This window comes from Staphylococcus sp. EG-SA-14 (assembly GCF_017151935.1).
GTDB lineage: Bacteria > Bacillota > Bacilli > Staphylococcales > Staphylococcaceae > Staphylococcus > Staphylococcus aureus.
The window spans coordinates 1-57,671 of sequence record NZ_JACVZM010000001.1; the positions used below are offsets into that span (position 1 = coordinate 1).

General features: G+C 32.6%; 57 protein-coding genes, 1 pseudogene and 1 riboswitch (1 of these 59 running past the window's edge). Of the genes and pseudogenes, 23 read left to right on the top strand and 35 right to left on the bottom strand.

Annotated features, from left to right (window positions below; all coding sequences use genetic code 11):
* Positions 1 to 203 precede the first annotated feature (203 nt).
* The 3 genes from IDG63_RS00005 to yut form a co-directional block, all read right to left on the bottom strand.
* The gene (locus tag IDG63_RS00005) at positions 204 to 1,112 is read right to left on the bottom strand and encodes an ABC transporter substrate-binding protein (protein WP_000735036.1); all 909 of its coding nucleotides are present in this window, start codon (positions 1,110 to 1,112) and stop codon (positions 204 to 206) included.
* A 213-nt stretch (positions 1,113 to 1,325) separates the two neighbouring features.
* Positions 1,326 to 2,480: an acyl-CoA dehydrogenase family protein gene (locus tag IDG63_RS00010; protein ID WP_000999206.1), complete on the bottom strand. Its 1,155-nt coding sequence runs from the start codon at positions 2,478 to 2,480 to the stop codon at positions 1,326 to 1,328.
* Positions 2,481 to 2,696: 216 nt separating this feature from the next.
* Positions 2,697 to 3,602: an urea transporter gene (gene yut / locus IDG63_RS00015; protein WP_000691094.1), complete on the bottom strand. Its 906-nt coding sequence runs from the start codon at positions 3,600 to 3,602 to the stop codon at positions 2,697 to 2,699.
* A gap of 259 nt (positions 3,603 to 3,861) precedes the next feature.
* On the opposite strand from yut, the gene IDG63_RS00020 reads away from it, so the two are divergent.
* From IDG63_RS00020 to IDG63_RS00050, 7 genes are read left to right on the top strand one after another with little or no spacing between them, the layout of a single operon-like run.
* Complete coding sequence (locus IDG63_RS00020; protein WP_000545928.1) at positions 3,862 to 4,164, top strand: urease subunit gamma; 303 nt, start codon at positions 3,862 to 3,864, stop codon at positions 4,162 to 4,164.
* A 13-nt stretch (positions 4,165 to 4,177) separates the two neighbouring features.
* Positions 4,178 to 4,588 carry an urease subunit beta gene (locus tag IDG63_RS00025; protein ID WP_000612128.1) on the top strand — a complete coding sequence of 137 codons (411 nt, stop codon included), beginning with the start codon at positions 4,178 to 4,180 and terminating at the stop codon, positions 4,586 to 4,588.
* A complete protein-coding gene (gene ureC / locus IDG63_RS00030; RefSeq protein ID WP_000008673.1) occupies positions 4,585 to 6,300 on the top strand; it encodes an urease subunit alpha in 1,716 nt (571 codons plus the stop codon). The genes IDG63_RS00025 and ureC overlap by 4 nt, the downstream gene beginning before the upstream one ends.
* Positions 6,301 to 6,312: 12 nt before the next feature.
* Positions 6,313 to 6,765, top strand: coding sequence for an urease accessory protein UreE (gene ureE / locus IDG63_RS00035; protein ID WP_000634589.1), 453 nt, complete (start codon positions 6,313 to 6,315; stop codon positions 6,763 to 6,765).
* A complete protein-coding gene (locus tag IDG63_RS00040; protein WP_000565255.1) occupies positions 6,758 to 7,447 on the top strand; it encodes an urease accessory protein UreF in 690 nt (229 codons plus the stop codon). Before ureE ends, IDG63_RS00040 begins: the two co-directional genes overlap by 8 nt.
* A gap of 12 nt (positions 7,448 to 7,459) precedes the next feature.
* Positions 7,460 to 8,074 carry an urease accessory protein UreG gene (gene ureG, locus IDG63_RS00045; protein WP_000002973.1) on the top strand — a complete coding sequence of 205 codons (615 nt, stop codon included), beginning with the start codon at positions 7,460 to 7,462 and terminating at the stop codon, positions 8,072 to 8,074.
* The gene (locus tag IDG63_RS00050; RefSeq protein WP_000344352.1) at positions 8,074 to 8,910 is read left to right on the top strand and encodes an urease accessory protein UreD; all 837 of its coding nucleotides are present in this window, start codon (positions 8,074 to 8,076) and stop codon (positions 8,908 to 8,910) included. Before ureG ends, IDG63_RS00050 begins: the two co-directional genes overlap by 1 nt.
* Before the next feature lie 188 nt (positions 8,911 to 9,098).
* Here IDG63_RS00050 and sarR read toward each other — a convergent pair whose 3' ends face one another.
* The 4 genes from sarR to IDG63_RS00070 form a co-directional block, all read right to left on the bottom strand.
* Positions 9,099 to 9,446 carry an HTH-type transcriptional regulator SarR gene (gene sarR, locus IDG63_RS00055; RefSeq protein WP_000036076.1) on the bottom strand — a complete coding sequence of 116 codons (348 nt, stop codon included), beginning with the start codon at positions 9,444 to 9,446 and terminating at the stop codon, positions 9,099 to 9,101.
* Positions 9,447 to 9,873: 427 nt separating this feature from the next.
* Positions 9,874 to 10,200 (bottom strand): PH domain-containing protein, encoded by a 327-nt coding sequence (locus tag IDG63_RS00060; protein ID WP_000599589.1) that lies wholly within the window; start codon positions 10,198 to 10,200, stop codon positions 9,874 to 9,876.
* Between the two features lie 63 nt (positions 10,201 to 10,263).
* Complete coding sequence (locus tag IDG63_RS00065) at positions 10,264 to 11,007, bottom strand: SarA family transcriptional regulator (RefSeq protein ID WP_000032848.1); 744 nt, start codon at positions 11,005 to 11,007, stop codon at positions 10,264 to 10,266.
* A gap of 25 nt (positions 11,008 to 11,032) precedes the next feature.
* Positions 11,033 to 12,988 carry a helix-turn-helix transcriptional regulator gene (locus IDG63_RS00070; protein WP_000131847.1) on the bottom strand — a complete coding sequence of 652 codons (1,956 nt, stop codon included), beginning with the start codon at positions 12,986 to 12,988 and terminating at the stop codon, positions 11,033 to 11,035.
* 609 nt (positions 12,989 to 13,597) lie between these two features.
* Between IDG63_RS00070 and IDG63_RS00075 the strand changes: the two genes are divergently transcribed.
* Positions 13,598 to 14,407: a CHAP domain-containing protein gene (locus tag IDG63_RS00075; protein WP_086095921.1), complete on the top strand. Its 810-nt coding sequence runs from the start codon at positions 13,598 to 13,600 to the stop codon at positions 14,405 to 14,407.
* A 17-nt stretch (positions 14,408 to 14,424) separates the two neighbouring features.
* Here IDG63_RS00075 and IDG63_RS00080 read toward each other — a convergent pair whose 3' ends face one another.
* From IDG63_RS00080 to IDG63_RS00090, 3 genes are all read right to left on the bottom strand, one after another.
* Positions 14,425 to 14,667, bottom strand: a complete 243-nt coding sequence (locus IDG63_RS00080; RefSeq protein ID WP_001789136.1) for a hypothetical protein — start codon at positions 14,665 to 14,667, stop codon at positions 14,425 to 14,427.
* Positions 14,668 to 14,840: 173 nt separating this feature from the next.
* Positions 14,841 to 16,241 carry a Na+/H+ antiporter NhaC gene (nhaC, locus tag IDG63_RS00085; protein ID WP_000977742.1) on the bottom strand — a complete coding sequence of 467 codons (1,401 nt, stop codon included), beginning with the start codon at positions 16,239 to 16,241 and terminating at the stop codon, positions 14,841 to 14,843.
* A 94-nt stretch (positions 16,242 to 16,335) separates the two neighbouring features.
* Positions 16,336 to 17,418, bottom strand: coding sequence for an NAD/NADP-dependent octopine/nopaline dehydrogenase family protein (locus IDG63_RS00090; protein ID WP_000684567.1), 1,083 nt, complete (start codon positions 17,416 to 17,418; stop codon positions 16,336 to 16,338).
* 247 nt (positions 17,419 to 17,665) lie between these two features.
* On the opposite strand from IDG63_RS00090, the gene IDG63_RS00095 reads away from it, so the two are divergent.
* From IDG63_RS00095 to IDG63_RS00105, 3 genes are all read left to right on the top strand, one after another.
* Complete coding sequence (locus tag IDG63_RS00095; protein WP_000206114.1) at positions 17,666 to 18,088, top strand: DUF4870 domain-containing protein; 423 nt, start codon at positions 17,666 to 17,668, stop codon at positions 18,086 to 18,088.
* 236 nt (positions 18,089 to 18,324) lie between these two features.
* The gene (locus tag IDG63_RS00100) at positions 18,325 to 18,825 is read left to right on the top strand and encodes a CHAP domain-containing protein (protein WP_000737705.1); all 501 of its coding nucleotides are present in this window, start codon (positions 18,325 to 18,327) and stop codon (positions 18,823 to 18,825) included.
* A 361-nt stretch (positions 18,826 to 19,186) separates the two neighbouring features.
* Entirely contained in the window at positions 19,187 to 20,140 is a 954-nt protein-coding gene (locus IDG63_RS00105; protein WP_000417016.1) for a 2-hydroxyacid dehydrogenase family protein, read from the top strand.
* Between the two features lie 80 nt (positions 20,141 to 20,220).
* Here IDG63_RS00105 and IDG63_RS00110 read toward each other — a convergent pair whose 3' ends face one another.
* The 7 genes from IDG63_RS00110 to IDG63_RS00140 form a co-directional block, all read right to left on the bottom strand.
* Positions 20,221 to 21,345: an FAD-dependent monooxygenase gene (locus IDG63_RS00110; RefSeq protein ID WP_000684140.1), complete on the bottom strand. Its 1,125-nt coding sequence runs from the start codon at positions 21,343 to 21,345 to the stop codon at positions 20,221 to 20,223.
* Between the two features lie 310 nt (positions 21,346 to 21,655).
* Positions 21,656 to 22,432 (bottom strand): N-acetylglucosaminidase, encoded by a 777-nt coding sequence (locus tag IDG63_RS00115; protein ID WP_000739229.1) that lies wholly within the window; start codon positions 22,430 to 22,432, stop codon positions 21,656 to 21,658.
* A 21-nt stretch (positions 22,433 to 22,453) separates the two neighbouring features.
* The gene (locus tag IDG63_RS00120; protein WP_000921246.1) at positions 22,454 to 22,687 is read right to left on the bottom strand and encodes a hypothetical protein; all 234 of its coding nucleotides are present in this window, start codon (positions 22,685 to 22,687) and stop codon (positions 22,454 to 22,456) included.
* A gap of 227 nt (positions 22,688 to 22,914) precedes the next feature.
* Complete coding sequence (locus tag IDG63_RS00125) at positions 22,915 to 23,388, bottom strand: helical membrane plugin domain-containing protein (protein ID WP_000840811.1); 474 nt, start codon at positions 23,386 to 23,388, stop codon at positions 22,915 to 22,917.
* Positions 23,388 to 26,342, bottom strand: coding sequence for a formate dehydrogenase subunit alpha (gene fdhF, locus IDG63_RS00130; RefSeq protein WP_001155278.1), 2,955 nt, complete (start codon positions 26,340 to 26,342; stop codon positions 23,388 to 23,390). Before fdhF ends, IDG63_RS00125 begins: the two co-directional genes overlap by 1 nt.
* 601 nt (positions 26,343 to 26,943) lie before the next feature.
* Entirely contained in the window at positions 26,944 to 27,891 is a 948-nt protein-coding gene (locus tag IDG63_RS00135) for an LCP family glycopolymer transferase (RefSeq protein ID WP_000831055.1), read from the bottom strand.
* Between the two features lie 132 nt (positions 27,892 to 28,023).
* Positions 28,024 to 28,821 carry an inositol monophosphatase family protein gene (locus tag IDG63_RS00140; RefSeq protein WP_000130461.1) on the bottom strand — a complete coding sequence of 266 codons (798 nt, stop codon included), beginning with the start codon at positions 28,819 to 28,821 and terminating at the stop codon, positions 28,024 to 28,026.
* Between the two features lie 384 nt (positions 28,822 to 29,205).
* Here IDG63_RS00140 and IDG63_RS00145 point away from each other — a divergent pair, with 384 nt between their 5' ends.
* Entirely contained in the window at positions 29,206 to 29,898 is a 693-nt protein-coding gene (locus tag IDG63_RS00145; protein ID WP_001030126.1) for a helix-turn-helix transcriptional regulator, read from the top strand.
* Positions 29,899 to 30,094: 196 nt separating this feature from the next.
* Positions 30,095 to 30,454: pseudogene (locus IDG63_RS00150) on the top strand (transposase); the annotation flags it as partial.
* A 90-nt stretch (positions 30,455 to 30,544) separates the two neighbouring features.
* Here the strand turns inward: IDG63_RS00150 and sdpB are convergent.
* A complete protein-coding gene (gene sdpB / locus IDG63_RS00155; protein WP_000426696.1) occupies positions 30,545 to 31,282 on the bottom strand; it encodes a CPBP family intramembrane glutamic endopeptidase SdpB in 738 nt (245 codons plus the stop codon).
* 48 nt (positions 31,283 to 31,330) lie between these two features.
* Here sdpB and IDG63_RS00160 point away from each other — a divergent pair, with 48 nt between their 5' ends.
* Both IDG63_RS00160 and rpiRc read left to right on the top strand, forming a co-directional pair.
* On the top strand, positions 31,331 to 31,660 hold the full coding sequence (locus IDG63_RS00160; RefSeq protein ID WP_000606726.1) for a hypothetical protein: 330 nt from the start codon (positions 31,331 to 31,333) through the stop codon (positions 31,658 to 31,660).
* Positions 31,661 to 32,104: 444 nt separating this feature from the next.
* Positions 32,105 to 32,977: a pentose phosphate pathway transcriptional regulator RpiRC gene (rpiRc, locus tag IDG63_RS00165; protein WP_000073195.1), complete on the top strand. Its 873-nt coding sequence runs from the start codon at positions 32,105 to 32,107 to the stop codon at positions 32,975 to 32,977.
* 385 nt (positions 32,978 to 33,362) lie between these two features.
* On the opposite strand, the gene IDG63_RS00170 is transcribed toward rpiRc, so the two are convergent.
* Positions 33,363 to 34,742, bottom strand: coding sequence for an amino acid permease (locus tag IDG63_RS00170; protein ID WP_000429674.1), 1,380 nt, complete (start codon positions 34,740 to 34,742; stop codon positions 33,363 to 33,365).
* A 279-nt stretch (positions 34,743 to 35,021) separates the two neighbouring features.
* Here IDG63_RS00170 and IDG63_RS00175 point away from each other — a divergent pair, with 279 nt between their 5' ends.
* Entirely contained in the window at positions 35,022 to 35,378 is a 357-nt protein-coding gene (locus IDG63_RS00175) for a hypothetical protein (protein WP_000917664.1), read from the top strand.
* Positions 35,375 to 35,560, top strand: a complete 186-nt coding sequence (locus IDG63_RS00180) for a hypothetical protein (protein WP_000205307.1) — start codon at positions 35,375 to 35,377, stop codon at positions 35,558 to 35,560. The genes IDG63_RS00175 and IDG63_RS00180 overlap by 4 nt, the downstream gene beginning before the upstream one ends.
* 95 nt (positions 35,561 to 35,655) lie before the next feature.
* Here IDG63_RS00180 and IDG63_RS00185 read toward each other — a convergent pair whose 3' ends face one another.
* From IDG63_RS00185 to IDG63_RS00195, 3 genes are all read right to left on the bottom strand, one after another.
* Positions 35,656 to 35,847, bottom strand: a complete 192-nt coding sequence (locus tag IDG63_RS00185) for a hypothetical protein (RefSeq protein WP_000971980.1) — start codon at positions 35,845 to 35,847, stop codon at positions 35,656 to 35,658.
* A gap of 10 nt (positions 35,848 to 35,857) precedes the next feature.
* Positions 35,858 to 36,493 carry an HAD family hydrolase gene (locus IDG63_RS00190; RefSeq protein WP_000285449.1) on the bottom strand — a complete coding sequence of 212 codons (636 nt, stop codon included), beginning with the start codon at positions 36,491 to 36,493 and terminating at the stop codon, positions 35,858 to 35,860.
* Positions 36,494 to 36,567: 74 nt separating this feature from the next.
* Positions 36,568 to 37,485: a bile acid:sodium symporter family protein gene (locus IDG63_RS00195; protein WP_000486816.1), complete on the bottom strand. Its 918-nt coding sequence runs from the start codon at positions 37,483 to 37,485 to the stop codon at positions 36,568 to 36,570.
* 267 nt (positions 37,486 to 37,752) lie between these two features.
* On the opposite strand from IDG63_RS00195, the gene IDG63_RS00200 reads away from it, so the two are divergent.
* Positions 37,753 to 38,283, top strand: coding sequence for a hypothetical protein (locus tag IDG63_RS00200; RefSeq protein ID WP_000904065.1), 531 nt, complete (start codon positions 37,753 to 37,755; stop codon positions 38,281 to 38,283).
* 65 nt (positions 38,284 to 38,348) lie between these two features.
* Here IDG63_RS00200 and IDG63_RS00205 read toward each other — a convergent pair whose 3' ends face one another.
* Positions 38,349 to 39,953 (bottom strand): alpha-glucoside-specific PTS transporter subunit IIBC, encoded by a 1,605-nt coding sequence (locus IDG63_RS00205; protein WP_000991504.1) that lies wholly within the window; start codon positions 39,951 to 39,953, stop codon positions 38,349 to 38,351.
* Positions 39,954 to 40,282: 329 nt separating this feature from the next.
* Between IDG63_RS00205 and IDG63_RS00210 the strand changes: the two genes are divergently transcribed.
* Positions 40,283 to 41,047 carry a MurR/RpiR family transcriptional regulator gene (locus tag IDG63_RS00210; protein WP_000477992.1) on the top strand — a complete coding sequence of 255 codons (765 nt, stop codon included), beginning with the start codon at positions 40,283 to 40,285 and terminating at the stop codon, positions 41,045 to 41,047.
* Positions 41,048 to 41,104: 57 nt separating this feature from the next.
* Here the strand turns inward: IDG63_RS00210 and IDG63_RS00215 are convergent, their stop codons facing one another.
* The 7 genes from IDG63_RS00215 to hutU form a co-directional block, all read right to left on the bottom strand.
* Complete coding sequence (locus tag IDG63_RS00215; RefSeq protein ID WP_001051556.1) at positions 41,105 to 41,611, bottom strand: SRPBCC family protein; 507 nt, start codon at positions 41,609 to 41,611, stop codon at positions 41,105 to 41,107.
* A gap of 166 nt (positions 41,612 to 41,777) precedes the next feature.
* Entirely contained in the window at positions 41,778 to 43,091 is a 1,314-nt protein-coding gene (locus tag IDG63_RS00220; RefSeq protein ID WP_000451828.1) for a Na+/H+ antiporter NhaC family protein, read from the bottom strand.
* Between the two features lie 76 nt (positions 43,092 to 43,167).
* Positions 43,168 to 43,263, bottom strand: a riboswitch (SAM riboswitch).
* Positions 43,264 to 43,315: 52 nt separating this feature from the next.
* Positions 43,316 to 43,885, bottom strand: a complete 570-nt coding sequence (locus IDG63_RS00225; RefSeq protein ID WP_001185195.1) for a hypothetical protein — start codon at positions 43,883 to 43,885, stop codon at positions 43,316 to 43,318.
* A gap of 486 nt (positions 43,886 to 44,371) precedes the next feature.
* Positions 44,372 to 45,253, bottom strand: coding sequence for an SDR family oxidoreductase (locus IDG63_RS00230; protein ID WP_000235289.1), 882 nt, complete (start codon positions 45,251 to 45,253; stop codon positions 44,372 to 44,374).
* Between the two features lie 110 nt (positions 45,254 to 45,363).
* Positions 45,364 to 46,485, bottom strand: a complete 1,122-nt coding sequence (locus IDG63_RS00235) for a M20 peptidase aminoacylase family protein (RefSeq protein WP_000523157.1) — start codon at positions 46,483 to 46,485, stop codon at positions 45,364 to 45,366.
* Between the two features lie 276 nt (positions 46,486 to 46,761).
* The gene (hutI, locus tag IDG63_RS00240) at positions 46,762 to 48,000 is read right to left on the bottom strand and encodes an imidazolonepropionase (RefSeq protein ID WP_000998751.1); all 1,239 of its coding nucleotides are present in this window, start codon (positions 47,998 to 48,000) and stop codon (positions 46,762 to 46,764) included.
* Complete coding sequence (hutU, locus tag IDG63_RS00245) at positions 48,000 to 49,661, bottom strand: urocanate hydratase (RefSeq protein WP_001226823.1); 1,662 nt, start codon at positions 49,659 to 49,661, stop codon at positions 48,000 to 48,002. Before hutU ends, hutI begins: the two co-directional genes overlap by 1 nt.
* Positions 49,662 to 49,820: 159 nt before the next feature.
* Between hutU and IDG63_RS00250 the strand changes: the two genes are divergently transcribed.
* Positions 49,821 to 50,705, top strand: coding sequence for a LysR family transcriptional regulator (locus IDG63_RS00250; protein ID WP_000691832.1), 885 nt, complete (start codon positions 49,821 to 49,823; stop codon positions 50,703 to 50,705).
* Between the two features lie 481 nt (positions 50,706 to 51,186).
* Positions 51,187 to 51,606, top strand: a complete 420-nt coding sequence (gene fosB / locus IDG63_RS00255; protein WP_000920237.1) for a FosB/FosD family fosfomycin resistance bacillithiol transferase — start codon at positions 51,187 to 51,189, stop codon at positions 51,604 to 51,606.
* A 255-nt stretch (positions 51,607 to 51,861) separates the two neighbouring features.
* Here the strand turns inward: fosB and hutG are convergent, their stop codons facing one another.
* Complete coding sequence (gene hutG / locus IDG63_RS00260; RefSeq protein WP_000277962.1) at positions 51,862 to 52,797, bottom strand: formimidoylglutamase; 936 nt, start codon at positions 52,795 to 52,797, stop codon at positions 51,862 to 51,864.
* Between the two features lie 289 nt (positions 52,798 to 53,086).
* Here hutG and lyrA point away from each other — a divergent pair, with 289 nt between their 5' ends.
* The gene (lyrA, locus tag IDG63_RS00265) at positions 53,087 to 54,346 is read left to right on the top strand and encodes a lysostaphin resistance protein LyrA (RefSeq protein ID WP_000794445.1); all 1,260 of its coding nucleotides are present in this window, start codon (positions 53,087 to 53,089) and stop codon (positions 54,344 to 54,346) included.
* Positions 54,347 to 54,411: 65 nt separating this feature from the next.
* On the opposite strand, the gene IDG63_RS00270 is transcribed toward lyrA, so the two are convergent.
* On the bottom strand, positions 54,412 to 55,098 hold the full coding sequence (locus IDG63_RS00270; RefSeq protein ID WP_000655864.1) for a ribose 5-phosphate isomerase A: 687 nt from the start codon (positions 55,096 to 55,098) through the stop codon (positions 54,412 to 54,414).
* Positions 55,099 to 55,271: 173 nt separating this feature from the next.
* Between IDG63_RS00270 and IDG63_RS00275 the strand changes: the two genes are divergently transcribed.
* Complete coding sequence (locus IDG63_RS00275) at positions 55,272 to 55,925, top strand: MOSC domain-containing protein (RefSeq protein WP_000623452.1); 654 nt, start codon at positions 55,272 to 55,274, stop codon at positions 55,923 to 55,925.
* 235 nt (positions 55,926 to 56,160) lie between these two features.
* On the opposite strand, the gene IDG63_RS00280 is transcribed toward IDG63_RS00275, so the two are convergent.
* The 3 genes in view from IDG63_RS00280 to IDG63_RS00290 are tightly spaced (at most 48 nt apart) and all read right to left on the bottom strand, a layout consistent with a single transcriptional unit that may run on beyond the window.
* A complete protein-coding gene (locus IDG63_RS00280; protein WP_000634686.1) occupies positions 56,161 to 57,180 on the bottom strand; it encodes an aldose epimerase family protein in 1,020 nt (339 codons plus the stop codon).
* Positions 57,181 to 57,209: 29 nt separating this feature from the next.
* Positions 57,210 to 57,536: a YnfA family protein gene (locus IDG63_RS00285; protein ID WP_000966695.1), complete on the bottom strand. Its 327-nt coding sequence runs from the start codon at positions 57,534 to 57,536 to the stop codon at positions 57,210 to 57,212.
* A gap of 48 nt (positions 57,537 to 57,584) precedes the next feature.
* On the bottom strand, positions 57,585 to 57,671 hold the final stretch of the coding sequence (locus tag IDG63_RS00290; protein ID WP_001789152.1) for a hypothetical protein. Its footprint extends 99 nt past the window's final position; only the last 87 of its 186 coding nucleotides appear in the window; the start codon falls outside the window, past its right edge; its stop codon occupies positions 57,585 to 57,587.

The following is a 57,671-nucleotide window of genomic DNA, read 5'->3' on the forward strand; positions in this document are numbered from 1 at the left end:
TTCAGTGTAAAATGTACTTGGGTCATGTAAAAGTCCTCCTGGGTATGTTTTTGTCGTTAAAAACATTGTACCGTAAAAGGACTGTTATATGGCCTTTTTACTTTTACACAATTATACGGACTTTATCTAAAAATAAGAGCCTAATACAATATCAAAAGATTGATATGTTTCAGACTCTCATTTCACTAACTTATATAGCTGAATTATTTTGCAGCTTTAATTAATTTTTCTTTTAAATCTTTACGCATGAAATCTAATGTATAAGGATCGTTGTACCAGTATGTACCAGCATCAACTTTAACAATATGTCCTTCTTTAGTAGCTTTCAAATTCTTCCACATGTTAGTTGATTCATATCCTGGTGTAGGTTTACCTTCACTTGTACTCACAATGTAATCACCAGCATATTTTTCAATTTCTTCTTGTTTCACTTCAGCCCAACCTGCTTTTGCAGTTAACTTTTGTTGTTCTGGTTGCATTTTTAAACCAAATGCTTGATATAATACTTCTCCACCACGACCCCAGTTATCGCCGTAAGTGTATAATTTTTTATCAAATTCATCAAACAATGACACTGTTGCATCTTGTCCAATTGCTTTTTTAATTTCTTTACCGTCTTTAGCAGTTGTTTCTTCCCAATCTTTCTTCCAAGCTTTTACTTTATCTTCTTTACCAACAATTTCCCCTAACATTTCTTGTTGTTCTAAATATTTATGCTTATTATAGTCAACAACTACTGTTGGTGCTACTTTTTGATATTTTTTAATGTCTTTGTCAGTAGAGTATACAATAATTAAATCTGGCTTTTCTTTAGCAACTTTTTCTACATCGCCATCACCAATTTTTGTAACACCTTTAAATTTATCTTTTAATACTTTGCTTTGATCGACTTGTTGATTTACAGCTACAATGTTTGCACCTAATTTTTTAAGTCCACCAGCATATGTTGGCGCAACTACTGCAATGCGTTTAGGGTCTTTCGGAATATCTACCGTTTTGCCATCGTCCATTTTATAAGATTTAGTTTCAGCTTTGTTATTTTTTTCACCTTGGTTCCCACACGCAGCTAACACTAATAACATAATTATTAATGGTAATAATAGTTTTTTCATAATTTCCTCCTATTGAAAATGATTATCAATTATTCCAAAATTATACAAGATTGCATATACATTTACAATAGCTAGTGCTATTTATTTTTTTATTTTCGCAAAAAATTTAGCAAAATATCTTAACATCCCTATAAATCCCCACAAAAAAGGGTAAATCCGAACGTCAAATTTCATCTCTTTATGCCAATCAACGATCGATTTACCTTTTTAAATTTAAAATGTATCTGTAATACTCTTAGCAATATTTGTATATGCTGCATCTTCCATAGGTGGATTGTGTAATCCTGCACGCATGTCACGATAGTAACGTTGTAATGGTCGATTCATTTCTAAGCTTTTAGCACCAACTATTCTCATCGCTAAATCAATCACTTCAAGCCCTTGATTCATTACCATCACTTTACTCGCACTTGTTGAATTTCTTATCTGACTGTCATCTTTATATTGTTGATACCCTTTTGCTGTACTCCATAAAAATTGTCTCGCACATAACAATAGCGTTTCCATTTTCCCTAAATTTTGTTGCACAGTTGGCAATGTTGCAATCGTTCCTTCAATACTATTAGGGCTATGTTGGATTGCAAAGTCTACAGCATAATTTCTAGCAGCTTGTGCTATACCTAAATAACAGCTTGGTATATGCAATATCCAACCATTTGGCGCTTTACTTTTCTCTGTTTCCACTAAATGTTTTAATGGTACTTTTACATCATTTAATATTAAATCATGACTTTCTGTCGCTCGCATACCTAATACGTCCCAATTATCGGCAATTTCAACACCAGGCAAATTCCTGTCCACTAAGAAAAAACCAACACTTTCTAATTCTTCTATATAAGCAGCAACAATAATATGTGTTAGTGCTTTACTCATTGATGTATATGTCTTCACACCATTTAAAATATACCCATCATCAGCTTTAACAGCATGTGTACTTGGTCTTCCCCCTCTTGTTGGACTACCCATTTCAGCTTCACTAACTGCTCTATTAACTAATGCACCATTATTAATTTCAACAGCAAATTGCTCCAACATATCTTGAGACCATAATTTCTGTTCATAAATTTGTCCTACGACACTCACATGCCAACCAATAGATAATGCTGTGGCACCATCAAGTTCGCCTAAAAATGATTGCAAAATAACCATGTCTTCTATGGTCGCACCTTCACCACCATATGCTTTTGGTAACGTTAATTTTCCATAACCTTCTTTAATTAACCATTCAATATTTTTATATGGAAATTGGCTATGTTGATCATTATATTCAGCTTTAGCCTTAAATGTATCTCTAATTACTTTGAATTTTTCAATCCATTTTCTTTGAATTTCCGTTGTTATTAAAAAGGAATTATCCATATCATTCATATTAGTCACCCCACACAACACACAATATAAATTATTTATTCCTAGTTTAACACTCGACTTTAAAAATAAAAAGGAACGTGCTGTGAACAATTAAAAGAAAACTGATAATTCGATTAAGTATGCACTTAATTTTATCCATAAAAATACACCTTAAACTATACAATTCGCTGTATAGTTTAAGGTGATATTCAAACAATATTAGGTTTGATTTAACTATCAAGCATCTACTTTGTCATGTTTAATACCAGCAAATAATAAAATCCATGTCACGATAATAAATGGCAATGTTAATGCAGGTAAGCCAAACGGTTCAAGCAATGTTGTTGTACCTAGTTGCACCACTACTGTTAATAACACACCTAAAAAAGTCGAAATATAAGGGTTAATCGCTGTTTTAAATGTATATCCTAGTGCGATTGCCATTAATACAAAGTTATAACCGAATAATCCCTGATTAATATCATCATAATTACCACCTAATAGAGCTACAATGATAAAGCTTAACAAACTAGCTATAACAGCTAAGAGTGCTGCTTTTCTTGATGCTATCAATATGCCGATTAAAATACATACGCCACCAATTACACTCGCTTCGATAAATACTTGACTGAATCCTTCAAATAATGATTGAATAAAATGTATTCGATCATTGTTGCTAAAATTAACCGTTTCAATGTTTTGAGGCATTAACTTTAACGATGTATCTACAAATTTAACCTGTCCTGAAAGTAAAATTGTAAACCAAGTCACAATGACAAAAGGCATCGTCAGCATCGGAACTTTATATGGTCTTAAAACTTCTCTCACTGCAGCAGCAACTGGTAACGTTAATAAAGTTGCTATCATTGTTATAACAATATCTAATCCTGACTTATCTAAAAAGATTGTTAACGCAATGGCAGTTAACACTGGATTAAATCCAGCTAACCCATCATTAATCTCTGCCTCACTATAATTTATAAAACGCGCAAAAGTATAGGCGATGATGCTACCTACAATAGCCGCTAATCCAATTGTCCAATCGGCAACAAATAATCCTATTAAGATAAATAATCCTGTCCATTTATTACTAATTAACACAACCTGAGATATATTTTTCAAAAGCACATCTATTATCTTCAAATCTTTCACCTTTCCTTTGAATCATTACTCATTAATATACTACTATTCTATGAAAAGTTATATTAAAAACTATTTTGGTTTTTACATAAATATATTCCGCTATTTGTTTTCGATTAGATTGTTTGCTTCAATAGCGGATATGCTAAAAATATAATTTTCTAATTACACATTGAACTTTGTATATTACTTGTTTATCACAACAATTAGGATTAATATAAATTTTGTAAATTGTATCTAATATGAAATTGGGGGTTTTAATTTGCATTTTACACAACGAGAGCAAGACAAATTAATGATTGTAGTGGCGGCGGAAGTTGCACGTCGTCGTAAAGCACGTGGTTTGAAACTAAATCATCCTGAGGCATTAGCTTTAATCAGCGATGAATTATTAGAAGGTGCACGCGATGGTAAGACCGTTGCAGAGTTAATGAGTTATGGTAGACAAATTCTAAACAAAGAAGATGTCATGGATGGTGTCGAACACATGATTACAGATATCGAAATCGAGGCTACGTTCCCCGATGGTACTAAGTTAATCACAGTACATCACCCTATTGTTTAAAGGAGGCAGTCAAATGATACCAGGAGAAATTATTACAAAAAGTACAGAGGTTGAAATTAATAACCATCATCCTGAAACAGTTATCGAAGTTGAAAATACAGGAGATCGACCAATTCAAGTGGGCTCACATTTTCATTTTTATGAAGCAAATGCAGCATTAGATTTCGAACGTGAAATGGCATATGGAAAACATTTAGATATTCCAGCTGGAGCAGCTGTTCGATTTGAACCTGGGGATAAAAAAGAAGTTCAATTAGTTGAATATGCTGGCAAACGTAAAATTTTTGGTTTTCGTGGTATGGTCAATGGTCCTATCGATGAGTCACGTGTCTATCGCCCAACTGATGAAAATGATGAATATGCAGGTGTATTCGGAGATAACGGTGCTGAAAACGTGAATAAAAAAGGAGGAAAAAGATCATGAGCTTTAAAATGACGCAAAATCAATATACGAGCTTATACGGTCCAACTGTTGGAGATTCCATTCGTTTAGGTGATACGAATCTATTTGCTCAAATAGAAAAAGACTATGCGGTTTATGGTGAAGAAGCTACTTTTGGTGGTGGTAAATCTATTAGAGACGGTATGGCGCAAAATCCTCGTGTAACACGTGATGACGTGAACGTTGCAGACCTTGTCATTTCTAATGCCGTTATTATCGATTACGATAAAGTGGTTAAAGCTGATATAGGCATTAAAAATGGTTATATTTTCGCCATAGGTAATGCCGGCAACCCAGATATAATGGATAATGTCGACATTATTATAGGTTCAACAACAGATATCATTGCCGCTGAAGGTAAAATCGTCACTGCTGGTGGTATTGATACTCATGTTCATTTTATTAATCCTGAACAAGCAGAGGTCGCATTAGAAAGTGGTATTACGACTCATATTGGTGGTGGTACTGGTGCTTCAGAAGGTTCTAAAGCAACAACTGTAACTCCAGGTCCATGGCATATTCATAGAATGTTAGAAGCTGCCGAAGGTTTACCGATTAATGTCGGTTTTACAGGTAAAGGACAAGCAACAAATCCAACTGCACTCATTGAACAAATCAATGCCGGAGCAATTGGATTAAAAGTACATGAAGACTGGGGGGCAACACCATCTGCTTTGAGTCATGCATTAGATGTTGCTGATGAATTTGATGTTCAAATTGCATTACATGCAGATACTTTAAATGAAGCAGGATTTATGGAAGACACAATGGCTGCTGTTAAAGACCGTGTACTTCATATGTACCATACTGAAGGTGCTGGTGGCGGTCATGCGCCTGATTTAATTAAATCCGCTGCATTTTCAAATATTTTACCTTCATCTACAAATCCAACTTTGCCTTATACACATAATACTGTAGATGAACATTTAGATATGGTAATGATTACTCACCATTTAAATGCGGCTATTCCTGAAGATATCGCATTCGCAGATTCACGTATTCGTAAAGAAACGATTGCAGCAGAAGATGTTCTGCAAGATATGGGTGTATTCAGTATGATTAGTTCCGATTCACAAGCAATGGGCCGTGTAGGTGAAGTAATTACACGAACATGGCAAGTAGCACATCGCATGAAAGAACAACGTGGTCCTTTAGATGGTGATTTTGAACATAATGATAATAATCGCATCAAACGTTATATCGCTAAATATACAATTAACCCAGCAATTACACATGGTATTTCTGAATATGTAGGATCTATCGAGCCGGGCAAACTAGCTGACATTGTCTTATGGGACCCAATTTTCTTTGGGGTTAAACCTGAATTAGTTGTAAAGGGCGGATTAATTAACTCTGCCGTAAATGGCGATGCAAATGGTTCTATACCTACATCTGAACCGATGAAGTACCGTAAAATGTATGGTCAATACGGCGGAAACCTTACAAGTACGTCAATGACATTCGTGTCTAAAACTGCTTATGAAAATGGTATCAATCGTGCATTAAATTTAAAACGCATGGTGCGTCCAGTTAAAAATATTAGACAATTATCTAAAGCAGATATGAAAAATAACAGCGCAACACCTAAATTAGACGTTGATCCACAAACATATGAAGTATATGTAGATGGAGAAAAAATTACAAGTAATGCAGCAACTGAGTTACCATTAACTCAAAGATACTTCTTATTCTAGGAGGAACATAGAATGATTGTTGAAGAAATCCAAGGCAATATTGCCAATTTGTCAAATTCAGAAAAACAAAAGCACGTCGAAAAAGTATACCTTGAAAATTCAGATCTTGTTAAACGTATTCAAAGAGTCGTTACAGACCATGGCACTGAAATAGGCATTCGTTTAAAACAACCTATTGACTTACAATATGGAGATATTTTATACGCAGATGACCATAATATGATTATTGTGGATGTTAATTCAGAAGATCTTTTAGTGATTCAACCAAGAACATTGCAAGAAATGGGAGATATAGCCCATCAATTAGGAAATCGTCATTTGCCAGCACAATTTACAGAGACTGAAATGCTAGTACAATATGATTATTTAGTTGAAGATTTATTAAAAAGTTTAGGCATCCCATATGTTCGAGAAGACCGTAAAGTTAATAAGGCTTTCAGACATATAGGGCATTCTCATGATTGATCATACACACTTAAGATTATTTCAGTTCTGTGATTCACAGTTTCCAACAGGTGCTTTCAGTCATTCATTTGGTCTTGAAACATATATTCAACGAAATATAATTCATGACGATCATACTTTTATTGCTTGGTTAAAAATGTTTTTACAAGAGCAACTTACCTATTCTGATGGTTTAGCCATGCGTTTAGTTTATGATGCATTGGAAAATGATGATACACAAAAAGTATTACACATAGATAAACTGATGTTTGTTCAAAACTTACCTAAAGAAACACGTGTTGGTGCAAAACAAATGGGGACTCGCATGGTTAAATTGGCTTTAGAACTTTATAATAGCCCATGGATTGCTTGGTATCATCAACAAATGCAAGATAAGAAAGCAAAGTTAAATCCAGCTATTTGTTTTACTATGCTAGGCCATCATTTAGGTGTAGATATTGAAACGATTATTGATTACTATTTATATCAAAATGTTTCAAGTTTAACTCAAAATGCTGTTCGTGCTATTCCACTTGGACAAACTGCTGGTCAAAAGATAGTTACTCACATGATTCCTTATATAGAAGGAACAAGAAAGCAGATTTTCGAATTAAAAGAAGCAGATTTTGGCATGACAGCGCCTGGTTTAGAACTAAATCAAATGGCGCATGAGAACGTCAATGTTAGAATTTTCATATCATAGGAGGTTATAATTGTGGCAAATCCGATTAAAATTGGTATTGGTGGTCCTGTAGGTGCAGGTAAAACACAATTAATTGAAAAAGTTGTAAAACGTCTTTCAAAAGAAATGAGTATCGGCGTTATTACAAATGATATATATACAAAAGAAGACGAAAAGATATTAGTAAATTCAGGAGTTCTACCTGAAAGTCGTATCATTGGTGTTGAAACTGGTGGATGTCCTCATACTGCGATTCGTGAAGATGCATCTATGAACTTTGCAGCAATAGACGAATTATTAGAACGTCATGACGATATAGAACTAATTTTCATAGAATCTGGTGGCGATAACTTAGCAGCAACATTTAGCCCAGAACTTGTTGACTTTTCAATATATATTATCGATGTTGCTCAAGGTGAAAAGATTCCACGTAAAGGTGGTCAAGGTATGATTAAGTCAGATTTCTTTGTAATTAACAAAACTGATTTAGCTCCCTATGTAGGTGCATCATTAGAACAAATGGCTGAAGATACTAAAGTATTTCGTGGTAAACGTCCATTTACTTTTACTAACTTAAAAACCGACGAAGGTTTGGATGAAGTTATCGATTGGATTGAACGCGACACTTTACTCAAAGGATTATCATAATGGATGAACAACAATGGACTGGGCAACTTGATTTAACAGTGTTTTTCGATGGCAATCGATCAGTATCAAGAGATATTTTCTTTGAAAAAGCACTTAAAGTGATACGTCCAGTTTATCTAAATCAATCTACCATTCCTACATTTTATATAGTAAATGTAGGTGGTGGCTATTTAGATGGAGATCGTTACCGTATGAATGTGAATGTCGAAGATAACGCTAAAGTGACATTGACATCTCAAGGTGCAACAAAAATATACAAGACACCTTCCAATCATGTTGAGCAGTATCAAACTTTTAATTTGAAAGATAACGCATATTTAGAATATGTCGCTGATCCAATCATCGCATATGAAAATGCTAAATTTTATCAACACAATACGTTCAATCTCAATAATTCTAGTTCATTATTTTATACTGATATTTTAACTCCTGGTTATTCAAAAACTGGCGAAGCCTTCAAGTATCAATATATGCATTTAATAAATGAAATTTATATTGAAGATGAGTTAGTCACATATGATAATTTATTATTGAATCCTAATAAACAATCGATCAATGAAATAGGTTATATGGAACATTACTCTCATTATGGCTCTGCTTACTTCATACATGAAGATGTTAACCAAAAACTAATCGATTCAGTTTATGAAACCATTAGTTCTTATAGCAATACATTCGATTGTCGTGTTGCTATTTCTCAATTGCCTACACATGGTTTTGCAGTTAGAATTTTTGCTTATCGCACACAAATTATAGAGAAAATACTTGGAACCATCCAAAGCTATATCGCAGAAAATATTTATGATCGTAAACTTGATTTTCTAAGAAAATATTAAAATAAAAAGACTAGTGTACCTTGTTTCAAGCTTAATAAGCTGAAATAAGGTATGGCTAGTCTTTAACTTTAATTAAAGCATCTTCAATATTTAAATTTTAAGTTAATTTTATGTCCCAATGCTGAATAAATAACTTCGTTTTAATAAATTGTTATCGTTCAATGTTATTAAACGCAATTAACCTTGATTTAATTTTTAATGTATTCTTCTAATTCTGAAATCAGTTTTTGAATATTTGCTTTTTGTGTATCTGTAACATAAACAATAACTGTTCTTTCGTCTTGTAAACTTCTTTTCTTTGATAACAATTTTAAATCTTTTAGCTTTTGTAAAGCTTTAGTTAAATAGTAAGGTTTGAACTCTGAGCACTTAGCAATCTCTTTAGATGAGATTTCGTTAGACTCACTTCTTAAAATATGATTTAAAATATAAATTTCTTCATAGTTCAAATTGAACTTCTTTTTTGTATCTCTGAAAAACTTCTTAACTTGAAATGTTGCGTTGACTAAATCATTAATGTCATTAATTTTACTCATTATTAAACCACTCCTCTGATGCACATCTTGTTGTAGCAAGGTTCACATGTAATTTATTAAATCGAAACTCTATCCAACTATGTTATAAAGTTCATTCTAAACAAATAAGTATAAAAATTCAATATTTTTATTACTAGAATATGGTTAAATACATTTATTTCTTATAATAATTTGATGTTTAAGATATTTTGCCAAATTGAAAAATATTAGTCTGAATATTTTGTATCTTAACTGATATGTAAACTTTTAAAATTTTAATCTATATCAACGTGTTTGATTTGATATTTTTTATATTAATTGGATGGCTTGCTCACAAAATTTATAAAATATAAAAAAAGAAGAGCTTTAAATCATAACGCATGCCATTTATCTTTAAATGCAATGAGTTATCATTCAAACTCTTCTTATCAACCTACATACATTGACATTATACTATCATATGTTGTTTTACATATTCAACAAACATTTCAACGTTATCACTTTTAATATCATGCATTGGGACATTACCAATATTAAATTTGAACATTATAGTTTGACCATCATAATCTATCTTCTCTATTTCATTATAACTAATACTTCTATAATAAAATTGGCCATTCATATCTACATTCATAATTAATCTTTCATTTGTTGCTATAAATGCCCCTTCAAATTCATTCTCACCTTGAACTTGATACTCAATTATTCCTAGCACTGACGGACCCTTTTTTTCAGTTGGAAATAAATCATTCGGATTCACATTATCTAAAATCATAATATCCCTCCCACTTAAAACTATAAACTATTCTTCATAGGTATATGAAATACAAGTGATTAACTATTTATTATTAAGCTTAACTTGTATTCCCTTTTCAAGATAATTATAACATGCTTGAATAAGCATAGTGACTTTAGAAAACTTTTCTCGCTTGATTGTTACAATAACACGTCTTTCATCTAATTCACATCTCTCTTTTTTAACTAATCCCTTCAAAATTAAACACTTTAAAATCGGGCTAACCGCAAATATCGGGTGATGGAATTCACCCTGTAATTCTTTAACCGTCAATTGACCTTTATGCAGATTTAATATTCCTAAAACGTATAACTCTTCTAATGTTAATTGACACATATTTAAATAACACTTTAGATTTCGAAATAATTCTTGTGACGACAATAAATACGATACATAGTCACAACTAAAATCAAATGTATATTGACCAAAATAACGTTCAATATAGTCACTAAGCTCATTATTCATATATTCTATTTTATCTATATGCATTTTATTAATCGAAATAGTCAATTTACGTTGATCCCTTTGATCTCTTCCTTTCAATAGCCATTGATGATTGTTTAAATAACTTAACATTTGAAGAAGTGCCATCTTAGATTGGATTTCTTTCATTTTTAATAACCTATCTATTGAAGCGCTATTGGAATCAGAATTATCATATTTAACTAATAGATTTAATAGTTTCACTTGAGTCAAAGTGAGATGAAATGAATATTTCAACATATCATTAATGACTTTCAACATTAGTATGTGTGCAGTTAAACGCTTAACTTTAAATTTAGACATCTTTAAAACCTCTCTTAAACCATGCCTATATCTCAAGATGATATTTCAAATGAACAATACTATTGCTTGAGACCATTAATGAATGATCATAAATATTTCTTTCTATAAAATTAGCTTTCCAATAACTGTGTTGTTGCATAATATCATTCACAAGTACACCATTTTCGGAAGTATGATTATCTTTATCTATACTTAAAACAATTTGTTTAGTTTTAGCATGGCTAAATTGTTGAAGACCCTTACACGATAAACGTATAGCGTCTGAATTCTCATTTAACAATGCGGCTGGCAAACAAATGACACATTGTACTTCATGTTTGAACTTCGTTACAATCATCGTGTCATTTTGATAAATAACAATCCCTCGTAATTGATTAAGTATATTTATGATAAAAATGAATATTGATAATCTAGTTAAATTTATTTCTTTGCTCGCTTCACTTATAATTGACATGTGCATAATAAGTCCTCGAAATTTTGTATAATTTGTCAAAAGTTCAGTAACCTTATTAAAATCAGACATTGTGATTTTTTCTTTTAAGTCATTATTCTCATTAATCAAATCTACATCACATATAATTTTAGAACATGCAATAGACACCTGTTCTATTTGTCTTAGCGGTAAGATAAAATAGTCTATTAGATGATCAATTTCTTTATCATAGCGCGTATTCAACTCTTTTGGTTCCAGATGATATATTAATTCAAATACTCCTATATAATTATCTATTAAGCGTTTCAGTTTTTGAATTGCAGTAATATTTAAGTCGTTAATTAAAAATGCAATCTTACATCTATTACTCTCAAATGTCATATTAAAAATTGTGGCTACTAGCTTTTCTATCTTGCCTCTTTCAGTACTCGTTAACAATTCCTTATATTCATGTTTAATACGAAATACTACATTTACATTGTAGTTCACTATCTTTTGAAGTAATAAAGTGATTTGTTCAATCGATAGCTCATTGCTTGTGTCGATTGTAACAATTATATGCAAGTTTTCAGGATTAACACCTAATCTTTGAATGATTTGTTTAATAGTATAATAATCCATCCAATAAAAATTACTTCCTTTAATATAAATGTTTTTAGGTTGATACATTTGACTCCTTTTTGTAGGCTCAAAAGGTATATCAATCTCGCGCATACTTGAAGAACTTTGATTAGTATCATCAAATAATTCAATTATATTTTTATCAATTTCAACTAATTGGGAATGGTTAATTGAATGAGATGTTGGACTATATCTTTTTCTAATTAATTTAGGAGTGTTACCATACGTTTCTTTAAAGAGGTGTATAAAACGAGAATAATGATTAAAACCATGACTACTTGCGATTTCTTCAATAGGCTTCTTAGAAGTTAAAATATCAATTAAGCAATGCTCCAGTCTAATATGATTTAAATATTGAATAAAATTACTATAAGGTGTCGCTTTAAACATGTCACTTAAAGCTTTGTTTGTAATACTAACTTGATTAATGACATCTTTCCTATTTATCTTTTTATGGTGGTTGTTTGTTAAATAATCGTGCACTTCTTCGGCTACTAAATGACGACTACCATCGTATGTATTTAATGACATTAATTCAACACACATGTAATTAATAATCTTATCATTAGCATTATAAGACTGTTGTTTAATTTTGCTGTAGATTAAATACTTAATCAAGATTCTAAAAGTGCTAGCAACCTCATTTGTTAATACCTTGCCACGCATCATATAGTTTGCATTCATAAACTTCAAAAATGTCTTTGCACTTACTTCAACAACACAACATACACTATCATCATGACCATCAATTTGATACAAATCATTCAACATAATAACGGTGACATCATTTCTTTTTACATCATATTGTTGTAGATTGATTGAAACTACACCTGTACCTTGTAGCCAATATATAATTTTTAAGTTCGCTTCCTTCACACTACTCATTTTCATACTTTTATAAATATGTAGTGAATAATTATCTGTCATCTTACATCCTCACATATACAAATATATTGATTTACTCCTGTTTGTCTTTCTCAAATCAATTGTCAACATCTAATATTCACTACCAATTATATCGCCACATGTTTTTTAGCAGTAACAAAACATAAATCGATTATATCAAATAATACTTTTATTAAAACATTTTTTTATGCTAAATTAGGATATTTTATCCATTAAATATACATTTTCATCCAAATACCAAAGCTTTCATAATCATAGAAACTTGATCGTTCGTGTCGAATTTTTATGCATTTTCTGATTAAAAGTCCTATATTATGCACAAAATATACATTTAGAATTTTCAGTAATATTACAAATTTGTAACAGACTTATTTTCGGAACATTCAGTTTTCACAAAGAATGCCGTAGTTATAAGTTTTGCAAAATGCAAATTTCTATACTTTTAAAATTCTATTGTGTCAAGATATTAGCAAAAAATTACAAAACGTTAACAAAGCACACAAGGACGCTAATTTCTGTTATAGTCTTTCTTGTCGTTTAATTACGAGAGATAACTTATAACATTAATTTTGTCACACGGACATTACGAAAATATTTTAGATTTAAAATTTTTAGGAGGATATTTTTAAAATGAAGAAAATCGCTACAGCTACTATCGCAACTGCAGGATTCGCTACAATCGCAATTGCATCAGGAAATCAAGCTCATGCTTCTGAGCAAGATAACTACGGTTATAATCCAAATGACCCAACATCATATAGCTATACTTACACTATTGATGCACAAGGTAACTACCATTACACATGGAAAGGTAACTGGCATCCAAGTCCATTAAACCAAGATAATGGCTACTACAGCTATTACTACTACAATGGCTACAATAACTATAACTACAACAATTACAACAATGGTTATAGCTACAATAATTACAGCCGTTATAACAACTACTCAAATAATAATCAATCATATAACTACAATAACTATAATAGTTACAACACAAACAGCTACCGTACTGGTGGTTTAGGTGCAAGCTACAGCACTTCAAGCAACAATGTTCAAGTAACTACAACTATGGCTCCATCATCAAATGGCCGTTCAATCTCAAGTGGTTACACTTCTGGTCGTAACTTATACACTTCTGGTCAATGTACATACTACGTATTTGATCGTGTAGGTGGTAAAATCGGTTCAACTTGGGGCAATGCAAGTAACTGGGCTAACGCAGCTGCAAGAGCTGGTTACACAGTGAACAATACACCAAAAGCTGGTGCAATTATGCAAACAACTCAAGGTGCATACGGTCACGTTGCATACGTTGAAAGTGTTAACAGCAATGGTTCAGTAAGAGTTTCAGAAATGAACTATGGTTATGGCCCAGGTGTTGTAACTTCACGTACAATCTCAGCTAGCCAAGCTGCTGGTTATAACTTCATTCACTAATTAGTGATGACTAAGTTTTACGCCAACAAGGTTTCAAGAGCCTTGTTGGCTTTTTTAATTTCTATGAAAAAAATCGAATTGGTAAAAATCTCAAAATTTCGATTTTCACCAATCCGATTCACTCTGTAATAAAGAATAAACAACATACAGCCATTGACACACCCAAATTTAGGCATGTCAAATCGGCTATACATTGATAAATTTTTAGTTAAAGTACTTACAAATATACTTGCCTTCAAATTCTCAATTAATTTAGTCATTACAAATCATGACATAAAACTTACATTACATATATCAACATGTTCCGCTACAAAACATATTCAGTATATGTATAGAGGATATTTATTCTAAGTTAAAACCTTTTCAAATTATAACCGCTACAATTATAAATGATTAAAGTGTTTCAACATATTATATATATTCCACGCTCACATTAAGTTAAACGTGAATTCGATGACTTTTTAATACCTATCCCTGTAAAACCATAGATAATTGCTATAATTGCGCATAAATAACATGGTACTGTCCATATGAAAAATTCTTCAACAGAGACATGAAGTTGATTCGTATAGTAAATACCTGATGTTCCCCATGGTATTAAAGGTAAGACCATCGTACTTGAGTCTTCAAGTGTTCTTGATAAAACGGAACGAGAGACTTGGTATTTTTCGAACAAATCTTTCATTAACACACCGACCATAATAATTACAATCGAAGCAACACCTGCAGCGAATACAAGCGCAATACAACAAATAACAGTAATACATATTAAACTTCCTACAGAATGGATGCCTTTAGAAATAGTAGTTAATAAGACTTCTAAACATCCTGCTTTTTCTACAATACCTGCAAATGCATATCCGCAAAATATCGTTACTAATATTTGGGTCATACTCATCATACCACCCTGTTCTAACAAGCTTTTCACACTGGATGAAATATGAGACTGATGTATCATTGAGTCGTTAAAACCACTAAATGTTGCTTTGAAACCATCTGTCATTTTGAAATGATGATTAAAAGTCCCCACTATAATGGCAGAAAAGCTTGATATTACCATAGCTGGCACTGTAGCCATTTTAAATAGCAAACAAACAATGATCACAATTAAGGGAACCCAGACCCATATGTTAATTTGATAAATCTGTGCAAGCTCTGATAACAAAGTTTGAATCTGTTTATCATTTGAATGCCCTTTAAATTGAAATCCAGCAATAAACCATACTAATAAACCTATGATTGATGCAGGTATCGTCGTCCACATCATCGAATGTATATGTTTAAATATATTAACTTTAGTAACAAGCGCCGCTAAATTAGTTGTATCTGATAATGGTGACATTTTATCGCCAAATACAGCGCCTGCTATAATAGCACCCGCAGCCATCCCTGGAGGAATCCCCAATTGATTACCAATAGAAATAAGTGCAATCCCTGCAGTTGACGCAGAGCCCCATGCTGTACCAGTTACTACAGATGTAACAGCACTTATAAAAAAGGCTGATATTAAAAAATAGCTTGGATTCAATAAATCTAAGCCATAATAAATCAAGGCTGGCACTGTGCCAGAAAACATCCAACTGCCTACTATAATTCCTACCGCTAGTATAATTAAAATTGCAGGCATTGCAGTATTTAAACGTTCTGCAATGCCTTTTTCTAAATCTTGCCATGTTAAGCCTACACGTTTTGCAATCCATGTGGCATATGCTGAGGCAATAATTAATAATACTTGAATTGGAATATCAAAAAACACAAAGCCTGTTACAACAACAATAACCATTACAATCATTGTCGAAATTGATTCTAAAAAGGTTGGTTTTCTTTTCATCATCTATCGTCCCCTTCGCTTATTGATGAGAAACCTCTTTTCTTCAATTTATTGCTTTTGCATAATGCTATATCCTTTTCTATCTTCAAGCCATCATTTATTTTAAATATTTTTCTAAATCAAGCTTATCTAAACCAATTTCTTCAACTGTTAAGCCTTCCTCAAAGAAGTCTCTCTCTAAAATGGTTGATGCAATTACAATTACTGCATCTATATTTGGTGTCGGTACATCAATAACACGACCTAAGCTTGACCATAGTACTAAACCATATGCAATATCTTCAGTTAAATATCTGCTTTCTACATGATTTGGTCCTGGAATTTGTGAAAATACTGGGCTTGTATTAAACAAACGATTTAATGGTTCATCTTCTTTATCACGTTCTAAATAACCACGTTCAATACGTGATTCTTTAGCTGTTGATAATTCAAAACCTAATCTACGGCCTAAATTCAAACGTTCTAATTCGATTGCATGAAGTAATCTAACTGTATGTTTAGTAATTCCTTCTTTATATAAAGCGAACTCGCCAGCATAATCAATGCGACCGACATTCAATAATGTTGGTCCTGGATGCACTTCAGGATTACCATTTTCAAGATTTGTTTTAATTAAGCTTTCCTCTTTTACTAAATGATCATAAATACTTGAAACTTTGTCATAACAATCATTTAGACAGCTTCTATCATATGTTGAAAAGAAGATACGACGTACATTTAGAGATAAATCAACTGCTGCATTTTCAAAATCGACACGCGTACCATACGTCAACGTATTAGCTTCCGCTAGTTGTGGTTTTGTTTCAATATGTCTATCTTCTAAAACATTCATAAAACGAATTGACCCCATTGCTGCAGCCATGTTGAAGAATATCAACTGATTATCAGTTACATGCTCTGCCATTACATCAGCATAATACTCTATGTATGAAGATGGAATAATCACTTGAACAATTTCAGCATCTTTTAAAACATATTCCATATCATCACTAATATCAGTGAATTTTACGAAACGTTCATCACCTTCATTATTAAAATCAAATCCGCCCTTTTCGATTGCGTTTTGAAACTTACTTATAGATTGATTACGACAATATAATTTAACATCGTGGCCTTTGCTCACCATATCTACTGCTGCCGTAACTGCGCCATTTCCTGATCCTACAATTGCTATTTTCATAAACAACCCTCTTTCTATCTTTGGTTAAAATTAAAAACAAATTATACGTAAGACAATATAAAAATGATGCGAATTCATTACGCATCATTATAAATGTTAAGTATATATAACCTTAAATTAACCTATTTAAACGCCGACGTCCACCAATTATTTTTATTTTTAATAATTGTTTAATAAACATGTTTATTTTTGATTATATTTTGTTATAGTTAAAGATAATATTACAATTTTCAAAGGAGTGTCTAATATGACAACTGAAATGAACGACGTAACAAATCATCAACCGAATCGCAAATCCAATGATGAGAACATTATGGCGATGCTTATCTATTTATTAAGTTTATTCACATCTATTATTGGTCCACTGATTATATGGTTATTGAAAAAAGATGAATCGAAACTAGTTGATCGTGCTGGAAAAAATTATCTTAACTATACGATTTCTTATATTATTTGGTCTATCGTTTTAGTCGTTATCACTTTAATAGGCGTTTTCCTAATTGCTACCGATATTAGTTTCATTATCATTATAGGTTTCATCATTACATTTATCGGTATTTTATCCATATTCGCTTTCTCAATATTATCTTTTGTATTCACAATTATTGCGTGTGTCAAATATTATAATGGCCAAGAATATGTAATACCTTTAACAATTCGATTTATTTAAACATATTACAAATAAATATTTCCTATTAATTATCTGTTAATCTCATTGTAACTTTGACTAATTTTTATTACAAAATTAGTCAAAGTTTTTTTATTCTTTTACAAATCAATAACATTCCCCACAAGAAGCATTAATTTTGTTAAAGTAACTATTGTCATCAATTCGAGATGTGAGAATAAAACAGTCGCTACGTTTTATTTATAAAAAAAGATATAGAACTTTGGAGGACTTTATTCATGAAAAAATTAGTAACAGCAACTACGTTAACAGCAGGAATCGGCACAGCATTAGTAGGTCAAGCACATCATGCAGATGCTGCTGAAAATTATACAAATTACAACAACTATAACTACAACACGACTCAAACTACAACGACTACAACAACTACGACAACTACATCATCAATTTCACATTCTGGTAACTTATACACTGCAGGACAATGTACTTGGTATGTATATGATAAAGTTGGCGGAGAAATCGGTTCTACTTGGGGAAATGCTAATAATTGGGCTGCTGCTGCACAAGGTGCTGGATTCACAGTAAATCATACACCTTCTAAAGGCGCTATCCTACAATCTTCTGAAGGGCCATTTGGTCACGTTGCATATGTAGAAAGTGTAAACAGTGATGGTTCAGTTACAATTTCAGAAATGAATTATAGTGGCGGACCTTTCTCAGTAAGTTCTAGAACTATTTCTGCAAGTGAAGCAGGTAACTACAACTACATCCATATTTAATATAAACACGATGATACATATTGTCTTGAAACTTAATTCTAGTACATATGTCATCAAAAAACTTTGAGCTTTCCTTTATAGGAGAAGCTCTTTTTTTGCTATTTTTCGTTGCCACCTACTTATTTATATTTCCTCCCATATTCATAATATTAATTTTTTCTAATACTATTAACTTTAAAACTACGTTATCTAATTTAATTGATCCAGTTTTTCCACATTACAATATTCATAGTTCTACAGTGCCTAAGTTATATCACCTCCATCAAAAGTACGCGCTTACATCATTGATACACAAGACATCATGACATAGTTGTATACTGTCTAATCTTCTACTATACTAAGATAAAAGGAGTGATCTTTTATGGAAAAAGTTTATGTTGCTGGTGCAATACCAGAAGTAGGTTTAAAACTTTTACAAGAACATTTTGAAGTTGAAATGTATGAAGGTAAAGGATTAGTCGATAAAGACACTTTAATTAAAGGTGTTAAAAACGCGACTGCCTTAATTAGTTTATTATCTACAAACGTTGATAAAGATGTTATCGATGCTGGTAAAGACTTAAAAATCATTGCCAACTATGGCGCTGGTTTTAATAATATTGATATCGAGTATGCCCGAGAAAAAAGTATAGATGTTACAAACACACCTAAAGCATCAACAAACGCGACTGCTGATTTAACAATTGGATTAGTACTTGCAGTAGCGCGTCGTATTGTTGAAGGGGACCAATTATCACGTACAACTGGATTTGACGGATGGGCACCTTTATTTTTCAGAGGTAGAGAAGTATCTGGGAAAACAATCGGCATTATCGGTTTAGGTGAAATTGGTAGTGCAGTAGCTCGTCGTGCAAGAGCATTTGACATGGATGTGCTATACACTGGACCTAATCGCAAAGAAGAAAAAGAACGAGAAATCGGTGCAAAATATGTAGATTTAGATACACTATTAAAGAATGCAGATTTTATCACTATCAACGCTGCTTATAATCCTAAAATGCATCATTTAATTGATACAGAACAATTTAAAATGATGAAATCTACGGCGTATTTAATCAATGCCTCTCGTGGTCCAATCGTGCACGAACAAGCACTAGTGCAAGCATTGAAAGATAATGAAATTGAAGGTGCTGCACTTGATGTATATGAATTTGAACCAGATATTACCGATGACTTAAAATCACTTAATAATGTAGTATTAACACCGCATATTGGTAATGCTACATTTGAAGCACGTGACATGATGTCTAAAATTGTTGCTAATGCTGCAATTAGTGCCGTTCAAGGTGAGAAACCACAATTTGTCGTTAACTAATAATTGAATTTATTATAAAAACAAGAACCCCCATATGTTGAGCTCTCATTTCAACATACGGGGGTTTTCATATTGTTGTATTATTTTTCTTTCGATTTATATAAGAATTTAGTTTGTCCAGCTGCTAATGCATTTGGCATCATTTTCATAATACGATTTCTAACTGCAACAAATAAACAACTACGATATTGGGCAATTTTACCGATTTTTCTAGAACGCTTAATTACTTTTGCAGTATGTTTGACACGTATTTTATCATAACGCTGTAATGCTTTTTCAAAGTCGTATGCGTTAAAACAATTTACTAATACGATAGCATCTTCCATTGCTTGTCCAGCACCTTGCCCCATATTAGGCGTTGTCGCATGTGCTGCATCTCCTAGTAAAATAGTACGACCATAAACAAAAGATTTGAGTGGTTTCAAATCATAAATATTATGCAATAAGATACCTGTTTCACTTTGTTTGTCTAAGATCTCTCTAACTTCATTTGGATAGTGATTAAAGTATGCTTGCAAATGAGGTTTACCAAACGAACTATATTTATGATTGTTTTCCTTCGAGTTAATTGTAATGAACCAATATGCTTGATTATTTAATAACGGAACAATACCTACTCTTCCTTTTCTTCCCCAGTATTCTTTTGCACAATCCGGATGCTTTAAATCAATATCATCAATTAAACCTCTAAAGCATGTATACCCTTGATATAATACTTTACTGTCAGCATTTACAGATTGTCTCACTTTAGAATGAATTCCATCAGCACCAATACATAAATCAAATGCTTCACTCTCTTGTTCCGCGAAATGTATGGTAACTTTATCTGTCTCATTATCTATATGCGTGACTTCATGATTTGTAAATATTGCATCATCTTTTACATAAGATTTAATAATGTCAATTAATGTTTGGCGTGGTAACGTCACATTCAATGTATTACTTTTTAATTTAACAGTAGTTAACAGGCGATCTTTGTCATCTAACACTGTCATTGTAGATAAGATTTGCCCAGCATTTTTAATACCTTTAGCTAAGTCATGATTACCTAGTTTTTTAAGCACATTATCTCCGATACCAATCCCAGCGCCAATTTCTTTAACTGACTCATTTTTTTCAAAGACTTTAATAGTATGACCTTGTTCTTGTAATAATGCAGCAGCTGTTAATCCACCGATGCCTGCACCTATAATTGCTATCTTCATATTGTCACCTCTATATTTTTCATTCTTTTCTATTTTATCACATGCACTATTGTTTAAAAATGACTCTTGGAACTAACGTTTCATTTTTAAGGACTTAAGTGTATTATCTGCACCATTGTACATTACATGCACATTTAGACAGCAATATTCATTTACATAATGTACATTTGTAACAATGATGTGGGATATAGCATATTTGATGCTATATAGCGTTTTTTGTTAGGTTAAAATCCATTTAACTAACACACTCAGAATGCGCTAAAGGAGCTCGAAACAATAAATTGTTCCAGCTCCTTTAAGCACCGATGTCTTATTTATAATATGTTTGTCTAATATCATCTTTCTTTATACCAAACTGCTTATAGGATTTATCCATTAATTTGGCAATTTTATCTGCCCAGCGAATGTCACTCGCATATTGATGTTGCGCAGGATTTTCTGGATTCCATCGCATTTGATATAAATTCAGTTGATTGTTTTCAAAATATTCATTACGAATGAACTTTGCACCACCAATAATCGCCTTATCTGGTGATGTCCATTGTTCCTTTTCAGCATAACTTTTCCCACTACGAACAGCACTACTATCGAATGCTCCTATACCAAAAAAGTTGTAATAGCGTTTTTTTCCAACTTTAATGCCTTTTGCTAATTCTGATTTGCCGTTACCTGTTTCTACTAGTGCATGGCTAACAAGATAAATGACATTAACCTCATATTTTTCTTGAGCTTCTAGAAAAACTTTCCCTCGATTTTCTAAAATCCCCTTACCTTTTAGCAATTGGTTAACTTCAGATTCCGACATTGGCACTTTTTCTGTGATATCCATATACTTCATATCATTGTCTTTATGTGAAATAGTCATTGCTTTAGCAATTTCATTATTATTTGCTTCAACAAATTTACCATCCTCTTCTTTTGTCTGTACAATACCTTTCCCTTGTTGCATTGAAACAGCCTCATCAAAAGAGTAATTCACATCATTTTTAAACAATTTAGTTTCATTCACGATGAGTAATACAGCAAAAACAACTAAAATAACTATCAATAGTAGCGTTGAAATGCGTAACTTGAAATTCTTCTTCATATAGACAAAACCTCATTTTTCTTACTTAGACAATAAAAAATATGCCACTACAATCGCTAATATTACGATTAAAAAAGAAGCGTTAACGATTACTTTCATCGTTGTTCTATCTCTGAACATCATATTAAAGACAACTAGACTAATTGATAATGAAACAGCAAAAAAAGTAATAGCTAACACTAATTTCATCATAAATAGACAGACTAAACCTATGACTAATAATGTATTAGAAATTACAGCTGACGTTTTTAACATTCTCGAATTAATATGCACTCACCCTTTTTATTTAAATAACTTACATAATCATAATAATACATGATGTTTCATAGGCCTGTCGATGATTGATTCACAATAGCACGTGATTTTTTTGTTTTTCAATATTATTCATTTATTCCATCAAAAACACCCTTTTTAATTTTTACAAAAATTAAAAAAAGTGCTCCTACACTGCTTGCATGTAGAAACACTTTTTCATTGTAATGTTATTCTTCTCGAGACATACCTTTTAGCATATTAAGCATGTATGTTAAACTACGGTTCATGTCGTCATCTTTCAATACGCCCAATAGACTTCTTATAGTTGTCTTAGCATTTGGACTCGCTTGATTGGCAACGTGTAATCCTTTATTAACTTTATTTAGGAAGTCGCTTAAATCTGATACATTGAGTTCACCTAATAAAAATACCATTGAAGCCATATTAGATAATAGCCCTGTATAAATATCTTTATTAAGTTCAACTGCAAATTTATTTATGATGACTTGACGTCCTCGAATTGCACCATTTAAAGCATCTAATAGTTTTGCATCATCTAATGTTTTAATAAGCTTGATTGCTTTTAATATACTATCTTTATTCGCTGCAATTGCCTCTGTAACTTCATTTAAACTTTCTAACTTAATTTGTTCTTCTGATTTTTCTAAGCGTCTAATTTTAGAAGATATTCTCTCAGCCATTATTTATCCACCTGATTTCCCGGGAAAACATAATCTGAACGTTCCCATTTTTTCTGTACTTGAACACTGTACTGCGGATGACGTTTTTTATTGACACGGAAATTATTAGGATTCAACGGTGACTTACCACGTTTCGTAATTACCTCCAAACGACAGCTAGTACGTTTATAAGATGGTGTATCCGTGTATTGATCAACATCACTATTAGTTAATAAGTTAATTGCACCTAGATCTCCATTTTCCATCGCATCATTATTTAATGGAATATAGATTTCTTTACCTTTAACACGATCTGTCACGTGAACTTGTAATACCGCTTCTCCTGTTTCAGAAATCAGCTTAACTTCTGCACCTTCATGAATGCCTCTATCTTCAGCAAGCTCTGGAGAAATTTCAACAAATGCACGTGGCACTTTGTATTTAATCATTGGTGTTTGATAAGTCATATTACCTTCATGGAAGTGCTCTAACAATCGACCATTGTTTACATGAATATCATAAATTTCATCTTGCTTAAAGTAATTATCAAATGATAATGGGAATAATTTTGCTTTACCATTATCAAAATTGAATCCTTCTAAGTATAGAATAGGCTCATCAGTACCATCAGGTTGTACTGGCCATTGTAAACTATTGAATCCTTCTAAACGATCATAACTTACCCCAGCATATAGAGGTGTTAAGCGTGCTACTTCATCCATAATTTCACTAGGATGCTTGTAATTCCAATCAAATCCTAATCTATTAGCAATTGCTTGGAAAATTTTCCAGTCAGGTTTTGAATCACCAAGAGGTTCTAATGCTTGGTATAAACGTTGAATACGACGTTCGGTATTTGTAAAAGTACCGTCTTTTTCAAGTGAAGGACTTGCTGGCAATACAACATCTGCGTATGTTGCTGTGAATGTTAAAAATTCATCTTGGACTACCATGAAATCTAATTTTTCAAACGCAGCTTGTACAAAATTAATATTTGAATCCACAATACCCGTATCTTCACCATATAAGTACAATGAGTGTACTTCTCCGTCATGTATACCTTCTACCATTTCATGATTATCTTTACCAGCTTTTGGATTCAATTTAACGCCATATTCTTTTTCAAATTTAGCGCGAATATCATCCGCTTCAATACTTTGATAACCAGTAATCTTATCAGGCATACTTCCCATATCACTACATCCTTGAACATTATTATGTCCACGTAATGGATACGCACCAGTACCAGGACGACGATAATTACCTGTTACTAATAATAAGTTTGAAATCGCTGTACTTGAGTCACTACCAATGTCTTGTTGTGTAATACCCATTGCCCAACAAATTACAACAGATTCAGCTTTAGCACATTCTTCAGCAAATTTAATCAATTCTGATTCAGGAATACCTGTTGCTTCTTCAGCAAAAGCCATTGTAAATGTTTCTAATGATTTGTAATATTCATCAAAATCATCTACCCACTCATCGATAAATGCTTTATCGTGTAAATCATGATCAATAATATACTTAGTCACTGCGCTTAACCACGCTAAATCCGTACCTGGTTTCGGTTGATAAAAACGATCCGCACGTTCAGCCATTTCATGTTTTCTAATATCAAACACATGTATTTTTTGTCCAAATAATTTTTGAGCACGTTTCATGCGTGATGCAATAACTGGGTGTGCTTCGGCTGTATTGGTACCTATCAATACAGACATTGCCGCTTTTTCTAAATCTTCAATACTACCTGAGTCACCGCCGTGTCCAACCGTTCTAAATAAGCCTTTTGTTGCAGGTGCTTGGCAATATCTTGAACAGTTATCAACGTTATTTGTGCCAATAACTTGTCTTGCTAATTTTTGCATTAAATACGATTCTTCATTCGTCGCTTTAGAAGAAGAAATGAATGATAGTGCATCTGGGCCATACTTTTCTTTAATAGATGTAAAATTATCTGCAATGACATTTAAAGCTTCATCCCATTCTACTTCATGGAACTCACCATTTTTCCTTACTAGTGGTTTAGTTAATCGTTGATCTGAATTAATATGTCCCCATGAAAACTTACCTTTAACACAAGTCGCAATTTTATTTGCTGGAGAATCATGTGATGGTTGTACTTTTAAAATTTCTCTATCTTTAGTCCAAACTTCAAATGAACAACCCACACCACAATAAGTACACACTGTTTTAGTTTTCTTAATACGCTCTTTACGCATTTCTGCTTCTGAATCTGAGATTGCAAATAGTGGACCATAACCAGGTTCTGCTTTTTTAGTTAAATCAATCATTGCTGCTAATGAACCAGGTTCCGTATCAGTCATATAACCCGCATTACCTTCCATATTCACTTCCATCATGGCATTACATGGACATACCGTCGCACATTGACCACAAGATACGCATGAAGACTCATTAATCGGTACATCATTATCCCAAATAACACGTGGATGTTCACGATCCCAATCAATTCTAATAGTTTCATTCACTTCGATATCTTGACATGCTTCTACACAACGCCCACATAAGATACATTGATTTGGATCATAACGATAAAATGGACCATAATCCTTTTCATATGGCTTCTCTTTATATTCATACGTTTGATGCTGAAGCCCCCATGCATCCATCGTATTATGAATTTCACAATCACCATTATTATAATCACATACTGTACAATACAGCATATGCTTTTCTAAAATTCGATCAAGCGCTTCTTTTTGAGCATCTTTCACATCATTGTTCACAGTATTTACAGTCATTGGACGATCAATCACCGTACTACATGAACGTTCAATTTTACCGTCAATTTCAACAGTACATGTATCACATGTTTGAATTGGTCCCATCGACTCGTTATAACAAATTGAAGGTACAAAAGTATCTTGTGATTTAATAAATTCAAGTAAATTCGTACCTGGTTCTACAAGATAATCTTTTCCATCAAGTGTAACCACCAAATGTTCTTGCATATTACTCACCCCGTCTATATATATTTTCCGTAAATGACTTTTAATAAATTGCTCATATCCACCTAAAATAACGATGCCCCACACATCTTTCAGATAGAATTAATTTAATTGTATTACTTTATGTACTAGTTGTTAAGTGAAATTTTGTATTTTGCCTTTTTACAATCATTTTTATTTGAAATATTTTGCGCGAAATTAAATCATCTTTTTGTTTAATTGAAAATAATTATCATTATTAGTTTTCCAATTATCTGTTTCACGCTTTTTGCCATATCTTTCACAACCTTATTAATGACAATATTTAATAATCACCTCACCTAAAAATCGTTATACTATTTATAAATACCCTTTTTCTGAAAATTAATAACCCAAGTTTGATAAATATCTACTATCATTTAGAAGGTAATATTTATCTTTAAATTAAATTTGTAATGGATTAATTTATAAAAATCAAATCAGGCATTAAATAAAATAGCCCATAAATACAAAGTGTTATCACCTTCTATTTACGGGCTATTAGTTCTATTCGTTATTCTATTTACAGATCATTCTATCTAATTAATTTGTGTACAATTTTGATAACTTATTTTCCCTTAGTTTACTACTCTAGATTATCTTTTAATAACTTAGTACTTTCAGCTTTTGACTGCTCACTAGGAATGAAGTAGTACAATCCGTCACTTTGAATGCCGCCTTGACCACTCAATTGATGTTTATTAATCGTGTCATTAGCATCTTTATAATTGCTTCTAATCGTATTCAAATCACCTAATGTTAAATCTGTTTTAACATTATTTTGAATTTCATTCATTAGACTATTAAAATGTGTAATCGATGATGGACTTGCAATCTTATTAGCCATCGCTTCAAGTACAATTTGCTGACGTTGTTGTCGACCAAAGTCACCACCAGCACCTTCTTCTTTACGACTTCTAATAAACTTCAATGCTTGATCACCATTTACATGTGTCTGCTGTCCTTTTGTAAAACGAACACCATCAACAGTGAATGTATCATTACTTACTACATCAACACCGCCGATGCTATCTATCATATTATGCAAACCATCCATATCGATTGTCGCATAATGATCAATTGGCACATTCATTAATTTTTCAAGTGATTTAACAGCCATATTTGGTCCACCATATGCATAGGCATGTGCAATTTTTTCAGTAGTACCACGGCCAACAATTTCCGCTCTTGTATCACGCGGTATACTTACTATTTCAGTTTTCTTCGTTTTAGGGTTGATAGATAAAATCATAATACTATCACTACGCTCTCCGCCACCCTTTTTCTTACGATCAGCATCTGAATCGACACCAAATAAAGCGATTGTGAATGGATCACCATCGTTTAAACTCACTTTTTTATCTCTTAATTCTGAATGATTGCGATCTAACGGATTGTGTATCTTATTACCAGTAATAAAAATTTTAGCAGCTACATACACAACAGCTACAATCGCTAAGATTACTAAAATACCGAATACCCATAAAAATATTTTTTTCGGTAGGCTCATTTTACTTTTAGACGAACGTTTCAATCCCACCACTCCTTTACTATTCCTTACATACTTTGTCTGTTTTCTCTATTTATTATATAGTAAAATAATTTTTTTACTATACTTCTGTAGACGTATAACTATTTTTTATCATTTTTTATCTCTAGAGAATATCTATCTGTATTTTTGATAACCACCATTTGCATTTAAAATTTTAAGTACCGTTTCATGACATGCTTTATTACTTATAATAAAAGGTGCACCCTTTAAATGATCAATTGCCTTACCATCTAAAGTCGTCATTTTTAGATTCAATAGTTCTGCAAATAAAAACTGTGCAGCAATGTCCCAAGGTTTAGGATTTGTATTAATATGTGCCCCAAATTGACCTTTTGCCACTCGCATAGAATCTAATCCGCAAGCACCAACTAAACGATAACTAAATGAGGCGTCAAATAAATCTTGCACCGTATCTAGATTCATCACTTGTGCATTAAACGATATAATAGCGTCTTCCAATTTTAACGATGGTGGTTCTTCCATCTTAATTCCATTACAAAAAGCACCTTCTCCTCGTATTGCTTTATAAAGCTTTTTATGCGGATAATCATATACGTACGATAACATTGGTTTACCTTCATAAAAATACGCCAATATAATACAATAATCTTCTTGCTGTTTTACTAAATTGGCAGTTCCATCAATGGGATCCATAATCCATAAATGATTAATTTCATTCGTAATCATTGCATTACTTTTTTCTTCCGCTAATAGTTGGTGTTCCGGAAAATATGTTGCTAAAAATTGTTGAAATTGTTGTTGAATCTGTTTATCTACATTTGTAACTAAATCAAATCGATGACGCTTAGTTTCTGTAGTCATTTCCATAATTAATTGCGGAATAACATTGTCTATTTGTTTCAACCACGAACATATTAACTTATCTATTTGCTGTAATGTTTTATCTGTCATTTCGTCCACCACTTCTCATATCATTATCATTTTATTATTACCCTAAATTAAAAGAATCAACAATACAACTGAAGACTTCTTCATTTTATGCATAAAAAAATCGGCTAGTCACGTGCTAGCCGACAAATAGAAAGGAAAGTAAGTAATAAATATTGAAGATGTTGTGATGTAACTTGAACGATTAAAAGCTATCTGTTATATAGCTCTACCCCTTTGTTTAATCGCTCCCCCTGTTACAAGTAATATCATAGCACAATCTTTTTTAAAATGTAAGCGTTTTCCACAAAATTTTTCCGATTTTTTTTAAAAGATATTGAAAATGTCCTCATTGTCACTCTTATGTTATACTTTGTGTAATATATCATCTTTTAGGAGGTGGCTGTCATGAATAAAGCTGAAAGGCAAAATTTAATAATTACTGCAATTCAACAAAATAAAAAAATGACCGCTTTAGAATTAGCTAAATATTGCAACGTATCCAAACGCACAATTTTAAGAGATATTGATGATTTAGAAAATCAAGGTGTTAAAATTTATGCGCATTATGGGAAAAATGGTGGTTACCAAATACAACAAGCACAATCTAAAATTGCATTAAACTTATCTGAAACACAATTATCGGCCTTATTTTTAGTGCTTAATGAAAGTCAGTCGTACTCGACATTACCATATAAAAGCGAAATCAACGCAATTATAAAACAATGTTTAAGTCTTCCACAAACACGCTTAAGAAAATTGCTTAAACGCATGGACTTTTATATTAAATTTGATGACACACAACATATGACACTCCCAATGCTGTTTTCCGACATTTTAATTTATTGTACAGAACGAAATGTGATGTTAGTAGATCATAGGGTTGATGATAATATTAAAGCTGAAAACGTTATATTTATTGGCCTTTTGTGTAAACATGGACATTGGCATGCAGTCATTTATGACATTGCTCAAGACAAAACTGCCGAACTCGAAATTAAAAATATTATAGATATTTCGTATTCATTCGGTAAGACGATTCAAACCAGAGACATATCCATTGATAACTATCATCAATTTTTAAACCCCATCGATTCCTAAAAAACAGCAGTAAGATGATTTTCAATTAGAAAATATCTTGCTGCTGTTCTCTATTTATACAATACTTCGTATTGAATGGCTTCGCTTTCCTAGGGTGCCGTCTCAGCCTTGGTCTTCGACTGGCACTGCTCCCTCAGGAGTCTCGCCATTAATACTACGTATTAACATGTAATTTTACTTTGAAATACTTAAAAAAATAAAACACTTTGCCCAACTTACACTACCAATAGAAACTGCTGTTAGAATTCCTCAAAATGATATTTCGCGATATGTTAATGAAATTGTTAAAAAGATAGCTGATAGCGAATTCGATGAATTCAGACATCATCGTGGCGCAACATCCTATCATCTAAAAATGATGTTAAAAATCACCTCATATTCATATACTCAATCTGAATTTTCTGGCCGTAGAATAGAAAAATTACTTCATAACAGTATTCGAATGATGTGGTTAGCTCAAGATCAAACACCTTCTTATAAAACTATTAATCTTTTTAGAATGAATCCTAATACTGATGCGCTAATTGAATCTTTATTTATTCAGTTTCATAATAAAATGCATATCAAAAAAGCTGATTTCTATCAAATAATTAATAGAAATCAGCTTTTTTCATTGCCTAAAAACTTAATGTCCCGACCTCTTTATCTACGCATAAATACTTATTACTGATATAACGAAAGAAACAAAATTATTTGCTATATGTAATGCAATTGTTGAACCTAGGTTTCTTCCAGATTTTAAATAAGTGAAAACTAATATGATGGATAGTATGAGATATGGACCAAACTCAAACGGCGACTTTGCATCAGTCACATGAATAAATGCAAATAAGAACACCGAAACAATACTCATAGCTATAAAATTAAACTTCTTACCTAATTCTCCAATTAAAATATGTCTAAATACGATTTCTTCAACTATTGGACCTACAATCACAATTAATAAGAATGCTACAGGTAAAAATGCAGGCACTTCAAACATTTTATTTAGCTCAAGTTCATTGGCTGTTTCACTATATTGCAAATGTTTAGGTAGAAACTGTGTCATATATTCATATGTATAAATTAAGATGAGAGCAATAATATACGTTATTGACAATCTAAGCCAATATTTTTTGATATACGCAAAACCAGCTCGAAGCCTTGATGGCATCACTTTTAAATGAAATAAATAAAATGCGCCAATCCCAATCGTATATGCTAAAGCTTGTGTGATAGTCGCTACAAATATCAGATTACTATCGATTTCATAATAACCAAACAAAATTGGTCCTATGTAAGCTGCAATTGTGAGTGCATAAAATATAACACCTATAATTGGAATTATAAGCAAATCTCTCCATGCTATATCTTTAAACGTGTATTTCTTTTTTTCATTTTCCACTGTTATATCCTTTCCTGTTTAATAATTGATTTTTGGAGGTACTTCTACATGATAAACGAAACTAAGTATATGAGACAACAAATTACTAATTTGATTCAAATCATTGATACGATTAAATATAATACTTTAATGACAGATTGGAACATTCAAACGCATATTTATAAATTTAACCAAATAGTTACTAATGAATTGAATAAGTTCAAAGGCTTTGAAACATCATATATAATAAACGAAAATCAAGTTTCCTATTATGAAATTATAACACTACTTAATAAACGTCCCCTCCGACAAGTCGACTATGGTAACAAAATTCAATATCTTAATTTTTATCATACAGAACTATCTAACGCATTATTTGCAATTAAATTTGCCCATTAACCTATTTTTCATAAAATGTCATTTAAACAAGTTATTTATTAAAATTCACTTTATTACATAAATTATACAATTAAAAAGTTTCTTCAAATTGTAAAGATGCATTAATCGAGTTATAATCATAATGATTAAGATGGTAGATTTAGTCTTATATAACTACATTTACTAAGATTTAAATAGATGAGTACATAATGTATAAATTGGGAATATACAGTATGACTTACGGTAATATATCAATATATTGATATATTATTTGCACATGGGAGTATGCTATTTTTTATCTATACATCTTAAAAAAATTTACAGTTTTACAATTCAATATCATTAAACAAACAACATATTCAGCTTATTTTTCATTCTCTTACGTTACAAGTTGTAAATACCATCGCGTTAAACAACAATAGCCAACGCTAATAAAATATATTGCGTTAAAGTGGAGTGATTAATATGTCAAACGTACTAACAGAAATAGATAGTCAATATCCATATATGACTAAAAATGAAAAAAAGATAGCTAAATTTATACTAAATTCACCTCAAAAGGTGATTAAAATGAGGTCTCAAGACTTAGCAAGCTTATTAGATATTAGTACATCATCAGTCATTCGATTCAGCAAGAAAATTACTGATGGCGGTTTTCACGACTTGAAAATAAATATATCTAAATATGTTCCTAAAGCATCATCAATTTACAATGTTGAATTAATGAATAACGAAAGCACAGAATCTTTAAGAACTAAACTCCATACACGTACTACACGCGCACTTAATCATGCAAATAACGAATTAAATGATAAAACTATTGATCAAATATGTCATTGTTTAAAACGTTCTGAGACGATTTTTATATATGGTTTTGGCGCATCTTTTGTAGTTGCTACCGACTTATACCAAAAGTTATCAAGAATAGGTCTTAATATTCAACTTGTTCAAGAAACACATATTTTTGCTACATTATTAGCAACTCACAATTCGAACGACAGTGTTATTCTTATTACTAACAATGGTACGCAAAGTGAAATGCAATCAATGGTTAAAGTTATTGATGACTACCATATACCTATAATTACAATTACTAGTACAAGGGATAATCCCGTAGCACAGGCATCAAATATTGTTTTAACTTATGGGAAAACTGATGAAAATGAGATGCATATGGGAGCAACAACTTCATTATTTGCTCAAATGTTCACTATTGATATTTTATATTATCGTTATGTTGCATTAAATTATCACGCATCATTAGATTTCATAACACAATCTAAAATGGCTTTAGATAACTATCGTAAACATTTATCAAATATTAACTTTAAACATTAACAGTCTTATATAAATTCTTTAATCATGTCATATAATAATTTATGCATCATTTTCAAAGCTTACATGTCTTTTATCTTGTATAACATACGCATATGACCAATGATTTGATAAGGCCATTCAATTTCTTATATTAAAAACAAACGCAGTTGATTAACGGATTCATTCCATATATCAATTGCGTTTGTTATTTTAATAATGCTATTTTTTATTTTAAAGCCCACAGTAAAAACTAACGATAATATTGCCACTTATAAGTTTTTCACACTACAACTTCGATTTAAGCTATATTTATAAAAAATGCGCCTACTCATAACATTCTTTGGCTATTTAACTTTAATAAGCTAGGGCCAAGTTTGTCATAAGATAAGCGCACATTATAATCATACTATTTTGCTTTTACATTATTTTTATTATATCTAATAAAATAATAAATCGTTACAATCGTTAAGAAGATGACACCAATAAGCACTGATATTCTAGTTTCAACATTAAATACCATACCAACCAATACTAATATTAAGAATAAGATTGTTAAATAGTTAGTTACTGCGCCACCAGGCATTTTGAATGGGTGACCTTCCAATTCTTCAGGGTGTAATTTTCTAAAACGTAAATGACTGAATAAAATCATAAACCAAGGAATCATACCTGGTAAAATAGACGCACTATAAACGTATACGAAAATACTCTTCGCTCCATCGATATATAAAGGTAAAATTACGTTTAATAAAGCACCAATTAAAATACCAAGAGATACTGCTACAACAGTGTACAATGGTACACCATTTCTCATGATTTTAGTAAATATTTTCGGCATTTCACCTTTATGAGCAAGTGTATAAATCATACGACTCGCACTGAAAATACCTGAGTTACATCCTGACATTGCTGCAGTTAATACAACAAAGTTAATTAATCCAGCTGCAAATGTAATACCGATTTTAGCAAATGTTGCAACAAACGGACTTCCAATGTCTCCTAATTGATTCCAAGGATACACTGAAACAATAACAAAAATAGCGCCTAAATAGAAAATTAAAATTCTCCAGATAACACCATTCACTGCTTTAACGATATTTTTCTGAGGATCTTTAGTTTCACCTGCCGTAATACCTATCAGTTCCACACCTTGGTATGAACCAATTACAATTGATAATGCAAAGAAGAAACCAACAATACCATTTGGCATAAATCCGCCATTTGTCCATAGATTAGAAATACCTACCGCATGGCCACCATTTCCAAAACCAAAGAAAATAAGACCAAAACCAGCAATAATCATTAAAATAATTGTTACAACTTTAATTAAAGCAAACCAAAATTCAAATTCTCCAAACGCTTTTACCGAGAATAAATTCGCTGCCATTAATAATAAAATAGCAATAACACCAGGAATCCAAGTTGGCAATTCCGGGAACCAAAACTTCATATATTCTCCTACTGCGATGACCTCACTCATACCAACTACAATCCATTGGAATATATTACTCCATGCTGTCATATAACCTGCTGCAGGATGTATATAATCACTTGCAAATGTTGCAAATGATCCTGTTGTAGGGTTTAAATAAATCATTTCCCCCATTGCTCTCATGATTAAAAATAAAAAGATACCCGCAATTAAATATGCAAGGATAACTGATGGGCCTGTCCATTTAATTGTACTTGTCGCACCCATGAAAAGCCCCACGCCAATCGTACCACCAAGTGCAATCATTTGAATTTGACGGGCACTCAATCCCCTTTGTAGTTCATTGTTCTCCATAACTTCTTACCCCATCTCTGATTGATACTAAATAAATCCATAAAAAAACTTATTGCCGTAATTATACTATAAATTATCGATTTTGGTACATTAATATTTGCATACCATGCAATCGTTTACAGAACTACTATAGCAGGCTTTTGCAACTTTGCAAACAATTATTTTGTGATTTTTCTAAAAAATTAAAAAAGTTGCTCAAGTACCGTTGAGTCACATACAACTTCAGCTATTCTTGGTAATTATGATATAATTTTAATAATATTAAAAAGGAGTATATCAATGTTAAAACAAATACTGCTACGTGCTACAAAAATATCGGTACTCTTTGCTGTAGCATTTTTCATCATAAATTATATCGGTATGGAAAAACCTGACATCCTATATTTAGTTGGAAGAACTATTATTGCAACACTTGCTTTCATACTCATTTGTCTTACAGTATTTACTATTATTAATTCTCCAGAGCGCAAGATTAAACTCGGTACGACTTTACCGATTGCATTAATTATTGGTATCATTTTCGGCGCCATATTTTTAACGGTACAAATCGGTGTCATCACTGGGTTAATCATCGGTGTGATTGCTACGTTTATTTGGGAATTGATTGAAAAAAATAAAGGAGGTCGTTCATCATGACAACAGCATTAATTGGTGTAATTGTATTAATCTTACTAATTATTAGCTTTGTGCCAAACTACCGTGCTATGAAATCAGCAAAAGAACAAGGAAGTAATGCAACAAGAGCTACAATTATGGTAGGCATAGATATTATCTTAATTGTACTTATCATCGTGACGTTATTATTAAAATATATGTAACTATTTAAACCACCCTATCTCATACATAAACATGAACGTTCTACCATTTCACATACATATGGTCGTCCATTTAATGAGGTAAGGTGGTTTTCTCGTTAAAGTTTACCTTGTAATAGTAAAAAATAGCCAATTGTTGCGAGTATTAAGTAAATCATTGAACCAACAACAAAAGATCTTACTTGCACGCGAAATGGTGTCTGTTTGTTAAATATAGGACCAATCACCAAATTTCCAACGCCTAAAATTACTGGACCAGCTAGAAAAAACAATATAATGTAACCCATCATGATACGCCTCCTATTTCGTAAAGAAACGCGCTACAATTTGATCGTAATCAATATCTTTTGCTACATAATCTACATTAGAAAAGTCCTGTGCGCTTGTCATTTTATTCGTATTAACAATAACATCTAATCCAGCTGCAATCGCGGCTGTTGCACCATGTACAGAATCTTCAATAGCCAAACATTGTGTCGGCATATAATTTAATTGTTGTACTGCAGATAAATATAATTCAGGGTCAGGTTTAACTTGTTCAACATCTTCTCTACCAACAACTACCTCTATATAATCGTCTAGACCTAATGCTTTAAAGGTGGGCATTATTTCCGCTTTCACACTACTTGTGGCAATTGCCATAGGAATGTGACGTTGCTTTAAAAATGCCATCAATGATTTAATCGTATCAATCATCGGTAATGTTGTACTAGTAAGATGATGTTCTTCATAAAGTTTATCTTTATTTTCCGAACCAATCGCTTTAATTAAATGGTCATGCAAATCTGTAGCTGCTCCTCCAATAGAAGAACGATAAAAATCAATGCTTATAGGATCGGCATTATGCATCTCTAAATGTTTATTAATAACATTAAATAAATGTTGTTCCGTATCTATTATTGTTCCATCGAAATCAAATATAACTGCTCTATACATATATTTACTCCTCTATTTTTTCTCTTTATCAAAGCTTAACATAGTCCGATGACCACTTCATTCTATTAGTGCAATTATAACTTTTTTGACCAATACTTTGCTAAAATAGGCCCTGTTATATTATGAATGAAACTAAACACTGCGCCTGGTACTGCTGCAATTGGATTAAAATGCAATGCTGCTAATGACACAGCTAAACCAGAGTTCTGCATTCCAACTTCAATACTGACTGCTTTTTGATCTTGTCGATCTAATTTTAAAAGACGAGCTAACCAATATCCAATCGTATACCCTAATACGTTATGTAAAATAACTACTAAAAATATTAATAATCCTGTAGTTAAGATTTGGTGCTTACTGCCACCTACAACTATTGCTAAAATTAATGAAATAGCAACAACTGATATAATTGGCAAAGCTGTAGAAGCTTTTTCAGCAATTTTACGATTAATAATTTGCAAAACAATACCTAAAGCAATTGGAATTAATACAACTTGAACAACTGACCACAACATACTCACGAAAGATACTTCCAACCATTCATTTGCAAATAGATATATTAACGCAGGTGTAACGAATGGCGCTAGCAACGTAGAGACCGTCGTAATAGAAACAGAAAGTGCTACGTTAGCTTTGGCTAAATAACTCATTACATTACTTGATGTCCCACCCGGACAACATCCAACTAATATTACGCCAACAGCAATATCAGGTGGTAAATGAAAAGACTTTGCAATTATAAATGCTAATGTGGGCATAATACTGAATTGTAGACAGACACCAATAATTACTGCTCTAGGTGCTTTAAAGACCATTTTGAAATCATTAGGTGTAATTGTTAATCCCATACCTAACATAACAATACCAAGTAAATAAGGTACCCATTTACCTAATGTCGCAACATGTTGTGGGAAAATAAATCCAATAACAGCTGCTACTAACATCCATACCAAAAAACTCTTCGTGGCAAATATACTCAATTTTTGAAACATTGTTAACACATCCTCGTCGATAATATTGAAAAATATTACCATAAGACCAGTAAGGTTACAATTACTTTTCTGAAAATTAAGATTATTTAGTCATTCTCTTCTTATTGCAAATATTTTATCACTGATAAACAATTATTTTAAACTTCATTCAAAAGTCTTAGTGAATAAAGAAAAAAAGCGTGGTAAAATCAACTTGAACAAAATTAAGTCACCTTTATAAATATTAAACGTGTATTTAATGCCATGTATTCCTCGGGAGGTCCTCACATGTTAATTGATAAATTCGAAACATACATCATCAACATCGCCGGTTTAAATGACCGTACTACTAGAAAAAAATTAAGTAAGTTATGCAAAAGTGTACAATTTTGTGATGCGTTGCAATTCTCAATAAACAAACAGTTTAATCAGTATGTATTAGAAATTAGCTTACCAAAGCAACAACTTCCATACTTCATTTCATTTTTAAGTTTTCATCAGTATAGTATTTTCCAAGTACTTTCACCAAAGAAAATAAATGAATTACTTGATTCTGATAATTTATATCAATCTGCAAAGCGTTTCGATATCAATATTGATGGCTTGCAAGATGCTTTCATTAAAGACAAAGTCATCGATATTATGAATATGTTCCAAAATCACACTGATATCACTTATACGTTGAATAAGTCTCATGCACATATTATATGTACGCCAGAAATATTTGCTAAATTGTTACATACGATTGCAACTAGAAATATCGACATTCTATCTGCCAATTATAGATCGTCATCTATGAGCAAAGCTCGTATATCATAATAAAAGACACATCTATACGATGATCATTTACAATGATTGCGTATAGTGATGTGTCTTTTTTTGTATTATTTATCTTCGGACGATTGATCCTCAACCATTTGTTCAAATGCTTCACGAACTTGTGGTACTGTCATACCTACTACAACTTGGATACTCTTACCACTCTTTACTAATCCGTGTGCCATTTGTTGATGCGTGAAATATTCCGTATCTGCAACTTTACTTTCATCATAAACAGTTAAGCGTAATCTTGTTGTACAGTTAGTAACATCTTTGATATTTTCTTTGCCGCCTAAACCGTCGAGGTAATATGCAGCTTTGTCTTCGTATTCATTACCAGTTGAAGCACGTTTAGAATCTACGCTATCACCTTTTTTATTTTTGTAATCTTGCTTAGAAAATAATTTAACTTCCTCTTCTGTTTTCTTACGTCCAGGTAATGGAATATCAAATTTCAAAATTAAGAATCTGAATAAGAAGAAGTAAATCGCTACAAATATCAGACCGATAATAACTTGTGCAACATAAGTACCCCAATGTTCTTTACCTAATGGCAACCAGTTTGTTGAAATAAAGTCTAACAAGCCACCACCCATGTTACCTACAACACCAAATGCGTACATTAAAGTATCCATTGATGCTGCTAAAACTGCGTGTAAAACAAATAAGTATGGTGCGATGAATAAGAATGTAAACTCTAATGGCTCAGTAATACCTACAACGACTGCTGTTAATGTGGCAGGAATAAGTAGTGCCGCCACCTTTTTACGATTTTCTTTAGGTGTCGTAGCATACATTGCTAAAGCAATACCTAAACATCCAAATACTTTCCCATTTCCTTGAAGCATAAAGCCATAAGGGAATTGCTCTTTTAATGGCTTAGTACTCTTAGCAAACTCATTTAAATGTTGTAACCATTCAGCTTTCAAGCCGTGATTGACTACTACTGGTCCAACTTCAATTGGTGCATAAATAAAGTGATGTAATCCTGTTGGTATTAATACACGTTCTAAGAAGTGATACAACCATACACCGATATAGCCTGAAGCAATGATAAAGTGTTGCATTGAACCAATACCGTGCTGAACAGTTGGCCAAATAACACAAGTAATTGCTGCTAATGGTAACATCACAAAAAATGAAATCGTAACTACAAATGTTAAACCTTGGAATACACCAACCATTTCTGGTAATCGTTTACTATAGTATCTATTGTGAATCCAAGTAATAATAGCTGAAATAATAATACCACCTAGAATATTCGTATCCAATGTGGCAATACCTGCAATTGATTTTAAACCAGGTACATTTTCAACGCCTTTTTCTAAATTAGCGCCAAACGTATGTGGCCATTGTGTTAAAATGGCATTTATAAATGTATTAAACATTAAGTAACCCATCAATGCTGCAAGTGCTGCATGACCTGGTGCTTTTTTAGCTAAAGAAAGTGGTAGACCTACAACAAATACAACTTCCATATGCGTAAAAATAACCCAGCCACCAGATTCTATTACTGACCAAAATTTAAACCAAAACGTATGTTGATCTGCTAAACTCCCCATGATTGTAGGATTTTTAAATAATGTCGCAAAGCCAAGCACTATCCCAAAGAAAGCGAACATTAATACCGGTACAATCATTGCACTACCGAAACGCTTTATCGCATTCATCTTCTATTCCCTCCATATCATCTTTCCTAACAATACATCTAATTAGATTCATTTATAAATAGATGTCTTACTATTTAAATATAATATATAGTAAACGCTTACACACCTACAACGACATTGACGTATTTTGAAAGTATTTTGTATAATCAGATTATCTTTTCATATAGTGAAAATTTTTTCACGACCTTATATATGACATCGTTGTATTTGTAATACATTCGTTTTAAACGCATAATCAAACCTATATCAATACACAAATATATATAATGACATACAAGATTTTAATGTAATAACGATCTATTACACATTTATTTTCAAGGAGGTTGAATATGTTTTTAGATGAACACATTAATCGAAACTTTGATAAACTTAATGATAATGATTTACATATCGCTCACTTTATCAATACACATATAGATGAATGTAAAAATATGAAAATACAAGATTTAGCGCAATTCACACATGCCTCGAATGCAACCATTCACAGATTTACACGCAAATTAGGTTTTGACGGTTATAGTGATTTTAAATCGTACCTTAAATTTGAAAGTAATAAGACACACCAATTACCTTCTAACTCTATCGATAGTTTCAAACAAGAAATCGATAGTACATTCAGTTATTTAGAACGCGTTGATTACCAGCTTCTTACTAAAAAAATGCATACAGCTTCAACAATATATTTGTATGGTACAGGGCGTGCACAGTTAAACGTTGCTTCAGAGGCACAGCGTATATTGTTAACGTTACATAATCATGTCATTGTACTTCATGATGAACATGAACTTAAAATGATTTTGAACAAGAGTGAACCTAATGATTTATTCTTTATTATTTCATTATCAGGTGAAACACATGAATTATTAGAAGTAACAAACTTGCTTCAACTTAGACAAAAATACTTTATTTCTGTTACTACAATGAAAGATAATACCCTTGCTCAAAAAGCAAATTACAACGTCTATGTATCCAGTAACACATTCTACTTAACTGATGGTACAGACTATTCTAGCTTCATCAGTTATCATATATTCTTTGAAACACTTGTAAGAAAATATAATGAGTATTTACTACATAATGATATTTCAAATTAGAAAAAAGGAAGTTATGATTTAATGGCCTTGAGCCTATCATAACTTCCTTTTATCATTTTATTGTTGTGTTGATGTTTCGATAACGTGGTACATCTTATCAAACATCAATTCGAAACCATGCACCATGGCATCATGATATTCTTTTTTCTTTTGCTTGTATTCTAAATTAGTAAATCGTCTTTCTTTTTCAACTAATGAACGATAATAAAATAGCATTTGGGTGCCACCTGTTTCACGTTCAAAAAATTCTACCTCAATGACATCTTGTGTTTCACTTAGTCCAGGCATACCGATAGTCATCTTAACGTATTCATCCATAACTAAAGATTCATAAATGCCTTCAATCACATTTACTTTGCCATTACGTTGTTGATCTACAATACGATATTTACCGCCTTCTTTAACGTCCGCTTCAATCTCTTTATTCGTTCTGGCTGATGTCATAAACCATTGTTTCAACAAATCTTTCTTTGTCCAAGCTTCGTATACTAACTCTGGAGAAAATTTATAAAGCTTTTCAATTTCAACTTCGACATGTTCATTCTCTACATTAAATTTTGCCACTGTTGTCCACCCACTTTCGCTCTTACTTTTATTTTAACGTATTTTTGCTCAGTTCCAAACATAGATGATCATCATTTTTAAAAGATTAGCGTTATACGGTGAGTACAACATGATCTGTTAATATAACAAGCCACCTTACTTGGCTACATCGATATATTGTTAAGCATTAATGTTTCATTTCTTGACTAGTGTTCTTTTTTAGCTTTGGAAAATTAAATAAAATCGCAATAAGTCCGCATACACCTAATAATATAGGATAAATGCTGTATGGGAATAACATTAACGGTGAAATACCAGCTACACCAGCCGCTGAAATGACTTGCGGGCTATATGGTAATAAACCTTGGAAGCAGCCTCCAAATATATCAAGAATACTTGCTGATTTCCTTGAATCTACATCATATTCATCTGCAATATTTTTAGCTAAAGGACCTGACATAATAATAGAGATGGTGTTGTTTGCCGTGGCAATATCTGCGACACTTACCAAACTAGCAATTCCTAATTCTGCGCCACGCTTTGATTTCACTTTAGAGCGAACAAATTGCAACAACCATTCAATACCACCATTGTGTTGAATAATACCGACTAAACCACCAATTAGCAACGCAATCATAGCAATATCTTCCATGCTTATAATACCTTTGGACACTGCATCTAGTAGCCCCATCCAACCGAATGAACCATCTATGAGACCAATGATTCCGGCTAATAATGTTCCACCAATCAATACGATAATGACATTTACACCTAATAATGCTAATACCAATACTAAAATATACGGTACAACTTTAATTAGATTATAATCATAGTTTTTAGCATGATTTAAAGAAATGCCATTCGTTAAGAAATACAGAATAATAATCGTTAAAATAGCACCTGGCAATACAATTTTAAAGTTTACTCTGAATTTATCTTTCATTTTCGTATGTTGTGTTCTAACCGCAGCAATTGTTGTATCTGAAATCATTGATAGATTATCGCCGAACATTGCACCTCCAACAACTGTAGCCATTGCTAGCGCAGTTGGTACATCTGTCGCTTGTGCAAATCCGTAACCAACAGGTGCTATTGCAGCAACAGTCCCTACTGACGTCCCCATAGATATAGAAACAAACATACAAATCACAAACAATCCTACAATAATTAAATTTTCTGGGATTAATGATAGTCCTAAATTAACTGTCGACTTTACGCCACCCATTTTTTCAGCTGTATTTGAAAATGCACCTGCTAAAATAAAAATCAACATCATTAAAATAATGTTTGAATGGCCTGCACCTTTCGTGAAGACCTCAACTTTTTTAGCAAATGATTCTTTTCGATTCATTAATAACGCCACAATTACCGTTATCGTAATTGCAACATTTAATGGCATTGAAGTAAAATCACCTGTGATAATACCTACGCCTAAAAACAACGCCACAAATAATAACAAGGGGAATAATGCCCAAGCATTGCTCTTTTTATGTACTTCCATCCTTTTTACCTGCTTTCCAATTAAAAATACCTCTTTCTCACAAACGATGAAGAAAGAGGTTTTCATGTGCTTTACCTGCTTATCTTCAAACCATTACGGTTACTGGAATTGGCACATTCGAGATGTTGCCGAGGCTTCATAGGGCCAGTCCCTCCACCTCTCTAGATAAGTGATGCTTATTTACGTTTACGTTACAAGATAATCCTTAGTACGTCAATCATAAATTAATCAGGAGTCGTATAATATTTTTCATAAATAATCATTGCTACTGTAATAATAATCAAAACAATAATGCTAATAACAAGTAAAAGCCACCATTTAAGCATTAATGCAATAAAAATGAACACGATAGATACACTTACTAATATTAATGATATGACTTTAAATTGCTGTGCGCTTTGTTCAGAAATAACTTTCAACTGTTTGTTTGATGGACGCGTATTTTTTATACTGATTCCCAGTATATTTTCTAATATTTGAACCAATACGATACTTATTGCAAATATAATAATTGGTAAAACATCATAGCTCCCTATAGTTAATGTATAAATTACAAATCCAATGTAAAGTAACCCTGAGACAAAGGATAAAAAGTATGCGACGTATTTGTTAAACTTAATGATATGCTTTTTAACGTTTTGATGTGTAAGCCATACATTCGAAACGATCGCAACTGCTACAAATAATGTGAATACTATATATAATGGTAATTTTTGTTCAGGAAAAACAGTCGCTATTCCAAAAGCTAATGCTAAAATCAAAAATAATATAGCTCTAGATACTATTAATGCCATAATAACACCCCCTTTGTTTAATATCGAGTTTGCAAATTTACGTTTATCAGCGTTTCTATGATCAGTACTTCTACGGGTAGCGTTTCTATGTAATTTACATCATCTTAACATATAAATACTTCGCTATTTAATTGAAAACATATCCTATTATTCTTTGTCCGTTCTGACGTTTAATATCTAGCCTTAGGCATTTCACTTGTTAATGAATTTAACTTTCTTCCACTAACCGTCCCTAAACCCAATCCCGCAACATTTTTTAATTTTTTCGTTGTTGTCCTGACATCCTCATTAAGAAAGTTTATTCTGCTTAAACCTTATAATCCACACCCTGAGCAAACGCTCCTTATGACAGAGTATTAAAATAAGCCGATAAAGATACACACCTTTACCGACTATTTAAAATACACTTCACCAATTCATTTTAATTTAATGGATTGAAGTAACTAAATTAATATTATGTTGTTCAATTAAAAGCTTCATACAAACCTAATCTATTTGCACTCCACCGCTAACACCGAACACTTGTCCGGTTGTATAACTTGATTCTTCTGACGCTAATAGCACATAAGTTCCACATAACTCAACAGGTTGACCTGCACGACCTAAAGGTGTTTTTTGACCAAATGTTGGGATTTTACTTTGAGGTTGCCCACCAGAAATTTGTAATGGTGACCAGAATGGACCAGGCGCTACACAGTTCACTCTAATTCCTTTTGGTCCTAATTCTTCTGAAAAACTTTTAGTTAATGAAATAATTGCTGCTTTTGAAGCGGCATAATCATGAAGAATTGGACTAGGATTATAACCTTGTACAGATGATGTCGTTGTAATTGACGCACCCGGTTTTAAATATTCCAATGCTTTTTGAACTGTCCAAAATAGCGGATAGACATTCGTTTCAAATGTTTCTGTAAATGCCTCAGTTGTAAATCCATGAATATCATCATGATACTGTTGATGTCCAGCAACTAAAGTAACATTATCTAAGCCACCTAATTGTTGATATGCTTGTTCAACAAGATCATAGTTGAACTGCTCATCTCTTATATCACCAGGAATTAACACTGCCTTTTGACCACTTTCTTCAATTACTTGGCGTACTTCTTGTGCATCTTGTTCTTCACTCGGAAGATAGTTAATCGCTACATCTGCACCTTCTTTAGCATACGCAATTGCTGCTGCACGCCCTATTGCTGAGTCACCACCTGTGACTAACATTTTATAGCCTTGTAAGCGTTGATGACCTTGGTAAGACGTTTCGCCACAATCAGGTGCTGGCGTCATTTCAGATTGTAAACCCGGTACCTCTTGTTCTTGTTTTTCATATTCCGTTGTTTTAAATTTTGTTCTAGGATCTTGAGTTGCCATTTTTTAACATCTCCTTATTCGCTTAATGGTTATTATTTACCCAATCTTCCTAGGAACTTAATCATGATTACACTAAAAATTACTTTCTTCTTTATAAAAACAAGCTCGAATTACTCATGCAATAGTCTCTTTACAAATTCAACAAAATACTCAGGTACTTTTTCCAGAATCCTTTCATCCGGTTTATATTGAGGGTGATGTAAATCATATTCACTATGAGAACCAATTAACGCAAATACACTTGGAAAATGTTGACTATAACCTGAAAAATCTTCTCCAATCGTAAGCGGTTGTTCCATCATTTCCACCTTATATCCAACATGTTGGGCTACTGCAATTGCTTTATGCGTCAATGCCTCATCATTCATCACAGCGCCAGGTAAATGTGTATAATTTAAATTAATTTTCATATTATATGCTTGAGCCAATCCGTCCGCAATATCTTGTAATCGTGTTTCTACAAGCTTTCGTACCACAGGATCAAAACTACGCACTGTGCCTTGTACATACGCATGATCAGCAATGACATTCCAAGTATTACCACATGATATTTGTCCAATTGTTACTACCGCTTCATCAAACGCAGATAGATTTCTACTAACTATGGATTGAATACTATTAATCAATTGCGCCAACACAATAACTGGATCGTTGCATTGTTCTGGCTTTGCAGCATGACCACCCACGCCTTTAATATGAAACTCAAAGCGATCTACTGCTGATGTAATTGCCCCTGTTTTGATTGCAAATGTACCTACCGAACGCGATGGGTCATTATGAAAACCCAATACTGCTTGTACATCTTTTAATGCATCTGTTTCAATAATTTTAAAAGCGCCATGTCCTAGTTCTTCTGCTGGTTGAAAAATGAATTTAACACGCCCAGTAAGAGTGCCCTCAATTTCTTTTAATTTTACAGCCGTAGCCAAAATACTAGCCATGTGAATATCATGACCGCACGCATGCATAACACCTTCATTTTCAGATTTAAAATCCTGTTCAACAAGCTCTTGAATCGGTAAAGCATCAATGTCAGCCCGAACAGCTATACAACTCAGACCTTGTCCCACTTCAGCAACCAGCCCAGTCATAAGCGGTAAGTCTAATATTCTAATATGATGTTCTGTTAAAATATCTTTAATTTTTTGTGTTGTCTTAAATTCTTTATCGGATAGTTCTGGAAATTGATGAAAATACCTTCTCCAGGTAACAGCTTGATCTTTTAATCCCATCGGTCATTCCCCTTCCTTAAGTCAATGATATGTTGTCTACCCTACGATGATCATCTTTGACTATTAAACGATGATTTCACAACAATGTACTCTTGTTAATTGCTTTCGTTAATGATAGACAGTTGTTTAATAATATCGTAACACTGTTGTCAAACTATTCTAACTTTTATAATTAAGAACCTATACAAAAACGTATTCTCGGATAAACTTGTTTTTACAAACCACAAAAAGCTCTAAACATTAGTTTAAACCAATGCTTAGAGCTTTCTAATTATTTTATGCTTTAAAAGATAATGTGTTATCTACGATGACCTTACCGTCTTTAATAACTTTTTCTGCGTGATTGATACCAAAATGATATGGAATATATTCATGATTTGGTGCATCCCAAATTACTAAATTAGCCTTATCACCTGTGTTAATTGTACCCGCGTTAATGTCTATTGCTTTAGCAGCATTGACCGTAACAGCATTCCAAACTTCATTAGGTGATAGCTTTAATTTCAAGGCTGCAATCGCCATAACAAGTTGTAAGTTGTTTGTGACACTACTACCAGGGTTATAATCAGTTGCTAATGCAATCGCACCGTTATTGTCTAGCATGCCTCTTGCATCTGCATAATCTTCTTTACCTAAATAGAACGTCGTTGCAGGTAAGAGGACAGCTACAGTATCACTATTTCGCAACTTTTCTTTTCCTTTATCACTAGAAGCTACTAAGTGGTCTGCTGATATTGCTTGTTCATCAATTGCTAATTCCAGTCCGCCTAACGGATCAATTTCATCCGCATGTATTTTCACTTTAAAACCTGCTTCTTTGGCTTTTTGCATATAATGTTGCGATTGTTCTATTGTAAATACACCTGTTTCACAGAAAATATCCGCAAAGTCTGCATATTGTTTTACTTCCGGAAGTAACGCAATCATTTCTTCTAAAAATGCCTCATTTGAACTTGCCTCTTTAGGTACAGCATGAGGCCCTAGGAAAGTATGTTTCATGTCTAAATCATATTTCTCAGCTAAACGATTAGACACTTTCAATTGCTTCAGTTCATTTTCTCTATCTAATCCATAACCACTCTTACTTTCAACTGCAAGCACGCCGTGTTTAATCATAGTAAGCAAATCATGCTCTGCTTTTTTAAACAAGTCATCTTCGGATGTTTCTCTAGTAGCATTAACGGTAGATAATATGCCACCACCCATTTCTAATATTTCAAGGTAAGACTTACCTTGACGTTTTAATGACATCTCATGTTCTCGAGATCCACCAAATGTTAAATGGGTATGAGCATCTACTAATGCCGGAGAAACTACTTTTCCACTAGCATCTATCGTCTCAGTCGCATCATAGTCATCTGTATGTTGTCCAGCATATACAATTTTGCCATCTTTAATGACAACTGTACCATTTTTCACAACATTTAATTCATCTAATTCCTTACCCTTCAAAGGTTTATCTGTTGATTTCGGTAAAATTAATTCTGCTATGTGATTAATTATTAAATCATTCATTATTTATCACCTGCTTTATCAATCATTGGAATATGAATACCTTTTTCTTTAGCTGTTTGAATAGCGATGTCATAGCCAGCATCAACATGTCGGGCAACACCCATACCTGGATCAGTCGTCAATACACGTTCCAATCTTCTTTCAGCACGCTCTGATCCATCTGCTACAACAACCATACCCGCATGAAGTGAATATCCCATGCCAACACCGCCACCGTGATGGAATGAAATCCATGAACCACCTGCAGCTGTGTTAATGAGTGCATTCAATACAGCCCAATCACCAACCGCGTCACTGCCATCTTTCATACTTTCTGTTTCACGGTTAGGACTAGCAACTGAACCAGCATCTAAATGGTCTCGTCCAATAACAATTGGTGCTGAAATTTCACCGTCACGTACAAGACGATTTAAAGCTAAGCCCATTTTCGCTCTTTCTCCATAGCCTAACCAAGCAATACGTGATGGTAGTCCTTGATATGAAATTTTTTCTTCAGCTAAATCAAGCCATCTTAATAACTTTTCATTTTCTGGGAAAAGTTTGCGCATTTCTTCATCCGCACGCTCGATATCTTTTGGATCACCACTCAACGCAGCAAAGCGGAATGGCCCTTTACCTTCACAGAATAATGGTCTAATGTAAGCTGGTACAAAGCCTGGGAAGTCAAAAGCATTTTTCACTCCGTTATTGAAGGCTACTTGACGAATATTGTTACCATAATCAAATGCTACAGCGCCACGTTTTTGGAATTCAAGCATTAATTCAACATGCTTTGCCATTGAAGCTTGTGACAGTTCAACATATTTTTTCGGATCTTTTTCACGCAATACTTTCGCTTCTTCTACAGAGTATCCTTGTGGCACATATCCATTTAGCGGATCATGTGCACTTGTTTGGTCAGTAATAATGTCAATTTTAAATCCTTTTTCTAGAATCGCTTGATGGATGTCTACAGCATTTCCAACTAACCCGATTGATAATCCTTCTCCACGTTCTTTCGCCTCTTCTGCTAATTTTAATGCTTCATCTAAATCAGCTGTTTTAACATCACAGTATTTCGTATCAATTCGCTTATCAACACGTGTTTCATCAACATCCACGCAAATTGCTACCCCATGATTCATAGTAATTGCTAACGGTTGCGCACCACCCATACCACCTAAACCTGCTGTCAGTGTAACAGTGCCTGCTAAATCTCCATTAAAGTGTTGATTACCTAGCTCGGCAAATGTCTCATAAGTACCTTGCACAATACCTTGAGAACCAATATATATCCAACTACCGGCTGTCATCTGTCCATACATGATTAAACCTTTTTTATCTAATTCATTAAAATGATCCCAGTTTGCCCATTCAGGCACTAATACTGAATTTGAAATTAATACACGTGGCGCTTCTTCATGTGTTTTAAATACAGCAACTGGCTTTCCTGATTGTACTAACATTGTCTCATCTGATTCTAATTCTCGTAACGTTTTCTCTATTGCTTCAAAAGCTTCCCAATTACGTGCTGCTTTTCCAATACCACCATAAACAACTAAATCTTCTGGTCTTTCAGCAACTTCTGGGTCTAAATTGTTGTATAACATTCTAAGTACTGCTTCTTGTTCCCAACCTTTACACTCAATACTCAAACCTTTTTTTGCTTGAATTTTTCTCATAAAATTCGCTCCTGTTCTTTTAAGAAGTTAATTCCACTAAATTTAAAACGCTTACATTATTATCTTCAATATTCATTATAGTATGTTAAAATATAGCCAACAAATATAAATAAACTAATTATCCATAGCTTGAACCTATAAATAAAAGGAGCAAAACACATGAAAATTATTCAGTTAGAATACTTCTTGGCTATCGTGAAATATAATAGTTTTACTAAAGCTGCACAATTTTTACATATTAGCCAGCCATCTTTAACTGCTACGATTAAAAAAATGGAAGCAGATTTAGGTTATGACTTATTTACACGTTCAACAAAAGACATCAAGATTACCGAAAAAGGAATACAGTTTTATCGTTATGCGAGCGAATTAGTTCAACAATATCGATCCACGATGGAAAAAATGTATGATTTAAGCGTTACATCAGAACCAAGGATAAAAATTGGGACTCTTGAATCTACGAATCAATGGATTGCGAATTTAATTCAAAAGCACCATTCCGACTACCCTGAACAGCAATATCGTTTATATGAAATACATGACAAACATCAATCTATAGAGCAATTACTGAATTTTAATATTCATTTAGCTATAACAAATGAAAAAATAACCCACGAAGATATAAGATCCATTCCTTTATATGAGGAATCTTACATTTTATTAGCACCCAAGGAAACATTTAAAAATCAAAATTGGGTAGATGTTGAAAATTTGCCACTCATATTACCAAACAAAAATTCTCAAGTGCGCAAACACTTAGATGACTATTTTAATAGAAGAAATATTCGTCCAAATGTCGTTGTAGAAACAGATCGATTCGAATCAGCAGTTGGATTTGTTCATCTCGGCTTAGGTTACGCTATCATTCCGAGATTTTATTACCAATCATTTCACACGTCTAATTTAGAATATAAAAAAATTCGTCCAAACTTAGGCCGAAAAATTTATATCAATTACCATAAAAAACGCAAACACTCCGAACAAGTACATACATTCGTACAACAATGCCAAGATTATTTATATGGACTTTTAGAGGCTCTTTAACTTAAGTTATTAGTGCCTCTTATGCAGTTGCGTAGTCAACTGTATACCTTTCGCCTTTAACTTAAGTTATTAGAGACTCTTATGCAGTTGCTCAGTCAACTGTATACCTTTTGCCTTTAACTTAAGTAATTAGAGCCTCTTATGCAGTTGCGTAGTCAACTGTATACCTTTCGCCTTTAACTTAAGTTATTAGAGCCCCTTATGCAGTTGCGTAGTCAACTGTATACCTTTTGCCTTTAACTTAAGTAATTAGAGCCTCTTATGCAGTTGCTCAGTCAACTGTATACCTTTTGCCTTTAACTTAAGTAATTAGAGCCTCTTATGCAGTTGCGCAGTCAACTGTATACCTTTTGCCTTTAACTTAAGTTATTAGAGCCTCTTATGCAGTTGCGCAGATCATCGTATAAAAATTAATGACGTCATTTCAAAAATCGATACAAAAATAATTTATTATAAAAATTCTAAGAAAGAAGTGAAGCAGATGTTAAAATCTATTAATCATATATGCTTTTCAGTCAGAAATTTAAACGATTCAATACATTTTTATAGAGATATTTTACTTGGGAAATTGCTGTTTACTGGTAAAAAAACTGCTTATTTTGAGCTTGCAGGCCTATGGATTGCTTTAAATGAAGAAAAAGATATACCACGTAATGAAATTCACTTTTCATATACACATATAGCTTTCACTATAGATGACAGCGAATTTAAATATTGGCATCAGAGATTAAAAGATAATAACGTGAATATTTTAGAAGGAAGAGTTAGAGATATTAGAGATAGACAATCAATTTACTTTACCGACCCTGATGGTCATAAGCTAGAATTACATACTGGCACACTTGAGGACAGATTAAATTATTATAAAGAGGCTAAACCACATATGACATTTTACAAATAAGGCGTCATTATAAAAAGGCCTCTTGAACTCCGTTAAAATTTTAATTAATGATTATATAATAAGAGAACTTTTCAAACAATACAGTTGTTATTTTTGCTATTTCAACAAACATAAATAAGCAGTAAGATGACTACAACTTAAGAGTCATCTTACTGCAATTATTTTTCAAATATATCAACGTTAATATAACTTCTATTAAGAAATACTCACATTCTGCCCTGCAATGCAAATCTCGTCACATATAAATATTTTTAATTATTTTAAAAAATGATGCACTAAATTAGCAACGAGCTTAGCAGTTCTATTGTCAGCGTCATATGTTGGATTCATCTCAGCAATACTAACTGAAGACACCTTATCACTTGGAATAATACGTTTTGCTAATTCAAGAACAGTATGTGGATACAAACCTAACACTGCCGGCGCACTTACCCCAGGCGCAAACGCACTATCAATGACATCCATACAAATCGTAAACATAATGATATCATGTTCATGTACAAAACGTTCAATCATATCTTTAATTGTTGGTGATACGTGACTCAATAATTCATCTGCAAAGACATAATCAATCTTTTTCTCTTTAGCATAATCAAATAAACTTTGCGTATTACCACCTTGAGCAATACCAAGCACTAAATAATCTGTGTTTTCATCTTCTTCTAAAATTTGTCTAAAGCTCGTTCCAGATGTAGATTGTTGTTCAGCACGTGTATCAAAATGCGCATCAATATTTATCACACCAATAGATTGTGTTGGATAGACTTTACGTGTTGCTAAATATTGAGCATACGCAATACTATGTCCACCACCTAATAAAAATGTTTGTCTATGATTAGCAATTGACTTCGCTGCAAGCATAGCAAATTCTTTTTGAGTATCAATTAATTCCTCATGATCATGATAAACATTTCCGTAATCGACTAAAATTTCACATTGATTCAAATCCGGCAAACCTGCAAATGCTTGTTTAATCGCATCTGGTCCTTCTTTTGCACCAATGCGCCCCTTGTTTAAAGCAACACCTTTGTCAACAGCATAGCCTAATATACCGACCCCTGATGGCATACTACTCTTTTCCAGCTTAGACAAATCTTCAAATGTTACTGTTTGAAAATGTCTAAATTTTTTCGGGTCTGTTTCACTATCTAACCTTCCAGTCCATAAATTTGGTTCACCTTGCTTGTACACAGCATTTCCCCCTCTTATTTATGTGGCTTATTAACAATTAAAGTATAACGTATAGGAAATTTTGAATTCAATTCATAGTTAAATCCGTATCTTAAAAATACTTATCTACATTACTTTTACCCCTATTTTCTATGTAATAACGAATACTTAGCTGATTTATGTTAATAAAATACGTCAAGACTATTACATTTTCATTAATATTGACATAGACAATTTATCTCTCGGCTTGTAATATGTATAATTGTTACTAAAAGATATTTTGCTTGTTACCTAATGGAGGTTACATATAATGAAGAACAATAAAATTTCTGGTTTTCAATGGGCAATGACGATTTTCGTCTTCTTTGTCATTACAATGGCGTTATCCATTATGCTCAGAGATTTCCAGTCTATAATTGGTGTCAAACACTTTATATTTGAAGTTACAGATCTAGCACCATTAATTGCTGCAATCATTTGTATACTCGTTTTCAAATATAAAAAGGTCCAACTTGCAGGTTTAAAATTCTCAATCAGCCTGAAAGTAATTGAACGTCTATTGCTAGCTTTAATTTTACCTTTAATTATTCTAATTATTGGTATGTACAGCTTTAATACATTTGCAGATAGCTTTATTTTATTACAATCAACAGGCTTATCAGTACCTATTACACACATTCTGATTGGACATATTCTGATGGCGTTCGTAGTAGAATTCGGATTCCGTTCATACTTACAAAATATTGTTGAAACGAAAATGAACACGTTCTTTGCAAGTATTGTTGTTGGTTTGATGTATTCAGTTTTCTCAGCAAATACAACTTATGGTACAGAATTTGCTGCTTATAACTTCCTTTATACATTCTCATTCTCTATGATTCTTGGTGAATTAATTAGAGCGACTAAAGGACGTACAATTTATATTGCAACGACATTCCATGCTTCAATGACATTCGGACTTATTTTCTTGTTTAGCGAAGAAATCGGCGATCTATTTTCAATCAAAGTCATCGCCATTTCAACAGCAATCGTTGCAGTAGGATACATTGGTTTAAGCTTAATTATCCGAGGTATTGCATATTTAACAACAAGACGAAACCTTGAAGAACTTGAGCCTAATAATTATTTAGACCATGTCAATGACGATGAAGAAACTAATCATACTGAGGCTGAAAAATCTTCTTCAAATATTAAAAATGCTGAAAAAACAGGTGTAGCTACTGCATCAACGGTCGGTGTTGCTAAAAATGATACTGAAAATACAGTGGCTGACGAACCAAGCATTCATGAAGGTACTGAAAAAACAGAACCTCAACATCACATAGGTAATCAAACTGAATCTAATCATGATGAAGATCATGACATCACTTCGGAGTCAGTAGAATCAGCAGAATCAGTTAAACAAGCACCACAAAGTGACGATTTAACAAACGATTCAAATGAAGATGAAATAGAGCAATCATTAAAAGAACCTGCGACTTATAAAGAAGACAGACGTTCATCAGTTGTAATTGATGCAGAAAAACATATCGAAAAAACTGAAGAACAATCTTCAGATAAAAACAAATAATAACAAAGCGCTTGCTAGTACCTCTTAAAAAGATGATGCTAGCAAGCGCTTTTCTATACTATATATTATTTTTCTAAAATTTTAACACCCTCTTGAGTGCCTACAATAACTTGATCTGCCATATCTAAGAAGTATCCTGTCTCAAACACACCTGTCAGATGAATTAAATACTCATGGAACTTATATGGGTCAATTCCTTTTGGTAACTTACAATCTAAAATATAATTGCCATTATCAGTTATAAATGCGACATCTTCGTTTACACGACGTTCTACTTTTATATCAGCGTATGATTCAATTTTACGTAATATGTGATACCAGTTAAATTTATCCACCTCTACTGGTAACTTAAACGTCTCACCTAAGTATTGAACTATTTTCGTTTCATCGACAACCACAACAAAACGCGATGCCATTTCATCTATAACTTTCTCTCTGAACAGCGCACCACCGCCACCTTTAATTATATTTAAAGATGGATCTACTTCATCAGCACCATCAATTGCTAAGTCGATATGATCAACATCATTGATTTCACATATTTTAATACCTAATTCTTTTGCTAAAAATGCAATTTTATTAGAAGTGCATACACCTGTAATATTGTAACCACGTTCTTTAATTAGTTGCGCCATTTGAGGTAAGAGTAATTCCATTGTACTTCCTGTACCAATTCCCAGCGTCATGTCACCATTGATTTGACTTAAAACATCATTTAATGTCATTAACTTGAGTGCTTTGACATCTTTCATGAAGGTAGCCTCCCATATTTATGTAATCTATTCAATTCATATTTTACATGACTCGTATAAATTAACATACCCTTATTTCTAACATTTTTTTAAACATATCAATCAGAATTTACAATTCTAAAAATGTTTTATAGTACAATATATTTTAAATAATACTCGTTAAGGAGAATGATATGATATCAATTCACGCAATTTCGACAGGAAAAATCCAAGATTTGCCTTATAGCTCGAAAAGACCGATGCGCTCTGCTTTAGATAAAACTAAGATTTCACAAACAACATGGTTATCTTCAACTGGTTTCACTGGTGATGAACAGGCTTATAAAGATCATGGTGGACCACATAAAGCAGTTTGTGGGTTTAGTAAGCATAATTATGCACTGTATCAAGATGATTTACCTACACTACCTACTCATGCGATGTTTGGAGAGAATTTAACATTTGATTATTTAGACGAATCTGATGTTTACTTTGGTAATCAATATCGTTTAGGTGAAGCGTTAATTGAGGTTTCTGAAATTAGAGAACCATGCTGGAAAATTCAAGCAAAATATAATATTCCTGATTTAGTGAAGCGCATGTCTACATCTGGTAAAACAGGTTTCTATTTCCGGGTATTAAAACAAGGCTATGTATCTCCAAATGATCAGCTTTACTTAATACAAGAAGCACCAATCGAACATCGTTTATCTGTACAACAGCTTAATGACCTTTATTATAATGATAGACAAAATCAAGATATGTTACGATATGCACTAAACAATCCATTTCTGTCACCAACAAGACGCGATAAACTTCAAAAAATGTATAACAGAACATTGAAATAATTACCTTTCATTATAAGTGTTAAATGAACTTTTCAAAACAAAAAGGAATCAACTTACACATCGTTTGTATAATAGTCTTATCTATAACCACTGATGCTATTGATTCCTTTTTTATGTTATATATTTTCTTTATTTCAAACTGTATATTAATGATGTCACTTCATTTGATACGATTCTTGATAACCTATTCAAAATTCCGCCAAATAACATAAATATTATATAAATGCCGATACTTTTAATCATTTTCTACTTTTTCTTCGATACGGAAACTTGTTTTCGAATTGAACACTTCACCAGCTTTTAAAATTGACGGTGCTTTTTCACCATATAAATTAATATCATTTGGTAAAAATTGTGTTTCTAATGTAAAGCCAGAATGTGGTTTATAAATATTAAATGGACTATCCCACTCATCAGGCTGGTTAAAAGTAAAGAACACAACATGAGGCATATCTGTATCGACCTCTAACATAAATTCATGATTTTCAACATACATTTTATGTTCACCAACTGTAAATGGGTGATCAAGACCACCAAAACGTGTCATTTGTTGGCTTAATTGCGCATGTTGTGATGTAAAAATATCACTCAATTTTAACTTGTTATCTTCAAACACTTCATGTAAATCTAGAATATCACCTGTAACAATATTTCGCTCATCTAATACATACATATCTAATTGATTACTTGAAATGCGATGATTATCAACGACATTATTATCTCGATTCAAATTGAAGTACACATGATTCGTAGGACTAAACAATGTGTCTTCTGATGCAACTGCTTCGTATTCAATCGACCATTGGTGATCCGCATCATAAATATGTGTAATCGTCACATCGATATCACCCGGGAAATGATCATCAGCTGATTTCAACACCGTCTTAAATATAACTTTAATTTGAGCAATTTCATTTCTAATTTCATAATCAAATAACTTATTGTCCAAACCATGACATCCACCATGTAAATGATGTTCACCGTTGTTTTTTTCTAACTGATATTCTTTACCTTTCAACTTAAATTTAGCATTATCAATTCTACCGCTATATCTTCCTATAGAAGCACCAAATTTAAAAGGATTACTATGATAAAATTCATCCGCTTCAACAACATTTCCAAGAACAATATTATTATCATGATATTTCCAAGACACTACTCTTGCTCCATAATTCGTAAAAATAATTTTAGTTTCATCATTATCAATTTTGATTAAATCTACACCTTGTCTTTGGTGCTCAACTTCAACTATCATTTTTACTTCTCCCTTCTAACCACAAGTGTTCAAGCTCTGCTGGGTAGCAACATTACTAAAACACCTACAATACAAATGATTGCACCGATAACATCATATTTATCTGGCATTTGTTTATCTACGACCATCGCAAAAATCAAACTCATGATGATAAATACGCCACCATATGCTGCATATACTCTTCCGAATGATGGAAATGATTGAAATGTCGCAATGACACCATATAACATGAGTATCGCACCGCCTATTAGCCCAACAAGTGAAGACTGTCCTTCCCTAAGCCACAGCCAAATCAGGTATCCCCCACCTATTTCACATAAGCCAGCTAATATAAATATAAAAATCGGATATAACATGAAATCACTCCATCACATATTTGCTACCAATAATCTATCGGCTACATATCATTTGTTTACATTTCTTCTTACTTCACATTCCCATTTTAAAAAGTTCGTTTTCACATTCATATTGTACACTTTTTTAGACATTAT

Coding starts and splice junctions, on each gene's coding strand:
- IDG63_RS00235 (WP_000523157.1), bottom strand. CDS start 46,485: ATGGGATTAAAAGATCAAGCTGTTACCTGGAGAAGGTATTTTCATCAA.
- IDG63_RS00025 (WP_000612128.1), top strand. CDS start 4,178: ATGATACCAGGAGAAATTATTACAAAAAGTACAGAGGTTGAAATTAAT.
- IDG63_RS00220 (WP_000451828.1), bottom strand. CDS start 43,091: ATGGAAGTACATAAAAAGAGCAATGCTTGGGCATTATTCCCCTTGTTA.
- hutU (WP_001226823.1), bottom strand. CDS start 49,661: ATGAGAAAAATTCAAGCAAAAAAAGGTTTGAGTATTGAGTGTAAAGGT.
- IDG63_RS00125 (WP_000840811.1), bottom strand. CDS start 23,388: ATGGCTGAGAGAATATCTTCTAAAATTAGACGCTTAGAAAAATCAGAA.
- ureE (WP_000634589.1), top strand. CDS start 6,313: ATGATTGTTGAAGAAATCCAAGGCAATATTGCCAATTTGTCAAATTCA.
- IDG63_RS00140 (WP_000130461.1), bottom strand. CDS start 28,821: ATGACAGATAAAACATTACAGCAAATAGATAAGTTAATATGTTCGTGG.
- IDG63_RS00280 (WP_000634686.1), bottom strand. CDS start 57,180: ATGATAGTTGAAGTTGAGCACCAAAGACAAGGTGTAGATTTAATCAAA.
- IDG63_RS00170 (WP_000429674.1), bottom strand. CDS start 34,742: ATGGAGAACAATGAACTACAAAGGGGATTGAGTGCCCGTCAAATTCAA.
- IDG63_RS00160 (WP_000606726.1), top strand. CDS start 31,331: ATGATAAACGAAACTAAGTATATGAGACAACAAATTACTAATTTGATT.
- sarR (WP_000036076.1), bottom strand. CDS start 9,446: ATGAGTAAAATTAATGACATTAATGATTTAGTCAACGCAACATTTCAA.
- IDG63_RS00060 (WP_000599589.1), bottom strand. CDS start 10,200: ATGATTTTAGATAATGTGAATCCGAATGATTTATTTCCAACTGAAAAA.
- IDG63_RS00285 (WP_000966695.1), bottom strand. CDS start 57,536: ATGTTATATCCGATTTTTATATTTATATTAGCTGGCTTATGTGAAATA.
- IDG63_RS00275 (WP_000623452.1), top strand. CDS start 55,272: ATGATATCAATTCACGCAATTTCGACAGGAAAAATCCAAGATTTGCCT.
- IDG63_RS00110 (WP_000684140.1), bottom strand. CDS start 21,345: ATGAAGATAGCAATTATAGGTGCAGGCATCGGTGGATTAACAGCTGCT.
- IDG63_RS00100 (WP_000737705.1), top strand. CDS start 18,325: ATGAAAAAATTAGTAACAGCAACTACGTTAACAGCAGGAATCGGCACA.
- IDG63_RS00145 (WP_001030126.1), top strand. CDS start 29,206: ATGAATAAAGCTGAAAGGCAAAATTTAATAATTACTGCAATTCAACAA.
- IDG63_RS00175 (WP_000917664.1), top strand. CDS start 35,022: ATGTTAAAACAAATACTGCTACGTGCTACAAAAATATCGGTACTCTTT.
- IDG63_RS00050 (WP_000344352.1), top strand. CDS start 8,074: ATGGATGAACAACAATGGACTGGGCAACTTGATTTAACAGTGTTTTTC.
- fosB (WP_000920237.1), top strand. CDS start 51,187: ATGTTAAAATCTATTAATCATATATGCTTTTCAGTCAGAAATTTAAAC.
- IDG63_RS00070 (WP_000131847.1), bottom strand. CDS start 12,988: ATGACAGATAATTATTCACTACATATTTATAAAAGTATGAAAATGAGT.
- IDG63_RS00180 (WP_000205307.1), top strand. CDS start 35,375: ATGACAACAGCATTAATTGGTGTAATTGTATTAATCTTACTAATTATT.
- IDG63_RS00090 (WP_000684567.1), bottom strand. CDS start 17,418: ATGAAAATAGCAATTGTAGGATCAGGAAATGGCGCAGTTACGGCAGCA.
- IDG63_RS00115 (WP_000739229.1), bottom strand. CDS start 22,432: ATGAAGAAGAATTTCAAGTTACGCATTTCAACGCTACTATTGATAGTT.
- IDG63_RS00080 (WP_001789136.1), bottom strand. CDS start 14,667: ATGACTAAATTAATTGAGAATTTGAAGGCAAGTATATTTGTAAGTACT.
- IDG63_RS00205 (WP_000991504.1), bottom strand. CDS start 39,953: ATGAATGCGATAAAGCGTTTCGGTAGTGCAATGATTGTACCGGTATTA.
- IDG63_RS00075 (WP_086095921.1), top strand. CDS start 13,598: ATGAAGAAAATCGCTACAGCTACTATCGCAACTGCAGGATTCGCTACA.
- hutI (WP_000998751.1), bottom strand. CDS start 48,000: ATGAATGATTTAATAATTAATCACATAGCAGAATTAATTTTACCGAAA.
- IDG63_RS00185 (WP_000971980.1), bottom strand. CDS start 35,847: ATGATGGGTTACATTATATTGTTTTTTCTAGCTGGTCCAGTAATTTTA.
- IDG63_RS00105 (WP_000417016.1), top strand. CDS start 19,187: ATGGAAAAAGTTTATGTTGCTGGTGCAATACCAGAAGTAGGTTTAAAA.
- IDG63_RS00005 (WP_000735036.1), bottom strand. CDS start 1,112: ATGAAAAAACTATTATTACCATTAATAATTATGTTATTAGTGTTAGCT.
- IDG63_RS00010 (WP_000999206.1), bottom strand. CDS start 2,480: ATGAATGATATGGATAATTCCTTTTTAATAACAACGGAAATTCAAAGA.
- IDG63_RS00230 (WP_000235289.1), bottom strand. CDS start 45,253: ATGGCAACTCAAGATCCTAGAACAAAATTTAAAACAACGGAATATGAA.
- IDG63_RS00065 (WP_000032848.1), bottom strand. CDS start 11,007: ATGTCTAAATTTAAAGTTAAGCGTTTAACTGCACACATACTAATGTTG.
- IDG63_RS00250 (WP_000691832.1), top strand. CDS start 49,821: ATGAAAATTATTCAGTTAGAATACTTCTTGGCTATCGTGAAATATAAT.
- rpiRc (WP_000073195.1), top strand. CDS start 32,105: ATGTCAAACGTACTAACAGAAATAGATAGTCAATATCCATATATGACT.
- IDG63_RS00095 (WP_000206114.1), top strand. CDS start 17,666: ATGACAACTGAAATGAACGACGTAACAAATCATCAACCGAATCGCAAA.
- IDG63_RS00040 (WP_000565255.1), top strand. CDS start 6,758: ATGATTGATCATACACACTTAAGATTATTTCAGTTCTGTGATTCACAG.
- IDG63_RS00225 (WP_001185195.1), bottom strand. CDS start 43,885: ATGGCATTAATAGTATCTAGAGCTATATTATTTTTGATTTTAGCATTA.
- IDG63_RS00200 (WP_000904065.1), top strand. CDS start 37,753: ATGTTAATTGATAAATTCGAAACATACATCATCAACATCGCCGGTTTA.
- IDG63_RS00210 (WP_000477992.1), top strand. CDS start 40,283: ATGTTTTTAGATGAACACATTAATCGAAACTTTGATAAACTTAATGAT.
- IDG63_RS00120 (WP_000921246.1), bottom strand. CDS start 22,687: ATGTTAAAAACGTCAGCTGTAATTTCTAATACATTATTAGTCATAGGT.
- lyrA (WP_000794445.1), top strand. CDS start 53,087: ATGAAGAACAATAAAATTTCTGGTTTTCAATGGGCAATGACGATTTTC.
- fdhF (WP_001155278.1), bottom strand. CDS start 26,342: ATGCAAGAACATTTGGTGGTTACACTTGATGGAAAAGATTATCTTGTA.
- IDG63_RS00195 (WP_000486816.1), bottom strand. CDS start 37,485: ATGTTTCAAAAATTGAGTATATTTGCCACGAAGAGTTTTTTGGTATGG.
- IDG63_RS00270 (WP_000655864.1), bottom strand. CDS start 55,098: ATGAAAGATGTCAAAGCACTCAAGTTAATGACATTAAATGATGTTTTA.
- ureC (WP_000008673.1), top strand. CDS start 4,585: ATGAGCTTTAAAATGACGCAAAATCAATATACGAGCTTATACGGTCCA.
- nhaC (WP_000977742.1), bottom strand. CDS start 16,241: ATGATGAAAAGAAAACCAACCTTTTTAGAATCAATTTCGACAATGATT.
- IDG63_RS00190 (WP_000285449.1), bottom strand. CDS start 36,493: ATGTATAGAGCAGTTATATTTGATTTCGATGGAACAATAATAGATACG.